A 55741-nucleotide genomic window follows, 5' to 3' on the forward strand; every position below is an offset into this window, starting at 1 on the left:
TCACAATTCGTTGGTTTCTTCTTGGATGCGTATGACTTGACCTTTGTTACGGCAATGACTACTATATTGGCCGCGGTGCTCATGCCTCCAACCCTGTCTAAGTCTGTTGTTGGTTATTTCTTGACGTTGCTTGGTTATGCTTTTACAATGATCGCGAGGCCTGTGGGTAGTGCTATTTTTGGTAATTTTGCCGACAAAATTGGTAGGAGGGATACGTTGATGATTACTATTCTTGGTTATGGAATAATGAGTGCCGTCACTGCCGCAATACCGACCTATGCCCAGATTGGTTGGGTTGCCTTCTGGATATATGCTGCCATTAGGTTCATACTCGGTATATTCGTTGGTGGCGAGTACGCTGCTGGTCATCCATTCGCCATGGAGTACTCCGCACCTAGGTGGAGGGCTGTTTTCTTTTTTGTGTTGACAAGTGTCTTTTTGTTTTGTTTGTTTTTATTTTCTTTGTTTGTTTATCCCCCTTAGTGCTATTAGGTATGCTGAGGCTGTGTGCCTATCCAGGCCGTATTTCCTCATTACCTCATCATGTTGTTGCGAGTTCGTTGTTCCTTTGGGGTTTACATAGATGGTTCTCATGGCATAAAGTGGTGCCTTGTAGGATATCACCTCTATTGCCCTGCTCCTGAAAATGCTTACCCTATAGTTGTAGTTTCTCGAGCCTCTATCGCCATCATTCCTCACCCAGTAATATCTAAGATAACCAATGGTCCTGGGATTCTCCAAGGATATTGCTGAAACACCATGGTGATAGGCATAATTTAACAGCCCATGTATTGCCTGGTGTATTTTCGTCCATGCAACCACCCCTTTAAACCCTCTAGTCGTTACCTCCCTGAACCAAAACGTCTTCACATCCCTCAACCTACCACCCTCATCCACTATGGCTAGGTTCAACCTATCAGTATTTACATCAACACCACCAATCAGATTCCCCCTAGGCTCACTATACCTCCTCATAACATCGAGGTATAGGCTATACGGCACCATGATCTGCAGACCACAGTACAGGTGCGTGTTGCCGGGGCGGAAGTTGTATCCCCTAACCACTACCCTAGCTGGGTAGCCCACTTCATACTTGCCTGCCCTCTCTATGAGCGCCTTCAACAGTTCCACATAGCCCTTAGGCGTCCTCAGCCCTATGTCTATCCTTTTTGAAGCCCCATCATAATTCAGCACCAGCACCTCAGCCCTATTTACTGATAACAGCCTTATGTTCAAATTCCCCCTCTTCTCGCTCTCCGCCTCACTCTGGAATAATAACCACTGCCTTAGTTCTATGTCCTTTTATGTTCATCCCTAGCTTCCTAGCACTCCTAAGTGTTGAGTGCACCAGAGTTGCCACCCCATCTATGTACCTCCTATTTGGTAGAAGCTCATAGCACCTCTCACGGGCATACTTAAGGAAGCTTGCTTGCGAAAAGCCAAGCAGGGCATCATTACCCTTTACATCGTTTAATAGCCTATGGGCACACAACTTGGAAAACCAAGCAGTATACCAAATCAACTTAGCCTCCTCCCCATTGACCGTGAAGGGAATGCTCATAGCAATGTAATATGGCAAGCCCGTATCCTTCATTTAGGGATATATACCCCAGAAGGTTTTTTAAACCCTTTCCTTTAGGATAGGTCTTGGTGGTCCTTGGTTCCCGAGACCCGTGGGCGAACCGCGGTGAGGGGGCCAGGGAGTCGCCGCAATGAAGCCAGGGGCGGAAATAAACAACCAACAACCGCTCCGACAGAGCGGTTCTGGTGTTGGTTTTGGTTATAGCTCCGGCATATTCATTAGTGCTTGGATGCCCCTCTACTCAATACCACTGTATGGTGTCTTCCACGCCATTGAGGGTACAAATATTTGGTTTGTGGCTGCCTTCTGGCTTATTTTGGCAGGTATTATTTATGGCGCTGCGGTGGCCATAGGTCCCGAGACAATAGGTGTTGATTTAAGGATAGTTAGGGAGAAGTAATTTTGGCGTTTTTAATGTTACAAATAAAAATGTAAAAATTTTCTCTATTTTCTCCCTTAATAATCACAATCTTCACCTCCTCCTATACTTTGCATTTAGCCAGGCGTTTATGAATTCCTTTATTTTTGCCTCTTTTCTTCTTATTTTCGGATTCCCTTATGCACCTATTTACGCACTCTGTGTATTCCTCCTAGCGCTTTTCGTACTTCCTGCACTTCCTATAGCATTCTAAAATCATTGCTTATTATTGTTATTGCTGCCGTATTTTAGGCCCTGTGCGAAGGCCTTCAGGTTTTTATCGGTGTCTCTCCTAATGTTTGTTCTAATTGATTCCTCAATTATGTTTTGTGGTATGTAATTGCTTAGTTTCATTATTGAGTATAGGGCGCCCAGTATTACCGTGTTTTCGTAGATTACATTACCCAGTCTAATGGCATCGTTGTAGGCATTCACAATGTAAATATTCTTAATACTCCCTTTCAACATGCTCTCTAGATCCTCTATACTTGGTATTTTCTGTTTCGTTGCTGTTGGCCTTATTAACCTCCTATTTACTATAAATATTGTATTTTCATTAGCATAGTCAAGGGCTCTGAATGCTTCGAGTATTTCGAACGCGACAATAATATCAGCGCCTCCCTTAGGTATTAGTGGCGCATCCACGTCCCCTATCCTAACATGAACATCTATGGAACCACCCCTTTGACTGAGGCCGTGAGTTTCTGCAACCAATGCCTTGTAACCAGCCCTTATTGCTGCATCGCCAAGTATTGTCGCGAAGGTCACTAACCCCTGACCTCCGACCCCAGCTAGGTATATGTTAAGTCTCATAATCACCACCTCACATTTCAGCCCACTTCCTTAGCCAATCCTTAACATTGCCCTCCGGCTTAATAGCATCGTATGGACAAACCTGGGCGCATACTGAGCATCCAACGCACATGTTGGGGTCAATCCAAGCCTTCCTATTTTCAAGGGGCACAATTGCTGGGCATGCAATTAGGTTATAGCATATTCCACAGGCCCTGCAGGCGTCTGGGTTCACGTAGTAACGCGTCACGTAATTTCTAAATAACCTGGCGGCCTCTAGCGCGCAGCCTCTCTTCATTACCACGACTGCAACACCACCCTTCTTAACCACGTTCATGGCCTCCATCAGAACTTCCTGAGCCCTCTTACTATCAAATGGATCTATGGTCCTCGCATAATCCACACCTACTGCCTTGGCAACGTCCTCAATGTTAATTGCACTTGTGGGATTTGGTTGACCACCCGTCATTGCTGTAACCCTATTATCGAGGATCAGTATCAGCATTGGTGTCTTGTTATAGACCGCGTTAACTAGGGCGGGTAGGCCTGTGTGGAAGAATGTTGAGTCTCCAATTATTGATATTACCATGGTCCTACCATTAGTACCGTGATAGAGACCCATGCCTAGACCTAGGGAACTACCCATGTTCGTTAGTAAATCCTGTTCATTGAATGGGTTATTAATACCTAAGCTATAGCAACCAATATCACCACTAAATATGGGTTTAACGCCTGACTTTGCCGTGGCAACCTTTAATTCATAGAATGATGCTGCGTGCGGGCATCCTGGGCAGAAGACTGGTGGTCTTGACGGTGGTGTGTAATCAACCTTAACAGTCTTTATTGATGTAAGTGGGTTTTCAATATCGAGGGCCTTTGATAATCCGCTCATTACGGAATTAATTGTTAATTCACCAACCCTGTTAAAGATGTTCTCAGCCTTACCAAGTATTGGCACCCTAATGCCCTCATCATAAAGTAGGGCCTTTAATTGATACTCAATTACTGGATCTCCCTCCTCAATAACAATAACCTTATCAGTCCTAGTAACAGCATCAGTAATGACCTTTCTGGGTAATGGGACAGGAGTCGCCACATTTAATATGCTTGCCCTTATGCCGTAATTCTTAACGGTCTCTAATGCGTATGTAAAGGCTACACCACTGGTTATTATGAGGGTTTTACCATCATTAATGTAGGTATGTGGCAATTCATTAACACCTCTCTCAATATTACTCCACCTCCTTAGTAGATCCTCCTTAAGTGAACGGGCATGCGCAGGTATTAGTGCGTGTCTTCTTGGATCCTTAACGTACTCCCTTGCGTATTTAGGAACCTCTGGTGTACATATTGTTACTGGGCCCCTTACATGGGATACCCTGGTGACTGTCCTCATCATTACTGGATGACCATACTTCTCACTAAATTCAATGGCAAGCCTTATGAAGTCCTTGGCGCTCTGCGGATCATAAGGCTCAAAGACAGGGATATAGGCATGGAGACCAACCCACCTATTGTCTTGTTCGTTCTGACTACTCCACATGTTTGGATCGTCAGCCGTGACTATAACAAATCCGCCCTTAACGCCTGTATAGGCACTTGACATTAGTGGGTCCATGGCTACGTTAAGTCCCACGTGCTTCATTGTTGTCATTGACCTAGCGCCAGAGAGAGCTGCGCCATAGGCCACCTCAAAGGCAACCTTCTCATTACTACTCCACTCAGCGTAGATTCCGAACTCCTTACCATAATCAATTAGGTACTCAATTATTTCACTTGATGGTGTACCTGGATAGCCAGCAGCAACCGCTACTCCAGCCTCCAATGCTCCATGGGCAATCGCATGATTACCAAGTATTAACCTAGTCGTGCAGTTACTCATCAATCGTGAATAGGTATATTTAATTTAAAGCCTTTCTCCTAGAACTTGATAAATTAGTTAGTGGTATATTGATTGGGTATGAGTATATAGTATATATACTCAGCATAGAATGATATCGTCACGCATCCGCATGTCTAGGGCTCATCACAAGTGCTTTACTAGTAATACTAGTTTATATATTTAAGGCATACAAGCAAAAATCGCGCGTTTCTAGGTATTACACTAGTTATTTTAATTGCTTATTTAATATTACCTGATTCATAATCGATCTCGTGAACAGTATGAGGAGGAACTTGGCAATACTCCTGGTAGTAATGGCAGTAACAATCTCGGTAATAGCCCTAGCTAGTCAGTATCAGGTTGCGCCAAATGCCAACTCTCCGTCAACAATAAACCAGCCATACTACGCAATACTCGAGTACATAGACTACATAAACACAACGAGAACTGTGACCCTCGCGCCTGGCCAGTCAATGACGATACAGGCGCCATTACCTCCTGGCCCAGGTTATGTATTAAGTTATGTTAAGGTTAATGTTAATCCGCCATCGCCAGCCATACTAATCAGCGGTAACAATGTTATGTATGGTAAGAATGAAGTCGGTGCAATAATCAGCGCCTATACAACGAGTAACACACTATCAATAGCCAACTCCGGTAATCAACCGTTGAATGAGACGGTATCGGTGACGTACGTATTCGTGAATGAGAAATACCTTGCACTGAATACCTCTGCTTCATCATTTACGTTAGATATATCAATTCCTGATAACACAATACAGTATGTGACACAGCAAGTGGTTGAGTTGTCAATACCGAATTACATGCCCTTCGAAATAGCGGGTGTGGCGTTACCTAATGGAACAACACTATCACAACTAGTCTCTGCCTGGAGTCCACTGGCTAATTATATAAAGGTTGAGCCGAAGTACGTGGAACTAACGGCAAATGAGCTACCACCTGGTCAGTACCAGATAACGATTAATTATGGTAGCGAGTACGTAATGCCGAGTGCAATGCTAATTAAGGGTACGGAGTTCCTAAACTACACTGTTAATCCAGGCCAGACACTGGAAATAACTGGTTCAGAGTTTGGTGTTCCGCCTGGTTGGAACCTACTGGGTTACATAGTTGCTGTTTACACTGTTCAGCCATTGGTTGTTGGTGAGCAGCCCGGTCACTTCGAGATGGTCGCTAACATGGTTTCCCCAGCCTATCTATACAGTGACTTAATACAAGTCAGTGGTATTAGCTACCTACTGCCACCGTTCATAAGGTTTGCGCCGATGATAGGGATTTACATAGTTTATGATAGGTACTTCGAGATCGTTGATAACCTGAATGTGCCGCTCGTCGTGACTTTCATGCCAATAATATACAAGCCAGTTGGACAATGGGTTAATGGTAATTTAGAAGCCACTGTCACGGATGCCGATGTGTCCAGTGGTTTATGGACAGCACTTGTTGTTCAGTTACCCGAAATAGCGCATGTGTACAAGATAGTCACACCAAGCGGTACTGTGTACACTGGTTTAGTGGATTCAGAAATACCATGGGGCTCTGCGGAGAGACTGGTCTCAATAAGCCCTGATGGTTCCCAGGCATACATAGCCATTTCAACTCTTGGTGTTAGTGAGACTGGTACATACACAGTCTATGTTAATTGGACACCAATAACAATGCACTTCACAAACACGCTAAATGCCCCAATAAGCAATGTTAAGGTTGAGGCTAGTGTGAATGGTTCGCTCATAGCAAGTAGTGTTAGTGATGCAAGTGGTAATGCGTACATAAACATTAATGAGCCTTCACCATTCATGGCGACCGTGTATTATGATAATGTGCCCATTTACTACGTTAATGTGAATTCATTAATTAATCAACCAATTGGTATAACAATAGGTCTGTATAACGTGACGGTGCTATTTGTTGGTGCGAGGAACCAGGCGATATCCCATGCAAAGATATCACTATATAGAGTTGGTACTGGCCCGATCTACAATGGTACAACGGGTAGTACAGGAACGACTGGATTTGCAAACATCTTAGGTGGAACATACCTAGTGACTGCCCAGTATGGTAACCTGAAATACAGTGAGTTGGTGACGATAAATGGAAATGACGTAATAACAATAAAGTCGGATATATTAGCCATAATTGATGGGTTCCCAATAACCACCGTAGAGGCCTTAATAGGCACGCTGGGATTAGGTGGTGCTGCAGCTATAGCCTTTGCCTTCGCTAATAGGAAGAGCGGTAAGGATTATGAAGTTGTGACCATGTGAGTTCTTTCGTTAAAATCAATTAAAAATCAAAATTAATTTCTTTAAATCAATCATTTATTCCTCCTATCATACTCAATTCTCAATTCCCTAGCTAGTTCCATCACCTTATTTAGTAATTCATTACTAACATCAAAGACCTCATGTATCGAAACTAATTGCCTATACTCCCTATCAAATCTTGAGAATTCCCTCCTAATCTTCTCACCTCTTTGTGACCTAATTCTCCTAAGTAGGGCTTCACCCCATGAAATTAGCCTTTGGCTATCGTTCTCCAGTTTCCTCACTATTAACGGTCTAATCACCTTAAATTGTTCATCAGTAAGCTCAATTATTGCATATGCGAATTCACCCTCAAAGCCTCTCTCTATTATGTCGATCAATTTCTCCTTAACACTCAACAACTTCCTCTCCACCTCCTGTTTAGGCAGCCAGGAAATAACTACGTTGGGTAGTACCGAAAGTCCTAAACCGGTTAAATGCCTATTCACTAATCCCTGAACCTCATCATTGCTTACATACGTTAGTATTAATATGAATCGCCTCATGATTCCCTCATGTAAATATTCAAGGCATTAATTATTAATTCTTTAATAACTGAATCCTCAATGTTCCCCCGTAATAATATTCTTACAGATATTAATTCCCTGCGTGATCCATCATCATAGCCTACGAATTCCCACTCAAGACCATTAATGATCTCCTTTCGATAAATCAACCGCACATCACCAACCTTAATTGATCGATCGATTGGTAAACTCCATGGAGCAATCATGTCTATACTAAGTACCTTCTCCTCATTGCCAAGACTTAGTAGCCTTGCCAATGAAGTATTTCCACACGTGTACTCCTTAATCTCACCCCTATCAATTATATCAATGTCACTGCACTGCATTGTTCGGCAATACCACCAACTCTCAATTTATTACTTTAACTCAAAGAAAGATTTAAATACTAAGTAATATTTGAAATACTTGATTAACATGTCTAGCAGTTCTAGCAATAGTGAGGAGAGTAGTGAGAGAAAGACTGTGACTATTAGGGGATTAAGTACTGACATTTATGACAGGGTAAGCAGGTTAGCCAAGGAGACAGGTACGACAGTGGGTGAAATAGTGAATGAGGCACTCAGGAGGTATATAGCGACTCTAGAGAATATATCTAAGGCCATTGATAACATGATTAGGGCTGGGGATGTAGTTATGATAAGTGGTGTCTCGTCATTAACAGTGACGAGGGCCGATCTCGAGTCATTAGATAAGCCCGTGGTTTTTAGAGACATGGATGAGCTTGCCTTTGCTGATGATGTTAATAATGACCTCATTAAGAATAAGGTTGCCAGGATAGTTAATGTTAATACGGTTTATGTACCTAAGTCAGTATCAACACTGCTAATAGCTTCGAAGAGCGAGTTCGTTAAGAAAATAGTACCTAGATGATGATTAATTTTAATTAGGGCGCACCTAGTTAAAATTATGTGAAGGTTCTTGTTGTTGGTATTGGTTCAATGGGCTTGAACCACATTAAGGTGCTTACGCAATTGAAGAAGGAGAATCTAGTGACGGAGATATACGCCGTAGACATTGATAAGCAAAGGCTGGACATTGCCAAGAATCAAGGTGCCGATCTAGTATTCACCGATTTTCATGAAGTCATACCACGCAAGCCGGACCTGGGTATAATCGCATTACCAACAAGGCTTCATTACACAGTTACTAACGAACTCATGGATTACATGGACCTATTGGTAGAGAAGCCAATCACCGAGAAACTAGGTGAGGCATTGGACTTATACCGTAAGTCGAAGGCTCTCGGAAGAAGGGTTTTTGTGGGTTATATTGAGAGGTTTAACCCCGTATATAAGGCCTTAATTAATGATATTGGTAATGAGAAGCCCATGTACGTAGAGACCATAAGGATTGGTAAGTTAAGAGGTAATCCCCAATCATATGGCAATGTGCTTCTTGACCTTGGAATTCACGATATAGATCTTGCGCTTAATATGGTCAATGAGGATAAGGTTAAGGTCCTGGGTAATGTACTTAGGGGTGATCCCATTAGTACGGCATGGCTCATGCTTAGCATCGGTGGCTCTATACATGTCCTTCATGTATCCTGGGATTACGAATTTAGGATAAGGAAAATGCATGTAACATTAAGGAATAGGTATTATGAGGCTGACTTATTAAATAAGGTACTTATTCGTAATGGAACAAAGCACATGATAGAGAGTACTGATCAATTAAGGCAGGAATTAATGCATGTAATAAATGTTTTAAGGGGTATTGAGAGGCCAATCATAGACATTACTGATGGCATTAGGGCATTAGCTATAATTGATGGTATATTAATGAATAAGTCCATTATAGACTTGAATGAATTACTAATGTGAATAATCAATAATTGACCTAACCCTAACAATGTACTTACTAGCCAGGTCCTCAGTCCACTTGGGTAATCTTAATGTGCTGATAACCTCATTAATCAAGATCTCAGCATCATCACAATCATCTAAACCTTGATCCCTACAGATCTTCACTAAATACCTACTCCTAGCCTCAAATAAATCCCTATCCATAGTGATCCTATTGCAGTCATGGTCATAAGTCCACCCCCTCCTGAGGTCTCTCAAATGAAGAAGTAGATGCGCAGCAATCCTGCCTAAGTCCATAGGCCCTGACACAACGTACATACCCTCATTAATAGCATAACAACTGTTATGACCCATGTATATATTCGTCATCAATTAAATAAACGAACTAAAGTAAATAAAGATAACACTTTTAATGGCTAAGGGTCATTAACGTTATACGACAGGATAGAACTCATACAAGAGGTTAGAGACGTAGAATATTAAATTCTCAAGTGCATGAAAAGGGAAGAACGTAATTGGTGGGCCCGCCGGGATTTGAACCCGGGATCTCCCGCGTTCTCAGGGATTTCCTCGTGAGGCGGGCATCCTAACCGCTAGACTACGGGCCCGACGGAGAGTAGATTTATAGGAATTTTAAGTTTTTGGGACCCTTAGTATTTGTTTGACCAGACAAGGACTTAGTCCCAATAAGGATAGAGCATTTAATTTATGGTTATTTTAGATTAAGCTTTGTTTAGGATCCTTGGTTTTAGTTGGTTTAATGTTAAATTTCCTTGTTCTTTGGTTGTTTTGTTTCTTTTGTGCATTTTTGTCTTGTCACTATTATTATCTTGATCTTTATTGTTCTTTTGATCTTGTTTCGTTTTTGAACTATGTTAACTAGATAGAATGTTTTATATCTAGATTTGTTAAGGCAATTTTTTGACATGAATAGGGAGATAAAGGTTAATGGGCTTCCCTACAGGACCCGTGTTTATATAAATAACCAAGTCCTGATACCATCAAATCTCGTGAAACTCCTTGGTATTGAGAAAAGCCTATTTGCTAATGTGGTTATTAGGCATGAGGGTAGGATTATCAATATTAGTAGAGTTAAGTTGTTGAGGAATAGGCGTGCCACTTCTAGGCAGTTTACTATTCCTAGGGAGGTTAGGGAGGCCTACGGCGTTAAGCCTCTTGATGAGATTGAGATAGTGAATATTGAACCTGCCGAGACCATTAATAATAGGAGAGATGAATTATTACGGCATTAGGTTAGGTTTTCCGTAACCTCTCTGCCTCCATTATCTTTACTATACTTATGTACAGTACTATTGCAGCTGGTATGTAATAAAGTGGTAATCCACCATGTATTGGTATTGTTGGATACGTAAAGATGTGCAGGTTCTTAATATAGCCCCATGAATGCGGTATATGACCACTAAAGAGCCAGAACATCGCATCCTCGCTCCACACAGCCACATCCGCAGCGAATAACCACTGCCAGAAATCACCAAAGGCTATCCAGGGTATTGCAAGTACAATGGCCACACCAATCCTATAAAGCCACATGCCCAACCATGGGTGGTAATGAACAAGGGCTAGGTACCAGGAGTTTGATGGGTCGTGGTGAAATGCGTATACGAGCTCTGGTAGTATCATTGTCTCAATCATTGCATAGCCTATGCCTGTCATTAATGGTGGTATCGTTAATTTAGCCCAATTAACCATTTTTCAATTAAGGGAAAATAGCAGCCCTTATTAACCTTGCTATCCTATTATTGTCTTTGTTTTGTATATTTTTATTCCTTCCTTCTTAAGCTCATTTATTACCTGGTTTAGTATGGCCTTATTCCTCATGTATGTCTCCTCGATCGGTGTTAGTCCCTCACCCTTTATTTCGCCCCTAGCTGCTAAATCTGCCACGATGGCTGCTGTGAAGCCAGTTAGCCTAGCCATTGATGTGAAGTCACCCTGGGCATAATCAACACCCTCGAACCTAACAATTGCAGTTTCACCACCAATCTTACCCCTAGCCTCAACAACCGTTATTGAGAAGTCATTAGTGCCAGTCTTCAATGACTTGGAGAGTACGTACTTAGCAGTCTCAATATCATTCAAAAGTCCAAGATCCTTAAGAACGCTCATAACCTCCAAATGCCTCCTCCACCTAATAGTTCTCTCATAAGCGTTTTTCAAAGTCCTGAAGTGCCTAGGTAATGTGACTAATAACGTGCTTAGACCATCAGTATAGAACTCGGCAAAATCACCGTTAACGAGCCATGTCTGGAATGGGAATATTTCGGTAAGGGGTTCGACATTAACCACCTTACCATCCCTAATAATTGTTGCGGGCCTAACATATTCATCAATAGTACTCTCAAGTGAGAAGAGTGATTCGTAGTAAAGCGGTGGTTTTGGACTGACTGGGTTACCACCAACATGTATGCCGACTTCCTCAATAACCTCAAGTTCACTAGCCGCAGCCATAGCCAGTAGGTTCGTTAGCCCAGGTGCCCAGCCCATGGCCGGTATGATGATCGATCCATTGCTTAACCTACGAGCTAATTCCTCATCGTACTTCCACATGAATATTAGGTCAATCACTGGTTTACCTAACTCATGGATCCTAAGGACTACTTGATCAGCGATTGATTGTGGGACTGCACTAATAATTACGTCATTCTCACTGGCAATACGTTTAAGGGTTTCATCGCCCCTAACATCAGCCTTAACAGCATTATTAAGTCCAATCCTCCTAGCCTCATTGATTGCATCATCACTTGCATCATAACCATTAACAACATGACCCGTATGCCTAACTAAGTAGTAGGCAATTGCACGACCCATAGGACCCAAACCAACAACACCAATAGAAACCACAGCAGAGTCACTATACATCCTTATTATTAAGCTCTAACTAGGTCATTGATTACCTGTCTCTTCACTTTCCTCAGTGCTCATATAGTAATAATACTCACCGAGTTCCCTCTGTAGGCGGTCTAGGTATGAGTACCTCTTGTTTATTCTCGGCCTACCTACCTGTGGTTCTCTCCTAAACGTCACATCCTGACTCCTCAGAAACTCATTCATACCAGTTCTTAGGTCTGTTGGTGGTTCTGCAATACCATGCTTACCTGGTTCTCCGAGGAATATCATGACCGAGGTACTTAAATAATCAATCATTGTTATGTCATGCTCAATCACCAGAGCAACCACATCTCTCTCCTCAATTATCCTCCTAATTACTGACGCAACCCTAACTCTTTGCTCAATATCCAGGTAAGCCATTGGCTCATCAAGCAGGTAAACCTCCGCATCCTTAAGTAATGACCCGGCTACAACGACTCTTTGAAGCTCACCACCACTTAGGCTTGATAACTCCCTATCCATTAATGGAGTTAATGATAATCCATTAGCCAGGTCAGGCCAGATAATCCTTGAGCTAAAGTCATTACCTGCTATCATGGCTAAGTACTCCCTAACTGTCTTATCACCATACTTAACGGCTAAATCCCTAACGTACTGAGGCTTATAACTAATCCTGACCTCACCATGAGGAATCACAACGCCGGAATCAGGCTCTATCTCATTAACAAGGAGTCTAGCAAATGTGGTCTTACCAATACCATTAGGGCCTAGCACGCCAATGACCTCACCCCTATGTATGACTCCAGCCTTAACCTCAAGCTCAAAATCACTAAGCTTCTTCGTTAAGTCAGTCCACTCAAGTAATATGTGCTCTCTTTGAATAGGCCTTGGTGCTGGTTTAACCCTAAACTTAATGGGTTCTCTCCTAATTAGCATATTCTCACTTGTTAAGTAACCATTAAGGTATTCGTTAATACCCTCCCTGGCGCCCCTCATGTGGGACACTACGCCATATGCGCCAGGCTTACCGTAAAGAATAACCACTTGATCGGCTAGGTAATCAAGCACGGCTAAATCGTGGTCTATAACGATCACGTACTTATTACCACTAGCAGTGTCCTTAATTGCCTCAGCAACTCTTAGTCTTTCAACAATGTCTAGGTGCGTTGTTGGTTCATCGAATATGTACGTATCCGAATTCCTAAGTAATGCCGCAGCAATAGCGAGTCTCTGAAGTTCACCACCACTTAACTTACTAACATCTCTATCAAGCAGGTACATCAGATTTAGTTTTTCTGCAATCTTCATGACATTACCCTCATCACTGCTTATCTTCATTAACACGTCCTTAACCGTACCTTTAACATACATGGGTATTAACTCGATATATTGAGGCTTATGAACAACCTTAATCTCACCCTTATAGAGCCTTGATAAGTAGGGTTGTAACTCCGTGCCCCTGAAAAACCTTATGACATCATCCACGGAAGTCTGCGCATTAGTGCATAGATTCGGCATTAATTCGCCAGCAAGTATCTTGGCTATTGTTGTCTTACCCATGGCATTCTGGCCAATTATTCCAAGCACCCTCCCCAACTTGGGCATGGGTAGTCTAAAGAGCTTGAAGCCACTGGGGCCATACTGATGAACGCAGTCCTCGCCTAATTCACTTGGTAGGTTAACAATGGTTATTGCCTCAAAGGGGCATTTCCTAATGCATATACCGCAGGCTGTACATAGGTCTGTTATGACAGGATGACCCAACTGCTCATCCATGTATATTGCCCTCTTACCACCCCTAACTATTGGGCAGAACCTAATGCACTCTTGGCTGCACTTCCTTGGTTGGCATAGGTCCTTATCAACAACAGCTATCCTGACGGGCATTATCGACGGTTTATGGAGGATTAAGTGAAATTAAACCTTATGCCCTGGGTAATTATGCTGAGAGTAATACTAATAAGATTTGGCGTTTACGGCGTGTTTAATGAATTTTAGGGTTGAGCGTAAACACCTCTACATCGCACTAATGCTATACCTGCTCTATATCCTATTAACGATCTATGTAGTTACAAGTGGAGAGGGCACCTCACTAAATACCTACTTATTCTTCGCAATTTTTAATAATAAGTTACCTCAATTAACGCCGTTACTAACGGTGATTAGCATCGATGATTATGGTAGGGCGTTCTTCTGGATACCTGTGGCCCTGATACTCTGGTACTCCGGCGGTAGGTACAGGAGGGTCAGTGTTCTCATGGTTTCGGCCTTCATGATAAGCCTAATACTCGGTGAATTAATGAAGCACGTACTATACGAGCCAAGGCCATTTCTAGTACTGCATATAGTGCCATTGATTCATGAGCAGCCAGACTCCTCATACCCATCAGGCCACGCATTGATCGTTAGCACTGGGGCGTACTCGGCGATAATGACATTGCCTTGGTACATATCGTTACCCCTAACCGCGGAGGCACTGCTTGTTTCCTATGGTAGGATTTACGTCGGTGTTCACTGGCCGTTGGACGTGATTGCAGGTTGGTTATTAGGGATTGCCAATGTTGAGCTTGTACTTGCGCTACCTTGGTACTACGAAATTGTTTACATAATAATGAAGAAATTACTTGGCCGGTTGAGTTACCGGCATGATTGTCCTTCTACCAATTATTAAGTAACCGGTGTGAGCGTTTATCCACGTCTGTGGCCTAACTTCAGTGGGTTCGGTCTTCCATTCCCTAACCATTACATCAAACATTCTAATATCGACATAGTTAATTTTGTTCATTGCATTGAGAACCTTAAGCACTTGATTCACTGTGGGTACGTACACGACTAGAACTCCATCTGATCTTAGGGCCTCTGTTGCCTTGGGTATTGCATTCCACGGATCACCCATGTCTAGAACCACGGCATCTAAATCCCTCTCGAGGAATCCATCATTAGTTACATCCCTTAAGCGTAACTCAACCCAGTCAATAAGGCCAAGCATTTCAAGGTTCTTCCTCGCAACACTTATTGAGTCTTCCCTCTTGTCATATCCGTAAATCTTACCGTTAGGTTTCACATAATAGGCAAGCATTGCGGTCATGAATCCACTACCAACACCTGCCTCTGCAACCCTGCTGCCAGGGCCTATGCCGGTATTAATTATTATTTGAGCAGCATCCTTGGGGTATATTACTTGAGTGATCCTATTGGCCTTTTCTAGGAGGATGTCCGTGATCAACGGCCTTAATAAGGCCATGTTATAACCCAGGTTTGTCTTTATCACTGTACCATATTCACGGCCTATCACATCATCAGTATTTATGATACCCCTTATCGTACTGATCCTAGAACCCTTAACAATCCTAACCACTGATCTAACACTATCACCAACGATTAATACGTAATCCCCCTCCTTAATTGGCATATTACCTTCGAGTGCTAATTAATGAAGGGAATATTTATGAATTTTTACGGGAATGCTCATCAACGACCTGCTCTATATAATTCATAAATTCCTCGAGGGTGCCACTAACCAAGCCCTTACTAACCATTTCATTCCACTTATTAATAACCTCCTTGAACTCTTTCTTAGCCTTTACTGCATCGTCTATTGATGATATTTCAACCCTGAAATTAGCATAGCCTCCCTTACCAATGCCAGGGCAATACCCAAGTGCTTTATCGTAAACCTCGAACTTTACAATATTACCATCAAGCCAATAGATGAATGGGTAGTACCTACACACGTTAGGCTTAACGGGGTGTATTGAGCAAATTAGTTTATCATCGATCCACTTATTGAATATGCACGTGCCATCAAGCCTCTTCTTAAGCACGAGGTAGTACTCACCATCCCTAAGCCTTATTACTGGTTCATCCCAATCAGCAGCCATGTCCTTAGGAAATAATGCCAGGAAATCCCTAGGTCTCATGCCTACATACTTCGTAATCCTAGCCGCATCCCTATGCGTCACAGGTATCCAATAACGCCTACAGCACTCACCACACATTATGCAATTGAATCTAACCCTTGGGAATTCCGCATTCACCATAATTCTCATGGTTAATTTAATGGTACTTGCATTGTAAGGGCTTGTTATGAGGATTGCGACTGAGAAGATCCCTTAATCTCCTGTAGATACTTACTTACTTCATCTATTGTTAACTTCCTAAATAACTTGGTCTTAACATCGATAACTCCTATCTCTAGCCTATCAGGCTCGGGTGCCTCAAGGACTAGGCTTAATGCCCTGATTGCGAGTTTTACACAATCATTAACACCCATGTCATACTTATACTCCTTCTCGAGGAATTCCGTTATCCTCGATGACTCGGCGCCCATGGCAACCGCGTAGAAGCCGAAGTATATACCGCCTGGGTCTGTCTGGAATAGCCTTGGTCCATGCTTATCAACACCACCAACAATCAATGCAGCGCCAAAGGGCCTTACACCACCGTATTGCGTATGCATCTGCTTAAGATCACTAATCCTCTTGGTCAATAACTCAACATCTATGGGCTCATCATAGAGCAACCTATGTGTCTGGGCCTCCTGCCTAGCATACTCAATAAGTACCCTGGCGTCCGACAATAAGCCCGATGCTGCTATGCCCACGTGATCATCAACCATATAAACCTTCTCAATACTACCCAGGTCGATTAGGGAACTTACCTTTCTCTTCTCTGCAGCAAGCACAACACCATCAACGCACTTAATACCAATGGTAGCCCAACCCCTCTTAACAGCCTCACCAGCATACCTAACTTGGTATAACTCACCCTCTGGACTAAATATTGTTATGGCCCTATCATATCCATATACCTGTGGAGAGAACATACTTCTCGATAATGTATTGTCAAGGGGTTTTTAAATCAAACCTACTTGTTACCTATTTCATGGCATTGCGCGTAACCTTTTTAAATTAGTAATCGAGTTCGATATCGGTTATGAAAATAGCAATATCCGTGAGTAATGGTTTCGTATCTGGACCTGGTGAAGGCGATGAAGTTTGGATAGTTGAGGTTGAGGATCATGGCAACTACAAATTAATTGAGCGATATGAGAACCCAGCAAGGTATGCACAGCAGATAAGGGGTGTGTTCATGTTGAGGAGTTTGCTTGATCGTGGAATTAACACGGTAATACTCTCCGAAATAGGACCTCCAGGCTATAGGTGGGCTGCTGAGAAGGGCATTAGGATATATATATTTGAGGGACGTGTTGAGGATGCAATCAAGGCCTTTATTGAGGGTAAACTAACTGAGGCGCAGGGGCCAACGCATGGTGAGCATCATGGTCACTACGGGCATCACGACCATCATAGACATATAGAGGGTTTTGAAACATACGACTTCCTAAAGCCCTATGTAAGTAATGGTATGGCGATTGCCGACCTAGGTTGCGGGAGTGGTTATTACTGTAACTTCTTTAAGGACTATGCATCAAGGCTTTACTGTGTTGATGTTGATGAAGCGGCAATTAATGAGGTTCGTAGGAACTTTAGTAACTATGGAAATGTGGTCATACTTAATGAGGACATTACAAGGGCGTCAATACCAAGCAATAGTATTGATTTAGCATTTATGTCCAATGTGTTTCATGACATTGAGGATAAGGAGGCAGCCGTTAGGGAAGTGAGTAGGATCTTGAAACCTGGCGGTAGGTTATTAATTATTGAGTTTAAGAAGGACGTGTTTTTTGGGCCACCATTTAAGTTAAGTCCTGATGAGGTTGAGCAGTACTTCAGTAGGGAGGGCTTTGTTAGGGAGGGTTATGGGGATATCTCTCCTTATCATTACATGCTCGTCTTTAAAAAGGTAAGGTAGGGTGCAGGTTGGATATATTTTACTATGGTTTAAATATAGGTATCTATAGTTAAAATATGGTGAAATAATGAAGGGAAGGCCTGATTGGATCATTCGATATAAGGATATCATTAATAAATTGAGGTTTATTCTCTACGAATTTGAAAATGGGGATCTTAATTTTCAATTATTTGTTAATGAAATAAATAAATCATTAACTAATTGTGGATATGATCCAATAAAGGTTATGGTATCTGATATTATGACGGAATTCTTCGGGGCATACGCCGTATACGTACCTCGTAAGCCAGTATCCATAGTGTATGTTTCCACAGAACTTATGAAAAAGCCAAGGCCCCTACTTGGTAGGGTTTTAGTGCATGAGATATTTCACCACATACTTTATCAAAGGCCTCCATCATTGCTATTTAAATTGGCGCCGAAGAGATTCGAACCAATTATTCTAATAACCTTACCATTTATAATCCTCGCAATTTTAGCAATACCCCTCTACTCTACACTGTATAACTTCTTATCTTATATTGTTGCTTCATCATCTATAACCATGACATTATTAACGGCAATCCTGATAAGGGCCTTAAATGAGCATGAATTAATGGCTACAACATTCGTGGTTTACCTAGTGACTGGTGAATGGGTTAAGAACTGGACTTATTACCATGATGAAAACGCATTAATGAGCCTCAGGTGGGATGAAGCCGTTAGGCCTAGGGAGGTTATTGTTATGCAAAGGTAAATTAAGGGTTGGTAATTAGGAGGCTTGATGATTAGGCTTGTGTTACTCGATATTGATGGCACCTTAACGAAGGATAGGAATACGGAGGCTTTTGATCCAGATGCCATTGCAGCAGTGCAGGATGTTGTGAACAAGTATGTCGTTGGTCTCGTGACTGGTAACGCCTTAATAGTGACGCAAGCACTATCACGCTACATAGGATTGCCTAGAGGATCACCACTTATTGCGGAGAATGGGTGCTTAGTGGATTATAGAGGTGAAGTTCATGAACTATGTGAAGACCTAAATTTAAGGGACATTGCGTTAAGGCTTATGAAGGTAATACCAGGCTTGAGACCTACATATCAATTTAATTACAGGAAGTTCGACATAACACTATGGGCGCCTAGGGATCCTAATGAGTTAGTGGAGGTTGTTAAGGCTGAATTGAGGAAAATGAACTTAGATGGTAAGGTGAGGGTTTCCCATAGTGGTTATGCACTGCATCTGCAGCCTATTAATTCAAGTAAGGCTACAGCCATTAAGTACCTATGTGGTGTAATTGGTGTATCCTGTAATGAGGTTGTTTACGTTGGTGATAGCGATACGGACATTGATGCGATGAATGTAGTTGGTTATGGAGTTGCAGTGTCTAACGCTACTGACGGACTTAAGAGGAGGGCTAAGATAATTCTTGAGAAGCCAAGTGGTAAGGGTGTTGTCGACTTTCTAAAGAATTACTTACCTAAGCTATGATTTCCTAAACATCATTAATAGGTAGTTATACGCACTCTCGATGTTGAAGTTATTCCTAACGAAATCTCTAAAGTCATCATACTTCCTAATAAAGTCATTATCTATACCCTTTATAGCATCATTCCATAGAGATCTTCCCAAGCCCATGTTTCCTGCTAGCTCGATACTAAGTGGTATGTCGAGGGCCAATGCAGTTATTGCGCAATCAATTGTTGGTTTGCACGTTATTAATGCGTTCCTTAGATCGTTCATATTAAATGTATTAATTAAGTATTGAATCAGTGTTTCATATTTAGCTATTACTACGTCAACTGTTCTCCTAAGCATTGCCAAAGAGATCCTATACACCACATCATCTTTCATACTCTGTGGTATACTCCACAGGCTAATTAGCGTTGGATCTCTCATGACCTTTACAAGGGCTACTTCACGTAACATCATAATCCTTGCCTCATAATCCTTTAATTGAAGTAATTTACTCGGTATTATGGATATTATGGTTAGTTCATCAGTGTTCATATACTTTACAGGCCATTCCTCGTGAGTAACACTTTCGAGGCCGAGAGCATCCCTTACCCTATTATGATTGTCCGTTATATAGACAATAATGTCATTACTTGGAACCTCAAGTTCCTTAAATGCCCACTCAATGAGATCTTTGACTTTATTCAATTCATTGACCGTAACTTCTACCAACTGTATTACTTCCACATTTTATATATGCTTTGTTGAGGTTAATATTCCTTAAGTTAACAGGGTAAAAATACAAGTGAGAATCTTAAACAGTGGTAAAAGTTTTTAAAGGAAGTATTTCCCTGCTATCACTAATGGTATTACCAAAGTACGATGTTATCTTGACCACAGATCGCTCAATGATGAGTAATTATCATGGTAAGGAGTTCCTGGGATTCGTAACAACGGGACCTCTTTTTATAACCGTAGGACCCTTTAGAAAACTTGGTGAGTGGATTCATGAGTACATCGCGATGCCTAAGATGAAGGTTGATAAGTACGGTAGGCCGTATCAAGCACCCTATGGTATGAGGAAGATAGAGGCTGCATTACTTGATGCCGGCATTAACGCAGCGATAATCGACCCAGACCATGTGCATAAATACATACCAAATGCTAAAATGCTCATGCTTAGTCATCATGATTATTTCGGGCTTAATCCACCATCATCGACCTGGTCAGCCATTGTTGGTAGAGAATCGCTTAATGCATATTCATTTAGGAGATTTATGGCGAGGATAAGGCCATACATAATGGATGCCAAGAGCAGGAATGGGCTTAAGGTGGTGATTGGTGGGCCATCAGCATGGCAGTGGTTATACTTGCCAGAGCTAATGGACTTTTTCGGTGTTGACACAGTATTTGATGGCGAGGGCGAGAGATTAGTGATTGATCTTGTGAGGAGAATGCTCAATAATGAGCCTGTACCTCGCTATGTATATGTTGGTGTAAATGATGTGCCAAGTATTGATGAAATACCAACAATAAAGTACCCAGCTGTTAATGGTTTTGTCGAGATTGGGAGAGGTTGTCCGAGGGGTTGCGCCTTCTGCTCAGTAACGCTGAGACCGCTCAGGTGGTATCCGCTTGAGAAGATTGAGGAGGAGTTAAAGCTGCATGTCAAGTACGGTATTGTGCATGGTTTAATACACTCCGATGACGTGCCATTATACGGATCCACAGGCGTTGAGCTTAACCCCGATAAATTGATCAAACTGCACCAGCTCGTTAAGAGATACTACCTAACAATGGCCTGGAGCCACACAACACTGGCATCAGTCCTAGTGGCTGAGAAGAAGTATAATAGGTTGGCTACGAAGATTGCGGAGATAATTGAGGACGAGCACCAGGACTGGTGGGGCGCCCAGGTGGGTCTTGAGACGGGTTCAAGGAGGTTGGCCAAGGCCATAATGCCTGGCAAGGCTGCGCCGTTTAAGATTGAGGATTGGTGGGACGTTGTTGAGGAAGCATTGGGTGTGATGCATGATATTAAGCTTATACCTGCCCTAACAGTGATTGTGGGGTTACCTGGGGAGACGGAGGATGACGTTATGGAGACGATAGAACTACTTGATAGAATAAGGCCCTATAGGAGCTTGGTTGTGCCCATGTTCTATGTACCCATGAATCACATTAGGGCTGAGAAGGACGGCTGGATAATCAAGTACAACCTAATGCCTGAACACATTGAGTTAATGAAGAAGATGTTTGAACATAGTATTTATTGGGCTAAGGACATTGTGAACCACTTCTACCTGAGGGGTTCGCAGTACTGGCCTGTTAGGGTTGCTGTTAATTACTTCATGAATTACGTGGAGAGGAGGGTTAGGGCGCTCTATGATAGGCTTGACCAAATAGCCGCTGAGATTAAGAATAGGAAGCTCGTGTCGAAGGTGGAGGCTCCTAAGCTTATGGAATTATACGCCTCATCTACTAATACTGAGGATGAATAGGGGTTAGGTTCTCATTAATTCCTGCATTTTCACTAATTCATAATCAGCAAACACTATCTTGGCTTCGTTAATACCAATGCTCTTAAATGTCTCGAAGTTTTCCCATGGGTATATAATGTAGACCCACGTTATCCATTTATAGGCGTAGTAATCTGGCACGTACTTACTCGATAGTACCTTATAATCAAGAACGGCGGTCTTAACTTCCCTCGCACCAACTTTCATCAACTCCTCCCTAGCCTCATTAAGTGTTAGACCTGTATCACTAACATCATCAATTAACAATACCCTGAGATTTCTCACATCAATACTTGGTCTATACTTAATAATAACATTATTCTTAACCCTACTAAAGTTCCAATGAGATAGTTGCATTAAATCAGTGGGTATTCCAAGCATGTCTGATATTAACGAAGCAATTATAACACCGCCCTTAGATATTCCTATTATTGCATCAGGTTGGAAATTACTTTTAAGGATATCCTGGACCAATTTCAAGACGCCTCTTTCGATATCTTCCCACTTATACCGGTGGTAATCCGCCATTATGACTTGTGGTGAGGATGTATTTATAAACCAATCGTTTTACGTATTTAAATAGATACTGCGGTACGAATCTAATTAGGATAAGGGATTTATGTGTCATTTGCTTAAGAATTGATGAGTTTCAAATGATTAATAGATACCAAGCAATGATGCTTCTAGGAGTTGTATTGATATTACTATCATCAATACCAATCTATTATTCTCACCAGGAATCAATAATCTCGTACAATCACGTTAATGCATCAACATGCATAAGGGTTCTAAGTGGTATCATTAATGAGTCATTGGTTAGTGATAGAATAGAGGAGGTGATGAGGTCAATGGAACGGTCATTTTTAATTTCAATTGAGATTAACGTAAATTATGCAAATGGATCAAGTATAACCTATGGTTATTATATACCGATTGGCGAGGGTGGTGTAGCTATAACGCCCATGGTCTCCGGTAATATTGAGATCTTCGGTAGATCCCACTGCGCCTACGTGGGTAATAATTACGTAGTTAATGTATTCATAGGGCAATACGTAACCCCCCTTTACCTATTTGGTCTTGGAGTGATGCTTATCATTATGGGTTTCATACTTATTGCACTAGGTGATTACTTGAAGGATAAGTATATGCGAAATGCTTTATCTTAAGATTAATAAATTAATATCTTAAGAGGAATTGCTGTTTTTTGGGGTCAATAAATAGGTTTATTAATAACCTCATTTGTAATGTTACTTAATGTACATGCATTTATTACTTCAGGTAGGTACGCTAATAGCGGTCGCGGTTCTGGCAATAATACTGCTCATAATAATTATAGCAATACTCGCGTACTCAATTAGGATAGTCCCTGAGTACCAGAGGATTGTTAAGCTTAGGCTTGGTAAGTTCAAGGGTATTTATGGACCTGGAATTGTGTTCATAATACCCGTAATCGACAGACCAATAACGATGGATCTCAGGGTAATCTCAATTGATTTATCAAGCCAGAGGGCTTTAACTAAGGATAATGTTGAGGTTACGATAGATGCCGCAGTCTATATGAGGGTTATTGACGCGTCTAAGGCTGTTCTATCAGTAACTGATTATAGGAGCGCCACGGTTACTTTAGGAGCCGCTGTTTTGAGGGATGTCATTGGTATGGTGGATCTTGACACACTACTTACACAGAGGGAGGAGGTTGCCAAGAGGATAGCTTCGATAATCGATGAGCATGTGAGTCCCTGGGGTGTTAAGGTCACGGCAGTCGCTATTAAGGACATAAAGCTACCCGACACGCTGATCAGGGCTATGGCCGCTCAGGCGGAGGCTGAGAGAATGAGGAGGGCTAAGGTTATTCTTGCCCAGGCAGATTATGAAGCATCACAAATGTACCTAAAGGCTGCAGATACCTATGCTAAGAACGCAATATCACTTTCCCTTAGGCAGCTTGACACATTGCTAGAGGTTGCTAAGGAGCATAACCTGATCCTAGTGGTGCCAAGTTCGTTAGAGGTCACCACACTATCGGCGCTTGCCGCCGCAACACTAAAGAAGCAGGAGGGCTCAGGCGTTACGCAGCAGGGGTGATTATGCAGTTAAAGCGTAAGTTATCTATTTCTTTGATAATCATTACCACCTTATTACTAGTATTAATGCATACATTGATTGCCAGTTCCAACACGTACGTAATTCATGAGGTCTATGTATTTAATCTGAATGGTGAAATTACGGACGTAACGTATGATGAATTACAAAATGCAATGCAACTTGCAGAATCGACACCGAACTCGGCATTACTAATAATTCTCGAGACACCCGGTGGTGAATTAGATGCAGCACTAAATATTGTGTCGAGTATTGAGAGTACTAGTATACCCGTGATAGGTTTCGTGTATCCCGCCGGTTCATATTCATGGTCGGCAGGTACATTAGTCCTGCTTTCAACCACGATAGCCGCTATGGCGCCTAGCACGGTAATTGGTTCCTGCCAACCCGTTGAGATAAACCCAATAACCGGGCAGGAGGAGTTCATAAACGAGAGTAAGATACTCAATGCAATTAGTCAGTACTTTGTGGAGGTTGCTGAGTTCAGAGATAGAAATGCAACCTTCGCCCATGATTGCGTGTTTTACAATACAAACCTTGGACCTAGCGAGGCGCTTCATTACGGAGTTATTAACTTCATAGCTGATGACGTGAATTCCCTGCTCAACGAGATAAATGGTAGTACTATAAATGGGGTTACGTACTACGTAATAAATCCCGTAATAACCTATTACCAACCTGGTATTGGTTATCAGGTGTATGAGGCTTTTCTTAACTCTACAATACAGGACTTACTGAGTGGGTTAGGACTATTGCTCGCTATAATTGGGTTCGCCACGAGGCATTACTACCTGGCTGGTGTTGGTATATTATTAATGTTATTACCATTATTAACGGGACTACCTATTAACTGGCTTGGTCTGGCTTTATTAATAATAGGTTTGGCTGCCATAGCAATTGACGTGCATGCTGGTTTTACCACGCATGCGGCCTTATTCATTGTGGGCTTAGTGCTCGCTGCCTTGGGCATTGTGTTGCTGCAGCCCACGTATACTCCTCAATCATGGTTAATATCCATGAACCAGGTTGAGGCTAGGGTAATCCTTTACACATTGGTTGCCTTTGCCGGTGGTTTTGGTGGTTTTATAGCTGCTAAGGTCATTGGTATAATAAGGACTAGGCCTATCTCTGAGAGACTTTACTGGCCTATTAATGATGTTGGGGTTGCTGTTGATGATATTAATAAGGATGATGTTGGTTATGTTAAGGTTAGGGGTGAGTATTGGAGGGCCAAGGCACTTGAGAGCGTTAGGAGGGGATCGAGGGTTATTGTTGTTGGTGTTGATGGTGATACATTGCTTGTGAAGCCCTCCGGTTAGTTACGCTTATTAATCTCAGCGATGCTAATCAGCAGGTAATGGCGTCTAAATACGATGTAAAACCAAGGCTTGGTATTAGGTTTTCATTACCTGTGAGTATATTTATATTCATAGGTTTCCTGGTAATATCACCCCTATTACTATTCCTATTCCTAGTTCTGGTTAGTATAGGCATTCAGCCATTATTGGCGTTAACATTAACGTTGGGTTCATTATTAACGAGTTACATCAACGTAGTGATTGCTGAAATTACTTACTACGTCCCATTTAACCCATTCATAGATCTCATGAAACTATTCCCAATGCCGCTAGTTATACAGAGGATTGATAAGTTATTTCTTGAGGTAAATATTGGTGGTGCGATAATACCAGTAGTGACATCGGTCTACTTAATAAGTACATACTTGGTTGGTGATATGGCAATCTTAATGGCCTTTATAATATCATTGGTCATATCATCAATAGTAATATGGCAGAGCGCCAGGTTGATTCCTGGCATTGGAATTGCACTACCAACGGCATTACCTGTCCTCTTAACATTAATACTTACCCTAATATCCACAGTACTGTTCCATGCAAATCCTCTAGCCTTCTCATATAGTTTGGGTTCATTATCAACGTTAATCGGCGCCGATTTACTGAATATTAAGAAGGTTATAAGGACTATGAGGGGTTACGTATCGATTGGAGGAGCAGGGGTTTTTGATGGAATTTACATAACAGGCCTTATGTCACTGATACTAGCGTCATTGTATAAGGTACTCATACTTTAATCGTGAGACAAGCTTTTAATTCTTGGTATTATTGGTTATTTGTGATGAATTACAGGTCTACGGATAATAATGACGATACCTTGCTGACTGATGTTAAGGGAATAAGGGCCGTGATATTTGACCTAGACGGTACCCTTGTAGATACTATACCACTGCATGTGTTGTCTTGGATAGAAACATGTAAGCACCTTGGACTTTCTATTCCAACCATGGATCATGTAAATACATTAATAGGATTAAGAGCTCTAGACATAGCAAGGAAGTTATGTGGCGATGAGAACGCCGAGAAGGCCCTTCAAATTAAGAATGAGATATACCTATCATTGTTAGGGGGTGCCAAGGCCATTAATGGCGCGCCCGAATTACTAAAAATGCTTAAGGAGAAGGGTTTCACCATTGGTATTGTTACCTCAAGTTCCAGGAGAGTCGCTATTAAGGCGCTCGAGGTAACAGGCCTTTATAATTACATTGATGGTATTGTGGCTGGGGATGACGTTAATAAGGGTAAGCCAGACCCTGAGCCATTAATGAAGATACTTCATTCCCTAGGGCTTAAGGTGAGTGAGGTTGCCGTGGTTGGTGATTCTAAGTATGATGCTGAGATGGCGTTAAACGCGGGTGTTAGGGTTATATTTTTCCTAGGTTCTCATGAGGATCCTCGGGTAATAAGTATCGGGAACTTATTAGATATTACTAGGTATCTCGATCTTGGTCAATTTCTAATTAGGCATTAATTTTATTAATTTTTCCTTAGTCTCTACCTGCAATGTTGGTTCTGCAGTTAGGAGTTGCGATGTATGTGGTAATAATAATAGTCGCAATAGCCATAGTCCTAGCCGTGCTATATAGGCTAGGGTATTTTGGAGGTAAGCGTAGGGAGAAGGGTCAGGGCGAAATCCCTGAGCAAGTAATTCCACAACCCAAGCCGGAGCAAAGAACCCAACCACGTTTAAGACCTATTTCCCAATACCCATCGACTCCTCAGGAAGTACCTGCTGGGCAGGGCACCAGGGCATTACTCGTTGAGAGTAGACCCGTTGAGGTTAAGCCACTGCAGAGTCCAGAGAGACCCCCTGATACGGAGAGGATAGAGAGGCTCATTAGGGGTATCGAGAATGAGCTGATCCAGGTACTTAAACAAACCTCCGCTGATACTGCTGATTTAATAATATCGAGGATTAATGAACTCAGGGATTATATTAATCAATTAGAGAGACAATGCATAATGCAAAGCCCACCCTTTGTTCAGATGGGTTATGTCCCATCAAGCCTGTCAGAATTTAAGGAATTGTTTAAGGCATCCTTCGCAGGCCTTATGAAGGGCAATGATATGCTTGAGTATACGGGTGAGTTAAGTATGGATGATGAGGAGTTAATAAAATCAATCATTAATTATAACACGGATTTTATAGCCATCTATAGTAATAATAAGTACGTATACTTAGTCAAGCATAATGATTATTCCCTGGTCCTAACAACAGATGAATACCTGGATCCCGTTAGTAGTGGCTTGGTCAGGTTATTATTTAGGAGGTTCATTGACGAAACACTTAAACCGCAGGGTTAGTTTCATAATCTACGCTTAATTGACCAGGAAAGTCTCCTAAGGATTAATTCAGGACCTGGATAATGCGTGATAGGTTTAACACGGTTATTTACTAATGCCTTAAATGCGGATTCCACGGTTAGATCATCGAGTTCAAATACGGTATACGTAACACCAACGAGTTCAGGCACATGAGCATCACTATTAGCAAGACCTGGTAATCCCAAATCATGTGCGGCCTTAGCAGCTCTCCAGTTAAATATTGGTAATGCACCAGCATTAAACACCTCTATTGCATGCCATTTAAACATACGCACTTTATTCCCAATGCCATGCCTCAGTATATCGTAAGGATGCGCAGGTATTGCTACGCAATTATTCTCAGAAACCCAATCAAGTAGTTCAGGTATTAATTTCGGCGTATCATCAGTGCCAGGATACTCCCTACACAGTACTAGTATGTCGCCATCAACAGTCCTAACCTCATTACCCACTATAAAGACGAAATCATTCCTATGAAGTAATCCATTACTCCTTATGAACTCCAACGCCTTAAGCGAGCCTTTGAATGTGTCGTGATCCGTTATTGACAATAAGCCTATACCCCTATCTAAAGCACTTTTTATTACGTCCCTTGGATCCCCCCTACCATCACTATATATACTGTGCGTGTGTAAGTCAGCCCTTACCCTTAGAACCACGTAGGTAATGCATAATAAATTTAATATAAATAATTGGGTATTGCTTAGCTAGGATGCTAATAAATACCCAGCCATGAAGGGGCCTAATTCCATGTCTCTTTCATTATTTATTAATGATTAGTATTTTTGCATACTTTCAACTCCTCCATTAAGTTCCTCTCGGCAACTTCACCATTAGGTTCAACTTCCTTAAATATTTGAGCCTCGTAGATTAGCACTGACGTATCCTCATCCAACCAACAATCAGGGGGTAGGAATGCCTTCGTACAGCCCTCATTTAGGAATGTTAATGAATCCCAGCAATACTCAACAGGTACCTGAGGAAGAAGCAATCCTGAGTAGTAGCCTTTCTGAATAACAATACCATGCCTACCAACTATGATCTTCTCAGGGTAATTCCTCGGATTACCAGGTTCAAGTAACTCAAGTGGACTTAATATGGAGACTTCGAAAGTTACTCTACTCAACTCCTCAATCCTCATGGGTTCAAACCTTGGATCCTCGACGGCAGCGGCTATGGCGCTCCTAATTACCCCATTAACAGTATTATAAACAGCCTGTGGAAAGCCAATACAACCCCTAAGTTCACCCCTCCTATCCCTACCCATGAATATCTCTATTGTTGTGAAAACCCCATACTTATCCTTAAGTAGTCTTGATGGCGTATCTGATGGTGCCTGGATAACCTTACCACTACGTAGGTATTCCTCAACGGCCATCCGAGCCAGCTTGACCAGGAACTTCCCCTCCTCAATACTGTAGGGTTTGAACATTGTCACCACTCTTCTCTACTCTAGAGTTAAATAAATACACTATGCCCGTGATAATTCCTGAAATAACAACGAGAGAGAGCATTAGGACGTCCAAGGCCTTATTTGTATTGCCAATTAGGAATTGGCCCTTATCCATGAAGACCGCATAGTAAATTAATATTGCAATGGTTACTATGAATAGTATTGTTGCAAGTATGACGGTATACCTCATTAACCCTCCAATTTAAGATAATTAATATAAAGGTTACTACCTAGGGAAATTACGTATTTAATAACGTCCTTATCTTATCATTCACATTCCTAAATACATGGACATTACTTAAGAATATTAAATGCGCTATATACTTATTTAATTGATTAAGCATACCAATGAGTTCACTAACCTTATTATCAGGTAGGTAATCATCATCGAGAAGCTTAACGGCGGTCCTCTCTGCCTCCCTAGCCTTAACCCTAAGGAGATTCAGTAACGCCGCTGTTTTGTCGCTAGGTATGAACCAACCCAACTCCCTACTGTCCAACTCACAGGCCTTATTAATTATCTCCCTAACTGGTTTAAGCCACTCATCATTTCCAGTGGCTAGGTACGTATTTAATGCAGCTGTCATTGCAGCGATAACCCTAAACTCATCATTGCCAATTTCCTGAAGACCCCACTCGGCCAATGCCTCGAGTTCATCAAGCCTACCCATGAGTTCAATGGCTGGGTGGTCCTTCCTAAGCTTAACATGCTTGCCAAATACGATGACTTCGCTAAATCCTCCATCGCCTGGGCACCGTATTGACCCATCAATCCTCAGGCAATCAACAAATACATTAGTCATAACAAAACATGTAATTCATCATTGGGGAAATTAATATAGGTAGTACTTAATTTAATAACTTAATAGCCGACAATGGTTCAGTAGAGGTGGGCGAAAGTGAGTTTCACATGTAGTATATGTGGAAGGCACGTAACGTTTTGGGAAGTAGCCTATATAGGGAATTCCCTAATAATATGTAAGAGGTGCTACCCTGACTATTACGTAAAGCACTGCCCATTAGTTAGGCGGAGATTGGCTGGTGAGCTACCACAATCATGCAATTACTGCCTATATCGTAGTAAGTGCGATGAGTACATTAAGTCATCATTAAAGGGTAGTAATCCATCGCAATAGACAAAACTTATAATTATTACATGCCTATATGGTCTGTGAATAAACGGCCATGGATTGTTGAGGAACTTAATCATGGTAACTACGGCGTAATGCGTAGTTCAAGGTATGGTGAGGCTAGGGGTTTCATGTGCTGTGAGTGGTGGTGTGAGGGTTATTGGGCCTCATCTGGTTATTACAACCTATGTAATGATAAGCCGGTAATGCCGAGCAGGCCTAGCAGTGTTCCCTCGATATTTAGAGGTCTTGCAAGCCCATCATCATTCCCCAGGAATAGGTTATTAATATCATTATGGTCGTTGATCCGTAACACCGTACGAAACTCCTTAAATAGGTCCTCAATTAATGAATTACCTAGTGTTCCTGAAGGGGCGTCTAGGGTCAATATTAATACTGACATTTTAATTATTGGTGGTGGATTGTCTGGTCTCTCAGTGGCTGAGGAATTGAATAAACTTGGTCTAAAGGTTGTAATTGTTGAGGGTGAGCATTACCTAGGTGGGCACTTAATAATTGATGATACCGAGATTAAGGACTTAGGGCGTGGTAGTGAATTCATTGGTAAATTAAGTAAGGAGATAAGTGATTCAGTTACTGTACTTACTGGTGTGATCTTTGATGGTTTTCTTGAAGATGCCGTGATTGGACATTCCAGGGACTTCTCCAGGTTATACACTTTCAATTACAAGTACCTAATACTAGCGCAGGGCTTTAGGGAGGTTCCGCTGATTTTCCCTGGCAATAACACGCCACGCATGATTACTGGATTAACAATGCTTAAGCTTACTAAGTGGTGGGGATTTAAGCCGAGGAGGGTTTTGGTTTGGGGCAGTGATGATTGGGCGGTCAGGGTTGCCATGAACCTTATTCAAACAGGTATTGAGGTATATCTTGGTGATAATTCGGTCACCATAAGGAGCGACTTATATAGGGATAGGGTTGATGCGCTTGGTATTAAGACCTTCATTGGCATGAATATAGTTGATGCTAAGGATTCAAGTGAGGGATTGAGACTCGTCCTTGAGAATATAAGGGGTAAGAAGGCTAAGAGGCAGAGGAGAGAGGAGGTCGTGGTTGATGTCCTAGTAAGTGCCGTTAGAGTGCCTGTCATTGACTTACCAGCGCAATTAAACGCGCCTATTGTTTATGCACCTGAAATTGGTGGTCTTGTACCTAGGAGGGGCTTTACGGGGGATCTTGGACTGGGTAATGCCTATGTGATTGGCGATGCTGGAGGTTTACTACCAGAGCACTTAATTGTTAGGCAGGCTAGGGTGACTGCACTAAGCATTGGTGCCATGGAGGACCTAGTGACTAAGGATGCCTTTGATAAGGAGTTAGTGGATTTTAAGAGGGATTTAGTCACCACTAATTCCTCGTATTATAACGTAATCCTTAGGTTTGAGCAGGGGCTTCAGGGTAGTGGCTATTATGCTGAGCCTAACGTTGTCCACGCGCCCATGTGGGCTACCGCCGGGTCAATTGAGGATGTTGAAAATGCCCTGAAAAGCGCTAATAGGCAGTACCTATGTTTCTGTGAGGATGTTACATTAAATGATGTGTTGAGGTCTATCAATGTGCTAATGCATGGTAAGGAGATTAAGGTTAGGGTACTGCATGGTGAAGAGGAGGAGTATAAGTCATTAAGATTACCAGGTATGGAGAGAATAAAGAGGGTTGTTGGTCTAGGCACTGGTCCCTGCCAGGGTAAGCTCTGCCTAATTAATACGAACTTAATACTCAGCTTCATTTACCAAAAGAAACCCAGCGAATTTGGTTTACCAAGGATTAGGTTTCCCGAGGCGTCAATACCAATGGCTACCCTTGCGGGTGGTGAGTGATGAGTGAGGGTCGTGGTTTAATATCATTAACCGCGGATGCCGTGGTAATTGGCGCAGGCATTGTTGGTTTAGCAGTTGCCTATTACTTAGCACGTAGAGGATTCTCTGTTGTCGTTCTTGAGAAAAGTTATGTTGGTTCAGGAAGCTCCACAAGGAATGCCGGCAGGTACAGGGTTCACTTTGGGAATAGGGAGAATACTGAGTTCGCAATAAGGGCAATTAGGAAGTTGGAGTCCCTCAGTGGTGAGCTTGGTTGGAATGGTGTTTTTGAAAGATCAGGTTACCTATGGCTTACTAGACGTAGGGAGGTTATTAATAATTACGAAAAACTCAATGAACAGTTATGGAAACCCCTAGGCATACCTGTTCAAATACTCACGGTTGAGGAATTAAGGGATAGGTTCCCATACATAAACACGCAGGGCATGGTAGGCGCCGTCTTTGGTCCTCAGGACGGTGCCTTTCACCATGACTATCTAGTGATGGGTTATTACGAGAGGGCGCTTGACCTTGGAGTTAAGGTTTTTGAGTACTCAGAGGTTAAGGGTGTTGGTGTAGAGAATGGTAAGGTAGTTAGTGTCTCAAGTAATGACGTTTTCGTTAAGACAAAAAACGTAGTATTTACTGCGGGGGCGTGGACTGGCGAGATCATGAAGAAGACACTCAATATTGATATTCCAATAAAGCCCGTTAGGAGGGAGATAGGGATTACGGAATCTGTGAAGCCTATAATTAATACCTACATAATAGATGCTGAGACAAACCTATATCTCGGTCAAACAATGAGGGGTGAGATACTGGGTAGTATAGAGCTTGATGGTGGTGAGGGCTTCCTACCTTACGGAAACACATTCACTTGGTTAACCGCCTGGGCTAGGGAAACTGTGAAGTTAATACCGAGTCTCGGTAGGATAAGGATCATGAGGATATGGTCTGGTTACTATGAAATGACGCCTGATCATAGCCACGTGATGGGTAGGTCAAGTACATGGCCTGAGGGTGTCTATGTATTGTCTGGTTTCTCAGGTCATGGATTCATGCTTGGTCCATATGCAGCTGAGTTGTTGGCTAATTACATAGTTAATGGTGTAATTGATCCGATTATGAAGCCGTTCTTACCTGATAGGTTCGCTACAGGGAACTTAATCAAGGAGTTATTGGTTATTTAATTTTCCTTAATTTCCTTAAGTGCTTAGTACGAGTTTGCATACGTGAATCTTCGTATTATTCATGTGTAATTTATGGAGTACCATTTAATTAATGTGTTTGGGTAATTATTAATCGTAATTAGTGTTTTCTTATGACGATGGAGCAGAATACCACAGACATCGCGGTGGGTATAAACAAGGTGGAGGCTGGAGTAAATGAGCTAATTAGTAAGTTGGCCACTGTTGTTGACCCAAGGCTAGTGACTAGGGAGCCTCCTGTGGATGTTTTTGACAATGGTGATTCAATAATAATACTTGCCGACCTACCTGGTGTTAAGAAGGAGAGTATTAAGGTTAGGGTGGGTAATAACTACGTGGAGATCATGGCTGAGCCACAGTCGTTGCCAACCATCGGTAAAGTCGCTAGGGTAGAGAGACTGAGTAATTTTAGGATTTATAGGAAGGTTGAGCTTGGTGTGAGGTTTAAGGTTGATGGTGCTAAGGCAGCGTATAAGGACGGCGTGTTACAGATAATTATACCTAAATTAGGTAGTATAGCTGAGACGGAGGTTTCAATAGAATAGTTATGAATAATAAATAAATATTTCACCTCTAAAAATCATGGTATTAATAATTATTGATTTATTAGGATAAGGTATTTATAGGGGTCTAATTATTAGGTCGTGATGTCTATAGTGAAATTTGAGCCAGAAACCAGGAGGGTTCAACTAACTGGTGGCGCAACCTTAATAGTTTCACTACCGAAGGAGTGGACTAGGCAAGTTGATCTTAAACCTGGTGATGAGGTTCTGGTAATACCGCAGCCAGACCTCTCATTGCTTGTTGTGCCCAAGAAGATGGTTAAGGCGCCATTACTCGAATCATCGATAAACGTGACCCAGGACCTATCAAACATTGATCATCTCGAGAGGATATTACTTGCTCATTACCTATCTGGTTATGACATATTTAGGCTTAATTTTGACATAGCGACATTAAACCTGAAGAAGCAGGTTAAGGACATTGTCCGGAGGAAGCTAACCGGAGTTGAGATTATTGAGGAGGGTAGGAATACGTTAGTTATTCAAAACCTCGTTAATGTACCTGATATAAACATTAGGGACATATTAGTGAAGCTTGGTAAGACGGTTGTCGGCATGATAGATGACTTAAGAACGCCAATGGAGAACGGTGATAAGTCAATAGCCATGGACATTATTGAGAGGGATAATGAGGTCGATAAGTTCTACTGGCTCCTAAATAGGCAGTTGAAGAGGGTCTTGGTGAGTAAGCATGCCCTAAGCCTATCTGGTATTCAGGACCCAAGGAGTATCATTGAGTATGCAATAATTAATAAGTCGCTCGAGAGGGCTGCTGATCATGCCGTTAAGATCGCGCGGGAGGTCGTAAATCTAGGCGATAAATACGTACTTATAATGCCGCAGGAGCTTAGGCAGAGATTCAGTGAGCTCCTTAGTAAGGACTCCATGATAATGAGTAATGTTGGTAAGGCAATGACGGAGAAAATAGATGCAAGGGAGGTTAATTACATAATTGATACTGTTAAGTATGAAATACGGACGACAGTAGATTCACTGGATTCCTCACTATCGAATTATAGCCTAACCACACAGGCAGCCGCGTCGGCTAGGTTAATACTGGATAGTATCTATAGGATAGCTGAATACGCATCAGACGTTGGGGAGGCATTACTTAACCTCGCAATTGAGCAATTTGGATAATACCTCGATTAAAATTAGACCTTATTAAAAACCATTGTTATTATGTCCTCAAAAAAGTAATGAGTTGCCTTGATCATTACCAGTTTATAGCCACATCTTCCTAAGTAATCAATTGATTCCTCCCAATTGGACAGTGAGGATTGCGTTAGTATGAACATGGAGGCTTTATACTGACATATTTGCTGTATTAATTGCTTAATCACATCATTACCGTGAGATCCACCGAAGATCCTCCAATCCTCATTCCAATTACCTGGTAAGTAGGGAGGATTACTAACAACTATGTCGAGGCAAAATCGTGTCCTTATTGCATCTAGTAAATTCATTGTTATCACATCAGCGTAGTGATAAAGACCATTATTAACTAGGTTTATTCTGGTGTTCATTGATGCATTGTAATCATGATCCGCAGCCAAAACCCATGCAGTGCCTCCCTTACTAACTATTTCATTCAACGCCGTTAATGCTAATATACCCGTCCCAGATCCTACATCGATTATGCGTAAGTACCCATCATTAGCGTGATTGCTCATAACCCAACGGAGTAGCTCAGCCGTTTGCCACGAATCCTCGGCAGGGGGATAGACATTACTTAATACTATGATTTTCATGATCACTTGAACAATACTATGTATATTAATACTGAGGGTATTAATAGGAATAATGTTTCGAAGAGTAGTGAGTATTCCATGGGTTTTCCTGAAATCATTGATAGTACCGTGGCTAGCATTATTAGGCTAATGAGTGGTAATAATGCCTTAAGCAATGCGTCAATTATTGAGAGTGGGTAGGGTGGTACCCACGGTGTTATTAACGCCATTATAGTTGGGTATAGCGATATCGGTATCAATGATGTTAAAACACCACTTAATAACTTAAGATCCACAATCTCACCGCCGAGTAAGTACCTATAAATAAATAATGAAATACCTAGGTATGCGAGTATTGAAATTATTGTCACATCTATCGGCATAGAGTACATACTCTCCACAAAAACCAGGAGTAATAATTCATAATTCTGTGTGAATGCCGTAACTAAACCAAGCACTATAATTACCATTGAGTATATGAATAATGCATTCGGGCCGAGCCTATACATGTTTATTGTTAATGGTCTCATCAATAATATGTCAGTTAACTCCTCGGTTTTTGCACTTGGGTTCTTAATATCAGAGTTGGGGCTTAATAATTCATCAATCCTCTCAATGAGTGTTCTTCCCTTGCTCGTTATCTTTACGTAGGGTCCATCCCTTATAACAAAGCCATTAGCCCTTAGTATCTCAATATCGTAGTAAATGGATGATGTGGGCGCATTTAGTACTTTTCTTAGGTCTGATATCCTCATAGTACCCTGACCAATCAATAATTTCAGTATTTGTATTCTCCTTGGCTTAAGCACAATGTTGTCAATATCATCAATATCCCTACTCATTACAGCAATACTTATAGAGTAAGTATAAAAGAGTTCTTTTCGGAGAGATTTCTGTGGTTAGCTTTGATGATTTAAAGGTGTCATTAAGTACGTACATAATGAGGAACAAGAGAGTTACTTATCAGGATCTATTGAGGTGGTCATCGAGCAATAAGGTCGGTAACGCCCTACTATACCTAGTCATTAGAGAGTTAGTTCGTGAGAGGAAGTTCAAGGTATCCGGGGAGTACGTAATTGGAACAATAAGAATCGGCAATAATGATGTTAAGTTATCAATACCAATGTACATAGAGGTACCTGGTGAGACCGTTAAGCCAACAACATCCACTAAACGCCAAACAAGGCAAAGACATGCCAGGAGTTCAAGCATACTAGAGGCGTTTAGTAAGGAAAAGGCTCCGGAGGAAAAGCAGGTTACAACGGAGGGTGGTGAGGAAAAAGGAGTTGTAGGAAGATCTTCTAAGGAGGTTGAACGAGAGGAAACACCACAAAAAACTGGATTAAGTGAGGCTAGAGAGCAGAAGGAGGTTCAGGGCAATACTGAGAATGAGACAATGGAGACTAAGGTTAAGGAGGTAGATAATACCGTGGTGAGTATCGAGGAGACGAGAATTCCAACTGATTATTCAACAATTTCAATGGAGGATTTTATGACAATGCTTAGGAGGATTATTGACGAGGAGTTACCCCAGAATAGAGAGGAGGGTTATAAAATAGCCATGGCGATTTTGACGTACTTATCAAAATACTGGAGCGTTGGTGAGTTAAGACTAAAGCTTGACATTGCTAAGCAGTTTGGCGGTGTTAATGAGAATATAATGAGGATTGAGGATGGGGTTTTAAGGGCACTTAGGAAGCTGGGTATTATAGAGGTTGTAGAGCCTGGTGTTATCAATAGAATGAGGGAATTACCCAAGGATTTTGTTAAGGTTAGACTTGATTCGTTATTTACCTAACTACGCAGCTATTTGCTTAAGTCTGTCAGGTGTTGTGTAAACCTCGGTTCTATGACCCTTAGAAACAAGTACCAAAGCTCCCTTATTTGCCAGAGTCCTCAGTATTTGATAGGCGACGCTTATTTTTGTATTAAACCTAGTCGCTACCAAGTACGGCGTAACGTACTCCCACCTCACGACCTCCTTCTCAACATCATTAAGTAGTTTAGGATCAACAAGTGAAGCCCTAACTGTTGGTCTCTCCTCAGTGGCTTTCTTACCCTTCGCAGTTGGTTTTGCTGGGGCTTGCTTTTCCTGTCTCTTTGCTAATTGTGATAATGTTGGTTTTTTCTTTCCACCCATACAGGTCAAAATGCCTCCCTAATCACCCTTTATAAACTATTCTTCGCCATAAGCATGGAGTTTAGGTATTATGCCTATGGTTGTATCGGAAAGATTTTTTAAGTGCTTTTTTAAATCATGAATAATGGCAAATCCCACTTATCGTATTGAGAATATTGTCGCTACGGTAAATCTCGGCATTGACCTGGACCTAGATAAACTCGCAGAAAGGCTCCCCGCAGCTGAGTACAATCCTGAGCAATTTCCCGGCTTGATACTAAGGTTACAGAGACCAAAGATATCGGCATTAATCTTTAGGACGGGTAAGATGGTGTGTACGGGTGCTAAGAGCGAGAATGAGCTTAAGAGGGCTGTTAAGGAATTAGTGAGGTTGCTTAATGAGCATGGCGCCGACGTACCACTCACCCCGGAAATTCAGGTACAGAACATTGTGGCTTCCGGTAACCTGCATGCCGAGGTTGATATTGAGAAATCAGCCCTAATGCTTGAGAATTCAATGTACGAACCTGAGCAATTCCCCGGCCTCATTTATAGAATGGACGATCCGAAGGTTGTGCTACTAATATTTAGCTCAGGTAAGATAGTGTGTACGGGGGCCAAGAAGGAACAACAGGTTAGGGATGCTGTCTTTAAGATTCATGACGTTCTTAGGGATATAGGGGCTTTATATGAGGAGGAGGGTGGTAAGGAAGAAGAGGAGCTTTGATAATTATGTTCCCAGAGGCAGTACCAATAATTGACCAGGGCATTAAACGAATACCTAATTTAGTATTTACCAATAAGTTAGCGGTAGAATTAAAGGGTGAAGTGGGTCCTGGCACTATAAAGAGGTTAGGGTCGTTGGGTAAGGAGGTCATTGGTATTGTCAGGATTAATGATAACCTTAATGTCAAGCTTCCAAGTTCATTAAGTAAGTTTGATAAAGCAATCATAATTTTTGGACCTGGAGTTGGTGAGTCCTGGCTTAGGTACGTGGTTGGTCTCACAAATACGGTGGTTGGTTTCACCCTCGATTCACTAATGAAATTCATAGGGTTAAGGCCACACCTCCTTAATATACCTAGTGAATTATTGATTGACCCGTTAATCAATGACAAGGTTGCGGTATTACCCAAGGTCTTGCCAAAGGCTGTTATTGACTGGTTAATGGACTACATAGACTCAGGGGGAGACCTATACGTATTAGTGCGTGGTGATTCAATAAATAGCACTGACCTGCTTATTCATTCGCGGCTTGTCTTTACTTACAATATTAAGCTAGCTGAATTATACAATAATATTATTAAGAGTAATTCCACGAGTAATGTTAGAATAACCACAAAGGCTGAATGCGACTTCTGTGGTGATCCTCCAAGCCCAATATGCATATTATTATGCCCCAACATAGATTTAACCAGGGAGGTTAGGGTTGAGTAGTATGAGCTTATCAAAAAGGAAGGGTTCTGCGCATGAAAGGGCTTTGGCAAATAAGCTATGGGATATGGGTCTCGCGGTTCTGAGGGGGTGTTCATCAGGTGGTGGTGTTAGGAAGAGGTTTGTTCCGGACATTGTTGCTATGGGACCTGGATTCGTATTAGTACTTGAGGTTAAGTATAGGTCTGAGAGAGGGCCCGTAAGGATTGAGGAGGAGAAGGTGGAGAAATTGCTGGAGTTTGCGCGCAGGGCTAAGGGCGATGCCTACATTGCTGTGAAGTTTAGGGGTGATGATTGGCGTATCCTACCCATAAGTGATAGGGGAGGTGTTACCATAAGACCTGATGATTTAGGTAATGCCTATACGCTTGAGCAGTTGGTTAATAAGTACATGAGTAGATCATTGACCGAGTACTTGAAATAACTACCTCAAGCGATTAATCTTTAATAATGCCCAATTGACTAATCATTAATGTCATCATCAATGCAACGTGAATTAAAGACATTAGTAGACCAAACACTCAAAAACCTGGAGACTAAGTCATTAAAATACACGCGAGTCAGTGTTAAGGATTCAAACCAAGGATTTGAGATAAGTATCAAGGTATACCTAGAACACCCAATGCACTTTAGGAGCATTTATGAATTAACAAGGACAGTAACCAGTAAGTACGGGATTACGATCGATGACGTGATGATATACGCACCCCACTCAAGGGCAATTAGGATATCCTTCACAATTAAAAGGAAGTAATTTTTGTGGTAAAGCTTATTTAATTAATGGATTAATTAGGACTAATGAGTGCGCAATCATACATTAAATGGCTTGGTCATGCGGCCTTCGAAATAATGCTAAGCGGTAAGAAAATACTAATTGATCCCTGGATATCGAACCCACTATCACCCATAACACTTAGTGAAATAACAAACGTTGATTATATACTTGTGACACATGATCATTTTGATCACCTAGGTGAAACCATTGATATCGCTAAAAAGACCAATGCAACCGTAGTCGGTGTTTTCGAACTCGTTAATTATCTCAGCGAGCAGGGTGTTAAGAACACCATAGGCATGAATGTTGGTGGTTCCGTAAAGTTAACGAGTGAGATTGAGGTTTACGTAACCCCAGCACTGCATAGCTCAAGTAGGGGTGTGCCCGTGGGATTCATAATAAGGGCTCCCGAGGCAACTATATACCATGCAGGGGATACTGGGCTCTTTAGCGAGATGGATTTACTGGGCAGGTTGTTTAAGATTGATGTTGCCATACTACCAATAGGTAGTTTGTTCACGATGGATCCGAGGCAAGCTGCCTATGCATTAACAATGCTGAGGCCTAGAGCAGCGATACCTATACATTATAATACATTCCCTGACATTAAGCAGGATCCACAGCAGTTTAAGGAGCTTGCTGAGTCTATGCTTCCTGACATTAAGGTGTTTATATTAAAGCCTGGTGAGGCTTTACAATTACCAATCAAGTAATTAATCATTATTAAGCCCTTAATATTTAAAATCTACCCAGCACATCGTTGCTGGTATGGGTAATTTCGATGTTATTGTGGTTGGCGCAGGTACAGCGGGTTCCTATGCATCATACTTACTTGCTAAGGCAGGACTTAATGTAGCCCTAATAGAAATGAAGAGGAGGGATAAGGTCTTTAAGACGACTGGTGATGCCATTGGTATTCACCACATTGAGCGAATGAGCATTAAACCACCGAGTGATGTATATGCGATAAAGTACGAAGGTGCGGAGTTATATAGCCCCGATCTATCGATTAAGTACGTAGTGCTCGGTAAGGGCTTTGGGTTAGATATGGCGAAGTGGGCTCAATGGCTAATCAGTGAGGCTGAGAAGGCCGGTGTTCATATTTTTGATAATCATAAGGTTCAGGGGCCAATAATAGAGAATGGAGCAGTTTCTGGAGTCAGGGTGTTGAAGCCTGATGGTTCTGCTGAGGATTTTAGGGCTAAGGTTGTCATTGATGCCAGTGGCGTTGGTGCCGTTGTTAGGAGTAGGCTTCCCCGTGAATGGTGGGTTTCCGAGCCATTACTACCTGAGGACGTCTCAAACGCCTATAGGGAGATTATCCAGGTTGATTATGAGATTGAGAAGCCTGAGTACATAAAGATATACCTAGATACTAACATAGCACCTGGCGGTTACTGGTGGTTATTCCCAAAGAGTTCGAACACAATGAATATTGGGCTTGGTCTATGGGGTAAGTTAAGTGAGGAGAATGGATTAAACCCTAGGCATAATTATGATAAGTACTTAGCCAATAGCCAATATACGAGAGGTAGAAAGGTAATACACATGGGCGGCGGTATTGTACCAACACGTAGGCCATTACCATCACTCGTTGCCAACGGCTTCCTGGCTGCTGGCGATGCCGCAGTTACGGTAAACCCAGTGCACGGTGGTGGTATAGGGCCTGCCCTCCTCTCGGCGGAGTTGGCTTCGAAGACCGTGATAGATGCATTTGAAAAGGGTGACTTCACAGAAAGGGGATTATGGAGGTATAATATTGAGTATTTAAGGGCTTACGGCATAAAGCAGGCAATGCTTGATGTATTTAGGTTAATGCTTCAAACGCTTACTGATGATCAATTAAACAAGGGTTTAAGGGCTAGACTTCTTACTGAGGATGAGGTTCTGGAAATATCGGAACGAGGATCACTGGAGTTATCATTTATTGATAAGTTGAAGATCGGCCTGCGCTTAATGAGGGTACCTGACGTTGCATCCAAGTTAAGGCTTGCGTTGAGGTATATGAATGAGGTTAAGAGCTTATACGAGGCCTACCCAGAGAGTCCCAGTGTTTTATCGAGTTGGTATGGTAAATTAGCGAGTATTTATCGTGAATACACAGGTAGGCTTGGCATAACTTTGAAATGGTTAAGTAACACTTAATACTTTAGGTATGTTCTTATCGAAGGGTGGGTAAATAATCCCCTTCTCAGTTATTAATGCGGTCACGTACTTAGGAGGCGTAACATCAAATACTGGGTTAAACACAGGAACATTCTCGGGGGCTATTGGCACACCTCTAATCTTCCTAACCTCATCAGGATCCCTCTCCTCAATCTTCACATCCTCAACCCTACTCTTAAGGTCGAATGTCGATGATGGTGCTATTGCGTAAAAGGGTATGCCCAATTCATGTGCAATAACCGCCTCCTTAAACGTTCCAATCTTATTATAAACATGTCCATACCTTAGTATCCTGTCTGCGCCAACCATCACACTATTAACCATGCCTCTATACATTACGTAACCAACTGCTGTATCCGTTATCAACGTGACTGGTATTCCATCAACCATCAACTCATAAACAGTTAACCTAGCGCCCTGAAGCCAAGGCCTGGTCTCAGGTGCTATCACGGAAACCTTAATGCCTAATGCATGAGCTACCCTCACTGGTGCCGTAGCTGTGCCAATTCCAGTACCAGTTGCCAATCCACCGGCATTGCATTGGGTTAATATGGTATCCCCATCATTTACCTTCTCAAGTCCGTAAATTCCCATCATCAATTCAGCATCGAACTCCTCATCAAATATGACCTTAGCCTCCATCTTCATCACATCAAGTAATTCCCTCACACTTTTAGCGCTACCGTTACGCACGGCATTTCTAGCGACATTAAGCATTCTTTCCGTGGCCCAGAATAAGTTATGGGCTGTTGGTCTTGCTGCATTCAAGATATCCCTAGCCTTCGCTAATTCATTGAGGGCTTCATCAAGTGTTAATGCATTACCATGGGCTATGGTTAGCACCATACCGTAGGCTGCGGTTATCCCTATCGCTGGTGCTCCGCGAATTATCATCTGCTTAATGGCGTCAGCCGTTGATACTGGGTCCCTCAACTCCACGTAAACCTCCTCAAAGGGTAACTTCCTTTGGTCTAGTAATAGGAGTGTATTGTCTTCGTCACGCCAGATTATTGGCCTTAACTTAGGCTTTATTTTACTTTTCAATTCCTCAAGATCAATCCTCATACTCAATTGATAATAATCAATAACTTTTAAGTGTTTACCCGTGGTGTATCTTTTCCTTGCTTTTAATTGCTTCTAATTCCGCCACGGGCACCTCTCTTAAGGGATCATACACAGTCACCCTTAGGTCATTGGGGCTAGTCGAGGGAAACACCACTACCCTCCCATCCACCTTTTTTGCCAAGTTAAGTGGGGCAATGGAATCCCTTTCTAGCAAAAACTCACCACTTTCTAGGTACCTGGTAATCACCTTGAATACTCTAATACCCCCACCCTCGTGGGCAGTGCCCGTCATCAGGTAGGGGTTAAAAACCTTGATTACCTTCTCCACTACTTGCTTACCCTTCTTCAACTTCTTGCCGTTAAATGGGTTGATGGAGGAAGTATAGGATTCAGAGACCTCTTCAACCTCAATAGGTTGAGTCTTTAACATTTCCACGAATTTAACAACACTCCACTGATGAATCCTATGCCTAAGCCTAGCACCTTTGTTATTCTCCATTTTCTCCTTAGCTTTATAGGAGAACTTACCAACAATAACCTTAGCCTTCAAATCTCTAGCTAGTTCGGTTATCCTCTTAACAGTCTTCCTCAACACGTCAATTTTCCTCTCCCTTTCCCTTAGCTTCCTCAACTTCTTCTTAACTAACTCGTCCTTCGTTGAGTTTCCTTTAATGATTTCTTCTCTTCTTATAGAGTAGTTTATGACGATCCTCCCTAACCCAGTCTCATAACGCCTCAACTCCCTGAGTTTAAAATCCTCAAAAATCGCCACCGTGACGTTATTCTCATTAACGTCAATAGAGAGGTAATTACCCTCCCTCGATTCAACCTCCACATCCTTCTCAAATGTTAACCAAACTAGGACTTTCCCACCCACCAACCTTAGCTTAAGCTCCTGTGAAACCCTCCAACCTTCATATACGTAGCGGGTAAATTGTTTAGTTATTCTTAGTGGTATCTCAACCCAACCTTTGTGGGTTAAAACGCTAACTGACGCTCCATTAAACCTCCAATTAATCGTGTTAGGAATAATAACCACGACTCTCCTATACTCCGGCCTATCCTTCCTCGTTAGCCCTTTCCTCCTCCTCTTCCTAAAGCTCTTAACAATCCTACCAGCTACAATGTAAGAACCTTCAATTACCCTTGAAGGTAGGAAGGGGTACTTCTCCTTATAATGATTGTAAAACCTCTCGTGCAACCTCTTCCTAGTGGTTGGTAAGCCTTCAGAAAGTATCACATCTATCATCTCCTTAACAATTAATCTTTGATATTCCTCAACCTCTCTAAGAACGCGGTACTTCCACCTATTGAGGGGGTCACTTTCCAGCCTAACCGTCCTTCTCAACGTCTTCAACACACCCAACCGCCTCACTAGGCGTTAAATACCTCCCCACAGTAATTAAAAATAACTAGAAGCATTTAAAATTGTGTAAGTGTTACAGTCTTTTTAGCGGGTTCCTAACCCAGGTACTTCTCACGCAAGTAATTTAGTAGATGTGTCGGGTTATACGTATCATTGAAGGACATCATGAGCAATTCCTTAGGTGGATATATGGCACCATACTTACAAATCCTATCCCTAAGGAACTCCTTAATCTCATTAAATCTCCTGCCCGCAACCTTATCCCTAAGCCCAGGTAATTTGGCATATATCATACCAGCAATAACGTTGCCCAATGTATACGTTGGGAAGTAACCGAAGGACCCCTGAGACCAATGAATATCCTGGAGAACACCCTCAGCATCATTCCTCGGCCTAACCCCTAAGTACTTATCCATGAAGTCATTCCATAGTGATGGTAAGTCAGACACATCAAGCTTACCAGCTATCACACCCTTCTCAATCTCATAACGGAGAGCTATGTGGAAGTTATAAGTGACCTCATCAGCATCAACCCTAATAAGACTCGGCCTAACAATATTGAAGTACCTGTAAATGTCCTCCTCACCGTAATCCCTGAGAAATGGTAACCTCTCCTTAAGTAACGGGTATATTAAATGCACGAACTCCCTACTCCTACCAATAATATTCTCCCAAAATCTCGACTGGCTCTCATGAACACCCATGGAGACTCCACGCCCAACGGGTGTCATTTCAAGGGATGGATCAATCATTAACTCATACATTGCATGACCACTCTCATGAATAACGGAGAACATGGTTGACCTAAAGTCCTTACCCTCATACCTAGTGGTTATCCTCACATCATTGATTGCCATGCTTATCGTGAATGGGTGCGCAGACACATCCATCCTGAACCTACTACCCACGGGCATCTCAAGTATCTTAAGTAGCTCCTCATTAATTGATTTCATGACATTAACATCATAAGGCACATCCTCAAGCGGGTGCTTACTTGGGTACCTACCCTCACTCAGCACCTTCTCAAGTATTGACTTTAGGTTAGGGAGTAATGTGTTGAATACATTATCAGCATCATTAACCGTAAATCCCTCCTCATACAAGTCCAGTAATGCATTGTATGGGTGGCCCTCATAACCAAGTTTATCGGCAATAACCCTCTCCAACTCCACAATCTTTGATAGGTATGGTTTAAACTTCTCGAAGTTCGTCTCCTTCTTTGCCTCCCTCCAAACCACAGCAGCCTTCGTAGTAGTCCTATCAAGCTCCTCAAGGATTTCTGGAGGTATTGATGTGTAGTATTTCATCTCTCTCTTCAAAACCCTGATAACCCCCCTCTCAAATTCGGTCAAGTCCTTAGCATCCTCATACTTACTAACAAGGTCCCTAAGTCTAAGCAAATGCTCCCTGCGGACCAAGGTTAATTGCGCCAGTGCTTCACCACGTGGCGAAGCACCCTCAACAGGCATATTGACCTCCAAGTCCCACTCAAGTAATGACCTTGCGTGATCAATAGCCCACACCGACCTATACTCCTTTAGTAGGTCGTCGATCTTCATTAATCGGTGGCTCGTAGCGTCTTACTTAAGTATTTCCTCTATTGCATGAATTTACTAACAGGGATACCAGGTTATATAGTCGAATCGCGGTTTTCAACTTACTCAGTGATAAATTGCCAAGCCCCAGCTCTCTCCTTACATCGCTTATCAGAGAACCACAATTATCAGGATTAACCCCCAATTTATCACATACGCAGTTCCAATCATTGCAATTAATAACTGCGTTAATTACGTCCCTGGTCTTACCATCACATGATTTCACTGCCAGTGTAAATACGGTATTCACTAGATCACCAATGGCTTCATAAATCACGTTTTCAATTACAGTTCTCAACTCATCAATGGTTAGTACAACGGCCTCCTCAAGATTTATAACAGAAACACCCAACTCATCGGCCAATGCCTTACTCGAGTCATTACTAAAGCCCCTAGCCACAATTAGGGGCTTCGCGTTTAATACCTTGGCATTGACATATGCCTGCCTAATGGCGCTCACATCAACCTTGCCAGACTTAACCTCAATAGCATACTTATTGCCTGAGTTATCCTCGGCCACGATATCTACCTCCCCAACCTCCACACCATTAACAGTGATCTTTATTCTTCGGCCAATGACCTTAAACCCAAGTCTACTCAATAACTCAGCCACATAATCCTCAAACTTAATGCCCGAATTAGCCACTGCAATTAATAATGCGCAAACCCTTTAATTAATTTTGATACTTTTATTTGAGTGATGATGGTTTGCAGCCCTGAATAATGACGAAATCGCTGAGGACTGATAAAAAATGACAAGCCTCGCCCTTCAGGGCGGGGAGGAGGTCAGTTCACAATTTAAGGTCCGTTTGCGGGTTCGCCATAATACTCGTTATCACGTTCTTGAGCTTTACGTATTGATTAACAGAATTACTAATCATGTAATTCACCTCATCCTTAGTGAAAGCACCAGTAACCTTTTGTATAGCCACGACATTACCCCCAGCTATGCCAGTTATGTAAATTCCATCGGATAGATCCTCCTCCTCCCGCGTTGGGTCTACCAGTAGGAAGTTCCCTAGCTTGGCGTGGGTTATTGTTAATGGTAATTTATCGACATTAAGTGCCAAAGGCGATTTATTGCTCCTGTCTATCCTCAATATATTACCTGCTGGGTCAAGCTCTACCTTAGGTAATGCAGTATTCATTAATGCGGTTATGGCGGCTATTGTGGATGCATCCACTAGGTTGCCATCATGGTTAAGTACGTATATGTCAACCCAAAGGAACCATGCGTGCCTACCCGTTACTATTGATAATGACTTAAAATTCAGAAAACCACTATGCCTTATTGCCCTATCTACTACCCTGGCAATCTCAATGGCATTCTCATCAGGTGGTCCAGGCTCTATGTCTGGGGATGCAGCTGGTGCAATTTCCAGGTTTACTATTAATGCGCCCTCATCTGGAGTATCTTCGAAGGGTTTTCCAACCTCAACCTTTACCCCAGCCATCACCTTAGTATTACCGAGGGATACTAGGGAGCTTCCATCGGCGGTCCTCACAACACCAACCCTAATACTTAATTCTCTATAATCATTCAATCCCCTATTATCAATCCTAACACCCTGCTCAATCATTTTCCTCATAACGTCTTGCTTAAGCTTCGGAATAACACCTTTCTCCTGAGTTACGCTCAGCATTTAGGGGACTATTACTTAAGCCCTTTTAATTTTATTCGTCTTAAGGGCTTTTAATACTAAATGGTTAGTGTCATTGATGGTTCGACATACTTATTCTTAAGTACGTCCTTCTGCAACCTATATATCTGCTCAGCAGCCTTGAAGGCTAGCTCAACTGCTTGATTAACCTCAGTGGGTGTCCACTCACCATCTGCCTGCATCAGGGTTATTAATCCGCGACCATACATTATGGCAAGGGGCATGTCACCCTCACCATACTGATCCTCAAGCTGGTTCAAATCAACAATTATTGTCCCAGATACCTTACCCACCGATACACCAACCAATAAATCCCTCATGGGTATACCAGCATCTGCCAACGCCAGTGAAGCCGCAGTTATTCCAGTAACCCTAGTACTACCATCGGCCTGGAGTACCTCGATATACACATCTATTGTGGTTCTTGGGAATCTCTCGAGGATAACTACGGGTTCGAGCGCCGTCCTAATGACCTTGGAAATCTCAATCTCTCTCCTAGATGGCGTTGGGCTCTTCCTACCCTCAGAGGTGCTGAATGGGATCATGTGGTACCTAACCCTCAGTATGGCCTTGTCTGGTAATTCAAGGTGCTTTTGCGGTACTTCCCTCGGCCCATAAACTGCAGCGAGGATTACGGTATTTCCATAGGCAACTAATGCGCTACCCTCGGCATTACTTATTACGCCAACCTCCATCCTAACTGGTCTATGCTCATTGGGTAATCTCCCATCGCTCCTCCTATCATTAACTATCAATGGTACTGGTGGTTGCTTACCCATTAATCCCCATCTTTATTTTTGATATAAAAGTATTTTTAGGGGTAAAATTTCTTCAGTTACCAGTATGGTTACACTTAGGGAAGCTCGGGAAAGTGACGTGGAAACCTTAATTGACCTTGTGGTCAGGTTAAAACGACTCAATAGTGAATTCGACCCCCTATTTAGCGCGAGGAATGACTGCGCAGAACGCGCCAGGGAATACCTATTAAACGCAATACATGATAGTAAGGGTCACCTGATACTTGTTGCTGAGGATATGGGGAAGATAGTTGGTGTGCTGAAGGCGGACATTAGGGAGCGATTATTCTACTCACCAAGTATTGAGGGCGCCATTGTGGACTTCTACGTAATGCCTGAGTACAGGCGTAAGGGGTTGGGTAAGATGATGCTTGAGAAGGCCATAGCAATGCTCCGTGAGAGGGGTGCCCAGTTAATAACTGCGGAGTTCCCAACACAGAATCAAATAGCCATAAACTTCTATAATAAGATGGGATTTAGATCACTCGTTAGTGTGTATGCTAGGGAGACCTAGGTTAGGGAAGGTCAAAAACTCTCGCGATCCAGTCACCCATTTTATTACCAACCATAACGTAGGCCTTTACCTTAGGGCACTCATCCCCTATGACTATGGGCACCACTATCATGCTGAATAAAAGGTTATTAGCCTTAATTATCCTTGTCGCTATTGGTTCAAGCCTATCCACGGCTTCCCTAGCCCTAGGTGCATAGTTATTATTAGTGGTTATGACATCACCAATTAAGGCACCAACGGGTTTACCACCCTGTATGATTAATGCATGCTCATCACTTAATTGAGTACTAACTAGGTTTAGGTTTATTGTAACATCAACATCACTCAAAATACTCATCATATAAAAGCCCTTACTATTCATTAGGTAATTAAATACCGTAATCACTTGATTCAATACGCAATTTCTCGGCGGTTCTAATGCTATAAAGCAACCCCCGCTCTTTAAGTAATTCTCTAGGGTCTTGGAATACTGTAGGCACTTAAACTCATCACTACTCATTATTATCTCCAACAAATTACTCGTGTAATTAATCTCATCTCTCCTTGTAAGGCCTAGGAGCTTTATTGCATCATTAATTGAAAGGCCCTCAGCCAGCCTATCAATAACCTCCTTCAACGCACAATTCCTAGTGGCTATCCTATATAGTATGTTTGGTAATTCCTGGGTCCCATCAATCACGGCCTTCCCCAATTCCTCAGCCTCCCTCGTTATTCTACCCTGCTTCCAAAGACCCAGTGCTGACAGGGTTGGTATAATTACTCTATAGTTCGATCTACTAAGTCCATGGGAATCCAGGTACTTCATTAGGTTCTCCGTATCATCACCCTGCCTATTCCTTACCAGGAATGTGACTATTTCAAGGAGCTTAGCGACAGGTAGCCTAATATACCAGCCTCTTAGGGTGCATGTGCTTGATCTCAGGGTATCGGAACTTTCCCTAGTCGTTAATAAATCCCTAATCTCATTATTTAATGAGCTCATTAATTCATTAATTGACCTGGCCTTTAGGATCCTCGTTACTCCATCACCCTCAATAATTACCTGATACTCATCACTTTCCTGAATAATCCTAATGCTCAGGTCCACAATTGCCTATTATCCTGCGAATATTTAAAATGCTCATTTTAACCATAGTAAGTAATACCTCGTTAAATACTGCATTGCCTCACTGTAGTGATAAAATTATGTGAGTAAAAATGCTTTAAATGACCTAAATATAGATACCCATAATATGATGGTTGATGCGGTTGAAATACTAGAGATATTAATAATAATTGGTACATCATTATGGGCAATACAATACCTCGTTTCAAGGAGGATCCACACATACGAGAGACCAACATTAACAAACACCCAGGTAGAGAGTTTACCAAAGGTCTCAATAGTATTACCTGTTTATAAGGAGAGAAGGCAAAGTATTGAGAAGACGCTCGACAGTATATCATCACAGAACTACCCTAAAAACCTTCTTGAGGTTTTGATAGTTGTTGATAGGGACGATACCCATACACTTAACGAGGCATTAAAGGCTGTGGGGAAGTTCCTAAGTTCACTGGATGTTAAGATGGTAATTAATGAGAACTCGGGACGTAGGCTTAAGGCCGTGGCCATGAACACCGCCATGAAATACGCAGGAGGCTTAATTATTGGCTTTTACGATGCGGATGACGTATTCCCAAACGACCAGGTCCTTAATGCCATTCTCCTAATGATTGAGAGGAATTACGCAGCCGTGGGCACCAGGGTGTATAGGTTCAGGAGTAGTGTGCTTGGTGGTTTAATGTACCTAGAATCAATAGTTTGGTATAATGCGATAATACCATTCCTAAGGTCTACCGTGAGGATAACGCCATTATCCGGGGAGGGTCTCTTCATAAGGAGGGACATTGTTGACTCAATACCGCAGAGCATGGCTGAGGATGCATTACTATCGTTAAGGTTAACTAGTCGTGGATACTCAGTGGGTCTCCTTGATTCTTACGTTTATGAATTAGCGCCTGTGAATATTATTAGCTTCATAAGACAGAGGATTAGGTGGAATAAGGGTTATGCCCAAAACCTCGTCCTAATATTTAAGCAAGGCGTTCAATTAAACTATGCATTGAGGGTATTAATACTGTACATATTGATAGCATTACCACCGGCATTACTATTTATTTCCGCAGTGGGTTTTATCGCTGTTACCTACATGGTGGTGATAACCAAGGTATACGCACTGGCTTCCCTCTATCAATTAGTTCTCGCGATGGTAATATCAGAGATTGTGGTTCTGTACCTAATGCGTGATTTTATAAATGAAAGCATGAACATGGGAAAAGCCATCGTATTATTACCCATTTATTGGTTATTATTGGGCACTGTGACAATAACATCACCACTAGTACCAATCAATAATTGGTTAAAGACTACTCGCTAATATTCACAACCTTTACATTAACAGTAGGAGCGGTCTTACTACTCATTATTACTTGATAACCAACCCTACTGGCAATCCTATTCACAATATCAACCACAACATTTAATTCATCAGGTGTAAGCCCTAGGTCAATACTATCAATAAGCAACACTGAACCCGGTGGTGTAAGCGCTAATTGAACTATTACTGGTAATAATGCCTTCACCTTAAGACCGGCATGGTACATGGGGACCCACTTACCTCTCACCTTAACATACCCGGAAATCCTCTTTGGAGCCGTAAAACCAGCCTTAATGCCCTCTATACCAAGCTCACTTACCAACTCCATTAATTCATTATACACACCCTCATACTCAGGCCTTGTCTCTATCACTGAGAGTTGATGTACGGTATATTGACCGTCAGAACCCACGGAATTACTCGGTAGATCAACCGTGGTTTCATAATCCCTCTTCCACCAACAGACCCTACCCTCACCAAGGTAGTAAAACTTATTCTTGAGCATGTTCCTAAGGATGAATGCCAGTGAGTATGCCTTTCTCGATACGTCACCATCACATACCATAAACGCATCCTCATGAATAACATGGGTTGGCGTAATGCAAAGCCTAGCATTTACTGGGTACTTCATTAATCCTTCATTACCGACCTTCTCAATGGCGGCCACGAGATCATTACCTAGGTATATTTCCTGGCGAACCCAGTAATCACTGAGTCTAAAGCTATAATGATAACCTATTATAGAGCCCCTATTTAATTCAAGGCCGATACTACGGCCAAGTTTCTCACCATCCTCATCAACCTCATAATAAGCACCAACCCTCACCTCCTCGTTTAGATCTAGGCCATAGACCAAATCCTCCGGTTCATGTATAACTATGTAATTACCCTCCAGGACAAGCCACTCCTCACCCCTACTCTGCATTAGGAGTGTCAGGGCCTCCATTAGGCTCGTCTTACCTGACCCACTACGCCCAACAATTATGGTATTACCACTAAAGTTAATTGTTAATTCCTCGCTCAATCCCTTAAAGCCCTTAATGATTGCCTTCACGAGTCTCGTCATCCTCATCAACCAATGCATAGGCTATTATTAGTATTCCGCTTATATTACCGAGATTCACATTACTAACATTAATGCCAACCTGCCTAATATTGCGCGATCCAACAATACTACTTAACTCACTCAATGCCTTATTTAATGAATCATCAAGCCTATTCAATGCGACATCAAACTCCACACTCCTAACTAGCTGACCAACGTTCACATTAAGTGGTATGAATTTCCTAACATGGATTATCCTAGTCATTACATAACACTCCGTTTAAGGCGTAAAATACCTTTTCCACAGGGTAAGCATTTATTTAGTCTCAGGGTATGAATGCATTGGATGGAGGTTGTCTTTACACCGTGGCGTTGGACCTACATAAGGTCTACGAACAATAAGGGTGAGGAGTGCGTATTGTGTGCTTACCTACATGGTAATGATGACGGATTGGTCGTTTACAGGGGTAAGTACTGCTTCATTGTTATGAATAAGTACCCATACAATGTTGGTCATGTTATGATAGTACCCAATAGGCATGTCTCATCAATTACTGACCTAAGCGAGAATGAACTAAGCGAATGCGCGGCACTATTAATAGTGATTATTAAGGCGTTGGTAAAGGTCCTGGGAATTAACTATGGGGATTTTGATGTGGGTATTAACATTGGTAGGGTTGCCGGCGCAGGCATTGAGGAGCACATGCATATTCACGTTGTTCCAAAGCCCTCAGTAATATCATTTAATTCAACAAGTCCTGAGGCAGTCATGAACCAAACAAAGGAGATAGCGGGTAAACTTAGGGAGGTTATTTCACAACTTATGAGCGGTTCTGCATAGTCATTCCTTCATAAATTGCATAATTCATATAATATAGTGATTAGTTCTCTAAGGATGTACTTTTTATAAATGCTTGAATTAACGGAGTTAAGTGCCATTTACAGGTGAGCCTTTGAAGGCATTACTTACGGATGTGGTTACGCCTAAGTACGTATATTCACTAATGAATTCACTTAAATGCGGGTCATCAACAGATAAGGACTTCCTAGTATTAACAATTGGTGGTGGGGTTAAGCGGGTTCTCTTGGTGACGGGCTTCTCAATAAATGACTACAGAATAGGCAATGCATTAATCTATATGTTGCTTAATAAGTGCGTAAACCACGTATACTCAATACCAACATTTAGCGCCTCACAACTCTCCAGGTGGTCAATAAGGATAGTACCTATGGTGAATCCATGGCCCTTCAATTCATGGGACATCATCCGCGGAAAAGACCCATTCTACTCAATTGATGATGAGGGAATTCCCGTAAGGTATGATGCATTAACCCTCAAGAGCAAGTACTCAATTAAACTCCATAATTTAATCCATGAAATAAATCCCGAACTCATAGTAATGCTTGTAAGTTCTGATAAATGGTCAATAAGTACCCCAGAGCCAATAAGGGTTAATGATTATGGGTCCATTGATTCAGACCCAGCTGATTTCGTTAATCACTTCTCATATGAGAGTTACCCCACAATAATCCTCTCAATACCTAGGGATGCAGAAATACGCGAGATTGCCAGTGAAATTATTCAGTTAATTAAGGAGCACAGCATTAAGAGGCAGGAGACTAAGCCACTGGAGGTTGTGGTTAAGGTTAATGGCGATATTGATAATATATCTAATGTACTTAGGGTTCATGGCTTCCTAATAGGTGTTGATGGAAATAAATTAATCATTAGAGCCAGTGATAAATCACAGGCATTATTGAATGCCTTAATAGATAATAATTTAATTGAGCATTACTTCGACGTGGAGATTTCTGAGATTCACCTTCAGTGATTTTACCTAAGTATTAAATACCATGGGTAAGTATTCAGAAAACTTAATTATTCTTTATTCCTATATAATTAGATTATGGAGAAACTTGTACTCTCGTACTCGGATAAGTACTTGAACTATGATTTCGGGCCATGGCACCCCTTTAAGCCGTATAGGGAGCAGAAATTGATAGAATTGCTCAGGGAGCACGACCTATTGGGGACTTACGTTGACTTAGTGGAGCCTGAGCTTGCCTCTGATGATGAGTTAATGCTAGTTCATACTAAGGATTACATAGAGTATGTTAAGAAGGCTAGTGCTAATGGTGTGGGTTACTTGGATTACGGAGATACGCCAGCCTTTAGGGGTGTTCATGAGGCAGCGGCCATCAGGGTTGGCGGTACATTACTTGTTACAAAGCTCGTTAACGCCAATAAGTATGTACATGGTTTCAACCCAGGTGGTGGTTTCCACCATGCCAAGCCAGGTGAGGCTGCGGGTTTCTGTGTCTATAATGACATAGCCATAGCCATTAAGTGGCTTAGGAACCATGGTGTAAGGCGTGTGGCTGTGGTTGATGTTGATGTTCACCATGCAGATGGCACGCAGGAGGTATTTAACAACGAGGATGTCTTGTTAATATCGACTCACGGTTATGACGGCCGCTTCTACCCAGGCACTGGTTGGATTGATGAGGATGGTGTAGGCCCTGGTAAGGGACTTAAGGTAAACATACCATTACCGCCTCATACAGGTGATGATTTATACTCAATAGTAATTGATGAGGTAATAAAGCCAATGCTTGACAGGTACTCACCTGAGTTCCTGGTTCTTCAGTTTGGTGTTGATGCACACACTGGTGATGAATTGGGGATACTTGATCTAACCACGGCATCATACCTCAAGGTGCTCAGTATTATTCATGAGATGGCGCATAAGTATGCTGGTGGTAGGTTGGTCATGACTGGTGGTGGAGGTTATGATGTTTGGAATACCGTTAAGACCTGGTTCCTCGCCACCGTGTTACTCACAGACCCAGGTAAGCTTAGTCAGTACTCGAACTACCTCGATCCGGAGCCTACGAGAACCCCTGGGCGTTATTACGAGGAGGCATTATACGTGATAGACGCTGTGAAACAAAGATTCGGTATCTAAACCTACTCAATATGTGATACCCTCTTTGTCTGGAAGGACCTTATTTTAATAATAATTCTATATCCACAGTATGGGCAGTGGACACCAGGTGTTATCATGTCCTCGAGTGAAAACACCCTACCGCATCTGAGGCACATGTACATCTTTCGACCAGCAACCTCACCAGTGGTCTCCTCACCGCCT

The 55741-nt window shown here is 42.1% G+C and carries 66 protein-coding genes and 1 tRNA gene; 34 read left to right on the forward strand and 33 right to left on the reverse strand.

Annotated features, from left to right (window positions below):
* On the forward strand, window positions 1–483 hold a 483-nt coding region (locus ACP5L5_RS06610; RefSeq protein ID WP_428762513.1), incomplete at its 5' end, for an MFS transporter.
* Here the strand turns inward: ACP5L5_RS06610 and ACP5L5_RS06615 are convergent.
* A complete protein-coding gene (locus ACP5L5_RS06615; protein ID WP_428762515.1) occupies window positions 454–1236 on the reverse strand; it encodes a transposase in 783 nt (260 codons plus the stop codon). The two genes, ACP5L5_RS06610 and ACP5L5_RS06615, sit on opposite strands and share 30 nt — an antisense overlap.
* Window positions 1237–1261: 25 nt before the next feature.
* Window positions 1262–1594, reverse strand: coding sequence for a hypothetical protein (locus ACP5L5_RS06620; RefSeq protein WP_428762517.1), 333 nt, complete (start codon window positions 1592–1594; stop codon window positions 1262–1264).
* 118 nt (window positions 1595–1712) lie between these two features.
* Here ACP5L5_RS06620 and ACP5L5_RS06625 point away from each other — a divergent pair, with 118 nt between their 5' ends.
* The gene (locus tag ACP5L5_RS06625; protein WP_428762519.1) at window positions 1713–1982 is read left to right on the forward strand and encodes a hypothetical protein; all 270 of its coding nucleotides are present in this window, start codon (window positions 1713–1715) and stop codon (window positions 1980–1982) included.
* A gap of 234 nt (window positions 1983–2216) precedes the next feature.
* Here ACP5L5_RS06625 and ACP5L5_RS06630 read toward each other — a convergent pair whose 3' ends face one another.
* Window positions 2217–2813 carry an indolepyruvate oxidoreductase subunit beta gene (locus ACP5L5_RS06630; protein WP_048057259.1) on the reverse strand — a complete coding sequence of 199 codons (597 nt, stop codon included), beginning with the start codon at window positions 2811–2813 and terminating at the stop codon, window positions 2217–2219.
* A 10-nt stretch (window positions 2814–2823) separates the two neighbouring features.
* The gene (iorA, locus tag ACP5L5_RS06635) at window positions 2824–4674 is read right to left on the reverse strand and encodes an indolepyruvate ferredoxin oxidoreductase subunit alpha (protein WP_428762521.1); all 1851 of its coding nucleotides are present in this window, start codon (window positions 4672–4674) and stop codon (window positions 2824–2826) included.
* Window positions 4675–4955: 281 nt separating this feature from the next.
* Between iorA and ACP5L5_RS06640 the strand changes: the two genes are divergently transcribed.
* Window positions 4956–6959: a hypothetical protein gene (locus ACP5L5_RS06640; RefSeq protein WP_428762523.1), complete on the forward strand. Its 2004-nt coding sequence runs from the start codon at window positions 4956–4958 to the stop codon at window positions 6957–6959.
* Between the two features lie 50 nt (window positions 6960–7009).
* Here the strand turns inward: ACP5L5_RS06640 and ACP5L5_RS06645 are convergent, their stop codons facing one another.
* Window positions 7010–7504 carry a hypothetical protein gene (locus ACP5L5_RS06645; protein WP_013605000.1) on the reverse strand — a complete coding sequence of 165 codons (495 nt, stop codon included), beginning with the start codon at window positions 7502–7504 and terminating at the stop codon, window positions 7010–7012.
* A complete protein-coding gene (locus tag ACP5L5_RS06650) occupies window positions 7501–7851 on the reverse strand; it encodes a hypothetical protein (RefSeq protein WP_428762525.1) in 351 nt (116 codons plus the stop codon). Before ACP5L5_RS06650 ends, ACP5L5_RS06645 begins: the two co-directional genes overlap by 4 nt.
* 88 nt (window positions 7852–7939) lie before the next feature.
* Here ACP5L5_RS06650 and ACP5L5_RS06655 point away from each other — a divergent pair, with 88 nt between their 5' ends.
* Window positions 7940–8395, forward strand: a complete 456-nt coding sequence (locus tag ACP5L5_RS06655; RefSeq protein ID WP_273303143.1) for a hypothetical protein — start codon at window positions 7940–7942, stop codon at window positions 8393–8395.
* Between the two features lie 38 nt (window positions 8396–8433).
* Entirely contained in the window at window positions 8434–9348 is a 915-nt protein-coding gene (locus tag ACP5L5_RS06660; protein ID WP_428762527.1) for a Gfo/Idh/MocA family protein, read from the forward strand.
* On the opposite strand, the gene ACP5L5_RS06665 is transcribed toward ACP5L5_RS06660, so the two are convergent.
* Both ACP5L5_RS06665 and ACP5L5_RS06670 read right to left on the reverse strand, forming a co-directional pair.
* A complete protein-coding gene (locus ACP5L5_RS06665; RefSeq protein WP_428762529.1) occupies window positions 9340–9699 on the reverse strand; it encodes a hypothetical protein in 360 nt (119 codons plus the stop codon). The genes ACP5L5_RS06660 and ACP5L5_RS06665 overlap by 9 nt on opposite strands.
* A 147-nt stretch (window positions 9700–9846) precedes the next feature.
* Window positions 9847–9938, reverse strand: a tRNA-Val gene (locus ACP5L5_RS06670).
* 318 nt (window positions 9939–10256) lie between these two features.
* On the opposite strand from ACP5L5_RS06670, the gene ACP5L5_RS06675 reads away from it, so the two are divergent.
* Complete coding sequence (locus tag ACP5L5_RS06675) at window positions 10257–10583, forward strand: AbrB/MazE/SpoVT family DNA-binding domain-containing protein (protein WP_428762531.1); 327 nt, start codon at window positions 10257–10259, stop codon at window positions 10581–10583.
* 1 nt (window position 10584) lies between these two features.
* Here the strand turns inward: ACP5L5_RS06675 and ACP5L5_RS06680 are convergent, their stop codons facing one another.
* The 3 genes from ACP5L5_RS06680 to ACP5L5_RS06690 are packed head-to-tail and all read right to left on the reverse strand — an operon-like array spanning window position 10585 to window position 14067.
* On the reverse strand, window positions 10585–11040 hold the full coding sequence (locus ACP5L5_RS06680) for a hypothetical protein (RefSeq protein WP_013605006.1): 456 nt from the start codon (window positions 11038–11040) through the stop codon (window positions 10585–10587).
* 39 nt (window positions 11041–11079) lie between these two features.
* Window positions 11080–12192, reverse strand: coding sequence for a saccharopine dehydrogenase C-terminal domain-containing protein (locus ACP5L5_RS06685; protein ID WP_428762533.1), 1113 nt, complete (start codon window positions 12190–12192; stop codon window positions 11080–11082).
* Between the two features lie 42 nt (window positions 12193–12234).
* On the reverse strand, window positions 12235–14067 hold the full coding sequence (locus tag ACP5L5_RS06690) for a ribosome biogenesis/translation initiation ATPase RLI (RefSeq protein WP_428762535.1): 1833 nt from the start codon (window positions 14065–14067) through the stop codon (window positions 12235–12237).
* Between the two features lie 100 nt (window positions 14068–14167).
* Here ACP5L5_RS06690 and sepP point away from each other — a divergent pair, with 100 nt between their 5' ends.
* The gene (gene sepP / locus ACP5L5_RS06695; protein WP_428762537.1) at window positions 14168–14851 is read left to right on the forward strand and encodes an undecaprenyl-diphosphatase SepP; all 684 of its coding nucleotides are present in this window, start codon (window positions 14168–14170) and stop codon (window positions 14849–14851) included.
* Here sepP and ACP5L5_RS06700 read toward each other — a convergent pair.
* Genes ACP5L5_RS06700 through psmA form a run of 3 tightly spaced genes read right to left on the reverse strand, consistent with a single transcriptional unit; the run spans window position 14801 to window position 17005 of the window.
* Complete coding sequence (locus ACP5L5_RS06700) at window positions 14801–15592, reverse strand: tRNA (adenine-N1)-methyltransferase (protein WP_013605009.1); 792 nt, start codon at window positions 15590–15592, stop codon at window positions 14801–14803. The genes sepP and ACP5L5_RS06700 overlap by 51 nt on opposite strands.
* Before the next feature lie 34 nt (window positions 15593–15626).
* Window positions 15627–16229 carry a YkgJ family cysteine cluster protein gene (locus ACP5L5_RS06705; RefSeq protein ID WP_148224713.1) on the reverse strand — a complete coding sequence of 201 codons (603 nt, stop codon included), beginning with the start codon at window positions 16227–16229 and terminating at the stop codon, window positions 15627–15629.
* A gap of 35 nt (window positions 16230–16264) precedes the next feature.
* Window positions 16265–17005, reverse strand: a complete 741-nt coding sequence (gene psmA, locus ACP5L5_RS06710) for an archaeal proteasome endopeptidase complex subunit alpha (RefSeq protein WP_013605011.1) — start codon at window positions 17003–17005, stop codon at window positions 16265–16267.
* 110 nt (window positions 17006–17115) lie between these two features.
* Between psmA and ACP5L5_RS06715 the strand changes: the two genes are divergently transcribed.
* From ACP5L5_RS06715 to ACP5L5_RS06725, 3 genes are all read left to right on the forward strand, one after another.
* Window positions 17116–17994: a methyltransferase domain-containing protein gene (locus ACP5L5_RS06715; protein WP_428762539.1), complete on the forward strand. Its 879-nt coding sequence runs from the start codon at window positions 17116–17118 to the stop codon at window positions 17992–17994.
* A 67-nt stretch (window positions 17995–18061) separates the two neighbouring features.
* Window positions 18062–18730 (forward strand): hypothetical protein, encoded by a 669-nt coding sequence (locus ACP5L5_RS06720; RefSeq protein ID WP_428762541.1) that lies wholly within the window; start codon window positions 18062–18064, stop codon window positions 18728–18730.
* Window positions 18731–18757: 27 nt separating this feature from the next.
* Window positions 18758–19465, forward strand: coding sequence for a phosphoglycolate phosphatase (locus ACP5L5_RS06725; protein ID WP_013605014.1), 708 nt, complete (start codon window positions 18758–18760; stop codon window positions 19463–19465).
* Here the strand turns inward: ACP5L5_RS06725 and ACP5L5_RS06730 are convergent.
* Window positions 19460–20176 (reverse strand): hypothetical protein, encoded by a 717-nt coding sequence (locus tag ACP5L5_RS06730; RefSeq protein WP_428762543.1) that lies wholly within the window; start codon window positions 20174–20176, stop codon window positions 19460–19462. The two genes, ACP5L5_RS06725 and ACP5L5_RS06730, sit on opposite strands and share 6 nt — an antisense overlap.
* A 116-nt stretch (window positions 20177–20292) precedes the next feature.
* Between ACP5L5_RS06730 and ACP5L5_RS06735 the strand changes: the two genes are divergently transcribed.
* Entirely contained in the window at window positions 20293–21930 is a 1638-nt protein-coding gene (locus ACP5L5_RS06735; protein ID WP_428762545.1) for a B12-binding domain-containing radical SAM protein, read from the forward strand.
* Window positions 21931–21933: 3 nt separating this feature from the next.
* On the opposite strand, the gene ACP5L5_RS06740 is transcribed toward ACP5L5_RS06735, so the two are convergent.
* Window positions 21934–22476: a phosphoribosyltransferase gene (locus tag ACP5L5_RS06740; RefSeq protein ID WP_428762547.1), complete on the reverse strand. Its 543-nt coding sequence runs from the start codon at window positions 22474–22476 to the stop codon at window positions 21934–21936.
* A 146-nt stretch (window positions 22477–22622) separates the two neighbouring features.
* Between ACP5L5_RS06740 and ACP5L5_RS06745 the strand changes: the two genes are divergently transcribed.
* From ACP5L5_RS06745 to ACP5L5_RS06770, 6 genes are all read left to right on the forward strand, one after another.
* The gene (locus tag ACP5L5_RS06745; RefSeq protein WP_428762549.1) at window positions 22623–23114 is read left to right on the forward strand and encodes a hypothetical protein; all 492 of its coding nucleotides are present in this window, start codon (window positions 22623–22625) and stop codon (window positions 23112–23114) included.
* A gap of 88 nt (window positions 23115–23202) precedes the next feature.
* Complete coding sequence (locus tag ACP5L5_RS06750; RefSeq protein WP_428762551.1) at window positions 23203–24033, forward strand: slipin family protein; 831 nt, start codon at window positions 23203–23205, stop codon at window positions 24031–24033.
* A 2-nt stretch (window positions 24034–24035) separates the two neighbouring features.
* The gene (locus ACP5L5_RS06755) at window positions 24036–25370 is read left to right on the forward strand and encodes an NfeD family protein (RefSeq protein WP_428762553.1); all 1335 of its coding nucleotides are present in this window, start codon (window positions 24036–24038) and stop codon (window positions 25368–25370) included.
* A gap of 38 nt (window positions 25371–25408) precedes the next feature.
* Entirely contained in the window at window positions 25409–26143 is a 735-nt protein-coding gene (locus tag ACP5L5_RS06760; RefSeq protein ID WP_428762555.1) for a DUF1614 domain-containing protein, read from the forward strand.
* A 44-nt stretch (window positions 26144–26187) separates the two neighbouring features.
* Window positions 26188–26877 carry an HAD family hydrolase gene (locus ACP5L5_RS06765; RefSeq protein ID WP_428762557.1) on the forward strand — a complete coding sequence of 230 codons (690 nt, stop codon included), beginning with the start codon at window positions 26188–26190 and terminating at the stop codon, window positions 26875–26877.
* A 32-nt stretch (window positions 26878–26909) separates the two neighbouring features.
* Window positions 26910–27710, forward strand: coding sequence for a hypothetical protein (locus tag ACP5L5_RS06770; protein ID WP_428762559.1), 801 nt, complete (start codon window positions 26910–26912; stop codon window positions 27708–27710).
* Window positions 27711–27712: 2 nt separating this feature from the next.
* Here ACP5L5_RS06770 and ACP5L5_RS06775 read toward each other — a convergent pair whose 3' ends face one another.
* The 4 genes from ACP5L5_RS06775 to ACP5L5_RS06790 all read right to left on the reverse strand — a co-directional run bounded on the left by ACP5L5_RS06775 (window position 27713) and on the right by ACP5L5_RS06790 (window position 29987).
* A complete protein-coding gene (locus tag ACP5L5_RS06775) occupies window positions 27713–28390 on the reverse strand; it encodes a PHP domain-containing protein (protein ID WP_048057261.1) in 678 nt (225 codons plus the stop codon).
* 110 nt (window positions 28391–28500) lie between these two features.
* Window positions 28501–29163, reverse strand: coding sequence for a TIGR00296 family protein (locus ACP5L5_RS06780; RefSeq protein ID WP_428762561.1), 663 nt, complete (start codon window positions 29161–29163; stop codon window positions 28501–28503).
* Window positions 29141–29374: a hypothetical protein gene (locus tag ACP5L5_RS06785; RefSeq protein ID WP_428762562.1), complete on the reverse strand. Its 234-nt coding sequence runs from the start codon at window positions 29372–29374 to the stop codon at window positions 29141–29143. The genes ACP5L5_RS06780 and ACP5L5_RS06785 overlap by 23 nt, the downstream gene beginning before the upstream one ends.
* Window positions 29375–29423: 49 nt before the next feature.
* The gene (locus ACP5L5_RS06790; RefSeq protein WP_013605027.1) at window positions 29424–29987 is read right to left on the reverse strand and encodes an ATP:cob(I)alamin adenosyltransferase; all 564 of its coding nucleotides are present in this window, start codon (window positions 29985–29987) and stop codon (window positions 29424–29426) included.
* A 96-nt stretch (window positions 29988–30083) separates the two neighbouring features.
* Here ACP5L5_RS06790 and ACP5L5_RS06795 point away from each other — a divergent pair, with 96 nt between their 5' ends.
* From ACP5L5_RS06795 to ACP5L5_RS06815, 5 genes are all read left to right on the forward strand, one after another.
* Window positions 30084–30320, forward strand: a complete 237-nt coding sequence (locus ACP5L5_RS06795; RefSeq protein WP_428762565.1) for a hypothetical protein — start codon at window positions 30084–30086, stop codon at window positions 30318–30320.
* A 35-nt stretch (window positions 30321–30355) separates the two neighbouring features.
* On the forward strand, window positions 30356–32158 hold the full coding sequence (locus tag ACP5L5_RS06800; protein ID WP_428762567.1) for an FAD-dependent oxidoreductase: 1803 nt from the start codon (window positions 30356–30358) through the stop codon (window positions 32156–32158).
* A complete protein-coding gene (locus tag ACP5L5_RS06805; protein ID WP_428762569.1) occupies window positions 32158–33327 on the forward strand; it encodes an NAD(P)/FAD-dependent oxidoreductase in 1170 nt (389 codons plus the stop codon). Before ACP5L5_RS06800 ends, ACP5L5_RS06805 begins: the two co-directional genes overlap by 1 nt.
* A gap of 131 nt (window positions 33328–33458) precedes the next feature.
* Window positions 33459–33890 carry an Hsp20/alpha crystallin family protein gene (locus ACP5L5_RS06810; RefSeq protein WP_428762571.1) on the forward strand — a complete coding sequence of 144 codons (432 nt, stop codon included), beginning with the start codon at window positions 33459–33461 and terminating at the stop codon, window positions 33888–33890.
* A gap of 102 nt (window positions 33891–33992) precedes the next feature.
* The gene (locus tag ACP5L5_RS06815) at window positions 33993–35048 is read left to right on the forward strand and encodes a PhoU domain-containing protein (RefSeq protein ID WP_273304096.1); all 1056 of its coding nucleotides are present in this window, start codon (window positions 33993–33995) and stop codon (window positions 35046–35048) included.
* Window positions 35049–35062: 14 nt separating this feature from the next.
* On the opposite strand, the gene ACP5L5_RS06820 is transcribed toward ACP5L5_RS06815, so the two are convergent.
* On the reverse strand, window positions 35063–35659 hold the full coding sequence (locus ACP5L5_RS06820; protein WP_048056981.1) for a methyltransferase: 597 nt from the start codon (window positions 35657–35659) through the stop codon (window positions 35063–35065).
* Window positions 35660–35661: 2 nt separating this feature from the next.
* On the reverse strand, window positions 35662–36480 hold the full coding sequence (locus ACP5L5_RS06825; RefSeq protein ID WP_013605033.1) for an ArsR family transcriptional regulator: 819 nt from the start codon (window positions 36478–36480) through the stop codon (window positions 35662–35664).
* A gap of 53 nt (window positions 36481–36533) precedes the next feature.
* Between ACP5L5_RS06825 and ACP5L5_RS06830 the strand changes: the two genes are divergently transcribed.
* Window positions 36534–37436 (forward strand): hypothetical protein, encoded by a 903-nt coding sequence (locus tag ACP5L5_RS06830; protein ID WP_428762574.1) that lies wholly within the window; start codon window positions 36534–36536, stop codon window positions 37434–37436.
* Here the strand turns inward: ACP5L5_RS06830 and ACP5L5_RS06835 are convergent, their stop codons facing one another.
* Window positions 37437–37778: a 30S ribosomal protein S25e gene (locus ACP5L5_RS06835; protein WP_428762575.1), complete on the reverse strand. Its 342-nt coding sequence runs from the start codon at window positions 37776–37778 to the stop codon at window positions 37437–37439.
* A gap of 124 nt (window positions 37779–37902) precedes the next feature.
* On the opposite strand from ACP5L5_RS06835, the gene ACP5L5_RS06840 reads away from it, so the two are divergent.
* From ACP5L5_RS06840 to ACP5L5_RS06865, 6 genes are read left to right on the forward strand one after another with little or no spacing between them, the layout of a single operon-like run.
* A complete protein-coding gene (locus tag ACP5L5_RS06840) occupies window positions 37903–38484 on the forward strand; it encodes a TATA-box-binding protein (protein ID WP_013605036.1) in 582 nt (193 codons plus the stop codon).
* Window positions 38485–38489: 5 nt separating this feature from the next.
* Window positions 38490–39194 carry a hypothetical protein gene (locus tag ACP5L5_RS06845; RefSeq protein WP_428762577.1) on the forward strand — a complete coding sequence of 235 codons (705 nt, stop codon included), beginning with the start codon at window positions 38490–38492 and terminating at the stop codon, window positions 39192–39194.
* A gap of 1 nt (window position 39195) precedes the next feature.
* Entirely contained in the window at window positions 39196–39615 is a 420-nt protein-coding gene (gene hjc, locus ACP5L5_RS06850) for a Holliday junction resolvase Hjc (RefSeq protein ID WP_013605038.1), read from the forward strand.
* Window positions 39616–39663: 48 nt separating this feature from the next.
* Window positions 39664–39945 (forward strand): hypothetical protein, encoded by a 282-nt coding sequence (locus ACP5L5_RS06855; RefSeq protein ID WP_013605039.1) that lies wholly within the window; start codon window positions 39664–39666, stop codon window positions 39943–39945.
* A 44-nt stretch (window positions 39946–39989) separates the two neighbouring features.
* Window positions 39990–40679, forward strand: a complete 690-nt coding sequence (locus ACP5L5_RS06860) for a metal-dependent hydrolase (RefSeq protein WP_013605040.1) — start codon at window positions 39990–39992, stop codon at window positions 40677–40679.
* Window positions 40680–40734: 55 nt separating this feature from the next.
* A complete protein-coding gene (locus ACP5L5_RS06865; protein ID WP_273304088.1) occupies window positions 40735–42111 on the forward strand; it encodes a digeranylgeranylglycerophospholipid reductase in 1377 nt (458 codons plus the stop codon).
* Here the strand turns inward: ACP5L5_RS06865 and ACP5L5_RS06870 are convergent.
* The 6 genes from ACP5L5_RS06870 to rrp41 all read right to left on the reverse strand — a co-directional run bounded on the left by ACP5L5_RS06870 (window position 42097) and on the right by rrp41 (window position 48598).
* Window positions 42097–43197 (reverse strand): S-methyl-5-thioribose-1-phosphate isomerase, encoded by a 1101-nt coding sequence (locus ACP5L5_RS06870; protein WP_428762580.1) that lies wholly within the window; start codon window positions 43195–43197, stop codon window positions 42097–42099. The genes ACP5L5_RS06865 and ACP5L5_RS06870 overlap by 15 nt on opposite strands.
* A gap of 34 nt (window positions 43198–43231) precedes the next feature.
* Window positions 43232–44557, reverse strand: coding sequence for an IS200/IS605 family accessory protein TnpB-related protein (locus tag ACP5L5_RS06875; protein ID WP_428762582.1), 1326 nt, complete (start codon window positions 44555–44557; stop codon window positions 43232–43234).
* Window positions 44558–44658: 101 nt separating this feature from the next.
* Window positions 44659–46122 (reverse strand): carboxypeptidase M32, encoded by a 1464-nt coding sequence (locus ACP5L5_RS06880; protein WP_428762583.1) that lies wholly within the window; start codon window positions 46120–46122, stop codon window positions 44659–44661.
* A gap of 25 nt (window positions 46123–46147) precedes the next feature.
* Complete coding sequence (locus tag ACP5L5_RS06885; RefSeq protein ID WP_013605044.1) at window positions 46148–46804, reverse strand: endonuclease NucS domain-containing protein; 657 nt, start codon at window positions 46802–46804, stop codon at window positions 46148–46150.
* A gap of 145 nt (window positions 46805–46949) precedes the next feature.
* Complete coding sequence (gene rrp42 / locus ACP5L5_RS06890) at window positions 46950–47801, reverse strand: exosome complex protein Rrp42 (RefSeq protein WP_428762586.1); 852 nt, start codon at window positions 47799–47801, stop codon at window positions 46950–46952.
* Between the two features lie 56 nt (window positions 47802–47857).
* The gene (gene rrp41 / locus ACP5L5_RS06895; protein ID WP_013605046.1) at window positions 47858–48598 is read right to left on the reverse strand and encodes an exosome complex exonuclease Rrp41; all 741 of its coding nucleotides are present in this window, start codon (window positions 48596–48598) and stop codon (window positions 47858–47860) included.
* A 64-nt stretch (window positions 48599–48662) separates the two neighbouring features.
* Between rrp41 and ACP5L5_RS06900 the strand changes: the two genes are divergently transcribed.
* The gene (locus ACP5L5_RS06900) at window positions 48663–49130 is read left to right on the forward strand and encodes an N-acetyltransferase family protein (protein ID WP_428762588.1); all 468 of its coding nucleotides are present in this window, start codon (window positions 48663–48665) and stop codon (window positions 49128–49130) included.
* 1 nt (window position 49131) lies between these two features.
* Here the strand turns inward: ACP5L5_RS06900 and ACP5L5_RS06905 are convergent, their stop codons facing one another.
* Window positions 49132–50217 carry a hypothetical protein gene (locus tag ACP5L5_RS06905; RefSeq protein ID WP_428762590.1) on the reverse strand — a complete coding sequence of 362 codons (1086 nt, stop codon included), beginning with the start codon at window positions 50215–50217 and terminating at the stop codon, window positions 49132–49134.
* 145 nt (window positions 50218–50362) lie between these two features.
* Between ACP5L5_RS06905 and ACP5L5_RS06910 the strand changes: the two genes are divergently transcribed.
* The gene (locus tag ACP5L5_RS06910; protein WP_428762592.1) at window positions 50363–51547 is read left to right on the forward strand and encodes a glycosyltransferase; all 1185 of its coding nucleotides are present in this window, start codon (window positions 50363–50365) and stop codon (window positions 51545–51547) included.
* Here ACP5L5_RS06910 and ACP5L5_RS06915 read toward each other — a convergent pair.
* Both ACP5L5_RS06915 and ACP5L5_RS06920 read right to left on the reverse strand, forming a co-directional pair.
* Window positions 51537–52613 (reverse strand): AAA family ATPase, encoded by a 1077-nt coding sequence (locus ACP5L5_RS06915; protein ID WP_428762594.1) that lies wholly within the window; start codon window positions 52611–52613, stop codon window positions 51537–51539. The two genes, ACP5L5_RS06910 and ACP5L5_RS06915, sit on opposite strands and share 11 nt — an antisense overlap.
* Window positions 52585–52857 (reverse strand): hypothetical protein, encoded by a 273-nt coding sequence (locus ACP5L5_RS06920; protein ID WP_013605051.1) that lies wholly within the window; start codon window positions 52855–52857, stop codon window positions 52585–52587. The genes ACP5L5_RS06915 and ACP5L5_RS06920 overlap by 29 nt, the downstream gene beginning before the upstream one ends.
* Before the next feature lie 81 nt (window positions 52858–52938).
* Between ACP5L5_RS06920 and ACP5L5_RS06925 the strand changes: the two genes are divergently transcribed.
* The 3 genes from ACP5L5_RS06925 (at window position 52939) to ACP5L5_RS06935 (ending at window position 55558) form a co-directional block, all read left to right on the forward strand.
* Window positions 52939–53433, forward strand: coding sequence for an HIT family protein (locus tag ACP5L5_RS06925; RefSeq protein WP_013605052.1), 495 nt, complete (start codon window positions 52939–52941; stop codon window positions 53431–53433).
* Between the two features lie 91 nt (window positions 53434–53524).
* A complete protein-coding gene (locus ACP5L5_RS06930; RefSeq protein ID WP_013605053.1) occupies window positions 53525–54424 on the forward strand; it encodes a hypothetical protein in 900 nt (299 codons plus the stop codon).
* A gap of 75 nt (window positions 54425–54499) precedes the next feature.
* Window positions 54500–55558 carry an acetoin utilization protein AcuC gene (locus ACP5L5_RS06935; protein WP_428762596.1) on the forward strand — a complete coding sequence of 353 codons (1059 nt, stop codon included), beginning with the start codon at window positions 54500–54502 and terminating at the stop codon, window positions 55556–55558.
* Between the two features lie 2 nt (window positions 55559–55560).
* Here the strand turns inward: ACP5L5_RS06935 and ACP5L5_RS06940 are convergent, their stop codons facing one another.
* A complete protein-coding gene (locus tag ACP5L5_RS06940) occupies window positions 55561–55701 on the reverse strand; it encodes a DNA-directed RNA polymerase subunit P (RefSeq protein ID WP_048057262.1) in 141 nt (46 codons plus the stop codon).
* Window positions 55702–55741: the final 40 nt, after the last annotated feature.

This window comes from Vulcanisaeta sp. (assembly GCF_049966235.1).
GTDB lineage: Archaea > Thermoproteota > Thermoprotei > Thermoproteales > Thermocladiaceae > Vulcanisaeta > Vulcanisaeta moutnovskia.

What these genes read in the sequence shown, in the direction of transcription:
- ACP5L5_RS06620 (WP_428762517.1), bottom strand. Translation starts at nt 1,594, where the DNA reads ATGAAGGATACGGGCTTGCCATATTACATTGCTATGAGCATTCCCTTC.
- ACP5L5_RS06625 (WP_428762519.1), top strand. Translation starts at nt 1,713, where the DNA reads ATGAAGCCAGGGGCGGAAATAAACAACCAACAACCGCTCCGACAGAGC.
- ACP5L5_RS06630 (WP_048057259.1), bottom strand. Translation starts at nt 2,813, where the DNA reads ATGAGACTTAACATATACCTAGCTGGGGTCGGAGGTCAGGGGTTAGTG.
- iorA (WP_428762521.1), bottom strand. Translation starts at nt 4,674, where the DNA reads ATGAGTAACTGCACGACTAGGTTAATACTTGGTAATCATGCGATTGCC.
- ACP5L5_RS06640 (WP_428762523.1), top strand. Translation starts at nt 4,956, where the DNA reads ATGAGGAGGAACTTGGCAATACTCCTGGTAGTAATGGCAGTAACAATC.
- ACP5L5_RS06645 (WP_013605000.1), bottom strand. Translation starts at nt 7,504, where the DNA reads ATGAGGCGATTCATATTAATACTAACGTATGTAAGCAATGATGAGGTT.
- ACP5L5_RS06650 (WP_428762525.1), bottom strand. Translation starts at nt 7,851, where the DNA reads ATGCAGTGCAGTGACATTGATATAATTGATAGGGGTGAGATTAAGGAG.
- ACP5L5_RS06655 (WP_273303143.1), top strand. Translation starts at nt 7,940, where the DNA reads ATGTCTAGCAGTTCTAGCAATAGTGAGGAGAGTAGTGAGAGAAAGACT.
- ACP5L5_RS06665 (WP_428762529.1), bottom strand. Translation starts at nt 9,699, where the DNA reads ATGACGAATATATACATGGGTCATAACAGTTGTTATGCTATTAATGAG.
- ACP5L5_RS06675 (WP_428762531.1), top strand. Translation starts at nt 10,257, where the DNA reads ATGAATAGGGAGATAAAGGTTAATGGGCTTCCCTACAGGACCCGTGTT.
- ACP5L5_RS06680 (WP_013605006.1), bottom strand. Translation starts at nt 11,040, where the DNA reads ATGGTTAATTGGGCTAAATTAACGATACCACCATTAATGACAGGCATA.
- ACP5L5_RS06690 (WP_428762535.1), bottom strand. Translation starts at nt 14,067, where the DNA reads ATGCCCGTCAGGATAGCTGTTGTTGATAAGGACCTATGCCAACCAAGG.
- sepP (WP_428762537.1), top strand. Translation starts at nt 14,168, where the DNA reads ATGAATTTTAGGGTTGAGCGTAAACACCTCTACATCGCACTAATGCTA.
- ACP5L5_RS06700 (WP_013605009.1), bottom strand. Translation starts at nt 15,592, where the DNA reads ATGCCAATTAAGGAGGGGGATTACGTATTAATCGTTGGTGATAGTGTT.
- ACP5L5_RS06705 (WP_148224713.1), bottom strand. Translation starts at nt 16,229, where the DNA reads ATGAGAATTATGGTGAATGCGGAATTCCCAAGGGTTAGATTCAATTGC.
- psmA (WP_013605011.1), bottom strand. Translation starts at nt 17,005, where the DNA reads ATGTTCTCTCCACAGGTATATGGATATGATAGGGCCATAACAATATTT.
- ACP5L5_RS06715 (WP_428762539.1), top strand. Translation starts at nt 17,116, where the DNA reads ATGAAAATAGCAATATCCGTGAGTAATGGTTTCGTATCTGGACCTGGT.
- ACP5L5_RS06720 (WP_428762541.1), top strand. Translation starts at nt 18,062, where the DNA reads ATGAAGGGAAGGCCTGATTGGATCATTCGATATAAGGATATCATTAAT.
- ACP5L5_RS06725 (WP_013605014.1), top strand. Translation starts at nt 18,758, where the DNA reads ATGATTAGGCTTGTGTTACTCGATATTGATGGCACCTTAACGAAGGAT.
- ACP5L5_RS06735 (WP_428762545.1), top strand. Translation starts at nt 20,293, where the DNA reads ATGGTATTACCAAAGTACGATGTTATCTTGACCACAGATCGCTCAATG.
- ACP5L5_RS06740 (WP_428762547.1), bottom strand. Translation starts at nt 22,476, where the DNA reads ATGGCGGATTACCACCGGTATAAGTGGGAAGATATCGAAAGAGGCGTC.
- ACP5L5_RS06745 (WP_428762549.1), top strand. Translation starts at nt 22,623, where the DNA reads ATGATGCTTCTAGGAGTTGTATTGATATTACTATCATCAATACCAATC.
- ACP5L5_RS06750 (WP_428762551.1), top strand. Translation starts at nt 23,203, where the DNA reads ATGTACATGCATTTATTACTTCAGGTAGGTACGCTAATAGCGGTCGCG.
- ACP5L5_RS06755 (WP_428762553.1), top strand. Translation starts at nt 24,036, where the DNA reads ATGCAGTTAAAGCGTAAGTTATCTATTTCTTTGATAATCATTACCACC.
- ACP5L5_RS06760 (WP_428762555.1), top strand. Translation starts at nt 25,409, where the DNA reads ATGGCGTCTAAATACGATGTAAAACCAAGGCTTGGTATTAGGTTTTCA.
- ACP5L5_RS06765 (WP_428762557.1), top strand. Translation starts at nt 26,188, where the DNA reads ATGAATTACAGGTCTACGGATAATAATGACGATACCTTGCTGACTGAT.
- ACP5L5_RS06770 (WP_428762559.1), top strand. Translation starts at nt 26,910, where the DNA reads ATGTTGGTTCTGCAGTTAGGAGTTGCGATGTATGTGGTAATAATAATA.
- ACP5L5_RS06780 (WP_428762561.1), bottom strand. Translation starts at nt 29,163, where the DNA reads ATGTTCAAACCCTACAGTATTGAGGAGGGGAAGTTCCTGGTCAAGCTG.
- ACP5L5_RS06785 (WP_428762562.1), bottom strand. Translation starts at nt 29,374, where the DNA reads ATGAGGTATACCGTCATACTTGCAACAATACTATTCATAGTAACCATT.
- ACP5L5_RS06790 (WP_013605027.1), bottom strand. Translation starts at nt 29,987, where the DNA reads ATGACTAATGTATTTGTTGATTGCCTGAGGATTGATGGGTCAATACGG.
- ACP5L5_RS06805 (WP_428762569.1), top strand. Translation starts at nt 32,158, where the DNA reads ATGAGTGAGGGTCGTGGTTTAATATCATTAACCGCGGATGCCGTGGTA.
- ACP5L5_RS06810 (WP_428762571.1), top strand. Translation starts at nt 33,459, where the DNA reads ATGACGATGGAGCAGAATACCACAGACATCGCGGTGGGTATAAACAAG.
- ACP5L5_RS06815 (WP_273304096.1), top strand. Translation starts at nt 33,993, where the DNA reads ATGTCTATAGTGAAATTTGAGCCAGAAACCAGGAGGGTTCAACTAACT.
- ACP5L5_RS06820 (WP_048056981.1), bottom strand. Translation starts at nt 35,659, where the DNA reads ATGAAAATCATAGTATTAAGTAATGTCTATCCCCCTGCCGAGGATTCG.
- ACP5L5_RS06825 (WP_013605033.1), bottom strand. Translation starts at nt 36,480, where the DNA reads ATGAGTAGGGATATTGATGATATTGACAACATTGTGCTTAAGCCAAGG.
- ACP5L5_RS06835 (WP_428762575.1), bottom strand. Translation starts at nt 37,778, where the DNA reads ATGGGTGGAAAGAAAAAACCAACATTATCACAATTAGCAAAGAGACAG.
- ACP5L5_RS06840 (WP_013605036.1), top strand. Translation starts at nt 37,903, where the DNA reads ATGGCAAATCCCACTTATCGTATTGAGAATATTGTCGCTACGGTAAAT.
- ACP5L5_RS06845 (WP_428762577.1), top strand. Translation starts at nt 38,490, where the DNA reads ATGTTCCCAGAGGCAGTACCAATAATTGACCAGGGCATTAAACGAATA.
- hjc (WP_013605038.1), top strand. Translation starts at nt 39,196, where the DNA reads ATGAGCTTATCAAAAAGGAAGGGTTCTGCGCATGAAAGGGCTTTGGCA.
- ACP5L5_RS06855 (WP_013605039.1), top strand. Translation starts at nt 39,664, where the DNA reads ATGTCATCATCAATGCAACGTGAATTAAAGACATTAGTAGACCAAACA.
- ACP5L5_RS06860 (WP_013605040.1), top strand. Translation starts at nt 39,990, where the DNA reads ATGAGTGCGCAATCATACATTAAATGGCTTGGTCATGCGGCCTTCGAA.
- ACP5L5_RS06865 (WP_273304088.1), top strand. Translation starts at nt 40,735, where the DNA reads ATGGGTAATTTCGATGTTATTGTGGTTGGCGCAGGTACAGCGGGTTCC.
- ACP5L5_RS06870 (WP_428762580.1), bottom strand. Translation starts at nt 43,197, where the DNA reads ATGAGGATTGATCTTGAGGAATTGAAAAGTAAAATAAAGCCTAAGTTA.
- ACP5L5_RS06880 (WP_428762583.1), bottom strand. Translation starts at nt 46,122, where the DNA reads ATGAAGATCGACGACCTACTAAAGGAGTATAGGTCGGTGTGGGCTATT.
- rrp42 (WP_428762586.1), bottom strand. Translation starts at nt 47,801, where the DNA reads ATGCTGAGCGTAACTCAGGAGAAAGGTGTTATTCCGAAGCTTAAGCAA.
- rrp41 (WP_013605046.1), bottom strand. Translation starts at nt 48,598, where the DNA reads ATGGGTAAGCAACCACCAGTACCATTGATAGTTAATGATAGGAGGAGC.
- ACP5L5_RS06900 (WP_428762588.1), top strand. Translation starts at nt 48,663, where the DNA reads ATGGTTACACTTAGGGAAGCTCGGGAAAGTGACGTGGAAACCTTAATT.
- ACP5L5_RS06910 (WP_428762592.1), top strand. Translation starts at nt 50,363, where the DNA reads ATGATGGTTGATGCGGTTGAAATACTAGAGATATTAATAATAATTGGT.
- ACP5L5_RS06915 (WP_428762594.1), bottom strand. Translation starts at nt 52,613, where the DNA reads ATGACGAGACTCGTGAAGGCAATCATTAAGGGCTTTAAGGGATTGAGC.
- ACP5L5_RS06920 (WP_013605051.1), bottom strand. Translation starts at nt 52,857, where the DNA reads ATGACTAGGATAATCCATGTTAGGAAATTCATACCACTTAATGTGAAC.
- ACP5L5_RS06925 (WP_013605052.1), top strand. Translation starts at nt 52,939, where the DNA reads ATGGAGGTTGTCTTTACACCGTGGCGTTGGACCTACATAAGGTCTACG.
- ACP5L5_RS06935 (WP_428762596.1), top strand. Translation starts at nt 54,500, where the DNA reads ATGGAGAAACTTGTACTCTCGTACTCGGATAAGTACTTGAACTATGAT.
- ACP5L5_RS06940 (WP_048057262.1), bottom strand. Translation starts at nt 55,701, where the DNA reads ATGTACATGTGCCTCAGATGCGGTAGGGTGTTTTCACTCGAGGACATG.